Raw genomic sequence first — 57,671 nt, 5'->3', positions numbered from 1 at the left:
CCCACGAAGGCGCCCGCCGGGGCCGCGAGGGCCGGGCCGGCCGTCAGTGCCCAGCAGATGTAGTCGCGCGTGGTCCGGCCCAGCGTGAAGTGGTCCACGAAGTCTCGGCGGGCGCGCAGGCGGCGCTCCTCATCCGACACGATCAGCCGGTAGGCGTGGTAGAAGGCCATGACGGCCGGGTCGCAGACGCAGGAGGTGTAGAACGCCTCGAAGTCCGCCTCGCCGAACGGCCGGAGCCGGAGGCGCGGCGTGGCAAGCGCAGGCTCGAGGAGCATCGACAGGGGGGTAAGAAGTGGGCCGAGCGTGAGCCACGGGCGCGGGCCGGACGCCGCGAATCGTACGCCCCCTGGCGGGTCACCGCAACGCGGGAGTATCCGGCCGGTGGGCGGACCGGCTGCATGCCGGGCGTCCGGAGCGTCTGTGCGGGGGCGCTCGCGGACACCGCGGCCGCCAGGAGGACAGCCGCAGCTAGCGCGATTCCGGATCGATGTGGCAAGGTCACTTGGCGTAGCATGCCGCCATCGATGGCCGTCCGCCGCGCGCCAACGATCCTATTTCGGGGAGGTCCGCCCCACGGGGGTACCGGACATTATCACTGGATCAGCGTCCGGGGGTCAGATCACATGGACTCGCCATGGTCGGCTACCGCCGATCAAGCCGCCGGTAATACTTGGCCCGGTTTGTGGCGGGGTCAATCATGGCAAAGCAATCGGCGAGAGCGTCGACGCTTTGCAGCACTCCAAGCAAAGCATATGCGTTGAACGGATCGCCTGCGCCTGTCTCATAGTGACTGACGTAGTTTGCAACAATCGACGGTGCATGGTGGTTCTTCAGAGCGGCAATTTGCTCGGGGGTTAGAACGCAGTACCCCGCCGCTTGATAGAGGGAGACTGCCTTCGTAATTGCATCGATGTAAGTGGACAACGTGCGCTTGTCACCCCGCGTAGCGTAATCGGGCGGCACCGGGATCTCCAAACTCGTGATGATCTGACCAAGCTTGTACTCAAGATACTGGCGCACATACGGCTCGCCGACATCTATCTGCCCCGCGTTCAGGTATTGCTCGGCCTGTGCCTTCAGACGATCCGCCTGCTGCGCAGCGATCATTAGCCGCCCACGGGGCGGCATGCCTTGCAGCTTTTGGTGATTCCACTCAGTCGTGTCGTTCAGCCGGTCGAAATACTTCTCAAGGCTCGCATCGTGGCTGAGGATGATAAACTGAAGCCCGCCGGGGAGCCCGTTCGCCGCTCCAAACCGCAATTTCGTCCGGATCGTGTCCATCAAGCTGAACTGGTGTCCGGCATCGAAACTTGAGGTCACATCGTCCAGCACCATAAAGCGCGGCACACCCTGCTGCCGGGTCGCTGCGGACAAGAATACAGAAGCGGCGACGGCATTGCGGTAACTCTCTGACAGGAGCGCCCGCGCGCTTTGGTTTGAAAGGCCGAAGAAGTTGGCCAGCTTCAACTCCACCTGCTCGGTGTTCTGCGCCCGGTTCAGCATCGGCCGCACGTCTGGGCCGCCGCGCACCAGATGCCGGAAAAGCTCCTGGCAACTGGCCTGAATATCCGTGATGCGCGCATTGGCGAGCACGCTTTCCGCCGTTGCGAACTGTCCGGCTACTGTCGTAATGAACGTCCGCCACCGAACGAGCTTCGCGAGCTTCGCACGCTTCCTCGCGAGCGCCGGAAGGGTGCGCTCGTAGTCGTTCATCGCGTCGCGGAATTGCTTGGCCTGCCCCAGAGTGCGAGTGACGGCGACGAGCGACGGGGGCAAGCTGGCCTGTAACGTCGTCCTCTCGGCATGGATCGCCGCAAGCACGTCAACGCGCTTCGCTTCGAGGGCGCCAAGCGCATTCTTCGCGCGTTCCAGGTCGACCGTCGCCACTGACGACTGGTGCGCAGCCACGGTCAGGACCGGCGCGATACGATCACCATCCGCAACGCTAAGGCGCGACTGCTCTTCGAGCAGTCGAAGCTTCCCGACGCACCCCGCGCTCTGCACCTGCCGTTTGAGCTCGGCGTCGAGCTGTCCGGCCTCATCATAATGCGCGGAGCTTCGTCTCCAGCTGATCAGAAAGCGGCTCGTCTCCGGCATTGTCGCAGACAGGGCAGACCATCGGATCGCGCCAGTCCGCACTGTTCACGACCGCGAGCGCACCTTTCAGCAGGGCGTGCAGGCTGGCGGCGCCGACTTTGCGCATCGCATCGTCGCGCGCCTTCGCCGCCGTCAGTAGCGCGTCGAGCTCGGCAAGCTCCGCCGCCGAGACCTGCAAGCCGTCAAGCGTCGTGACGGCGGTGTTGAGAACCTCCAAGGCTTTCCGCGCCCCACCGCCTTCTTCCTGCTCGATGAGCTTTTCTGCGGCGTCAAAGTCGAGCTCCATCACCGAGGCATTGGCGAGCAACGGCGCTAAGAGCGCGGTGCTTGCCAGTCCTGCCGTCACCCGCGCTTTCAGTGCTGCGGTATCCGCCATCTGACCGCCGACGGAGCCGGTCACTTCCTGATGGGCGGTGAGAATGCGCTGTTCGACCCCCGCGAGCGCGCGGCTTGCGGCGGTGGCGTCGGCCTCGAGCGTGGACAGCTCGAGATCGCCGTTGATGTTGCGGGTGTTTTTGGCCCCGTCGAGCGCTTGCCGCAGTTGGGAATACCGGCTCATGCCGACGAGCGAGGCGAAGGAGCGCCCGCGCTCCAGTGCCGAGCAATCAACCAAGGAGGCAAAGCGCGGGTAATCGACCAGCACAAAATCCTCGCAAAGATCCGCGAGGAAGCCGTCGGGATTGGTATGGCCGGAAGGGGACGTGACCACCCGTGCGCCTCCAGCTGCCTGGGTGACGGTGATCGACACGCTGGGGGTGCCGTCATCGCTCATGAATACCAGGGCGACCGTAGCCTGTTGCGCTGGATGGAACTTGTTGATGACGTAACTCGCGCCCTGTTCGGCTTCCTGCATCCCTTCCAGGCGCGGTACCGTGCCGTGCAGGGCGAAGTGCAGCGCTTCGAAGATTGAACTCTTCCCGACGCCGTTGGGCGCGTGAACGGAGTTGACGGCATCGTGCTTGAACTTCAACACAAGGGGATCGCCGTCATTGTTGATGCCTCGAAATCCTTCAATGGCGACGGAGGCGAGAAAATACCGGCTCATGCCGCAGGCCCTTCTGGCAGCCCGTCCAGCGCGGCCAGGACCGCCCGGTTGAACTCCTGAACTGCCTGCCGGGTGCGTGTCGCGTCACCGTCACGCGCCAACAGCGCCAGATTCTCGAATAGGATACGAGCACAATCGGCATCGATGCGCTCCGCTTCCGCCCGGAACCGGGCGAGGTTGTCCGAGAATGAGGACGCCGGATCAAAGTTCATAGCCCCCCCCACAGTCTATCGGCACCGCAATTGGCCAACTCGGCCGATATTCCGCCACCACACCGGCGCCATTCGTCACGCACTGCCCCATACAGCTCACCCGCCAAGGTCGTACTTCATCGAACATCGTCGTCGCCGGCTCTAGGTCAAGTACTCTTTGACGCACGATGCCCGCGCTGTGCCGCACCGCGAAGGCCTGGCTCTAGGCGGCGCTTGTGTCGCTTCTGGTCCTCAGCAAGCTATGCTGGTCGGCTGGCCCTGCCGCTACGCCCTCATTCATGGCTTGTGAGGGGCACTAGGACCTCGCATAAGCCGCAGGGCCGCGGCTAGTCGAGGAAGGCCGTCCCGGCTACCGTCCGTTAGTGCGAGGTCGTCGCAAAGCTTGCGTGGTCGTCGCAAAGCTACGGCCGCGCCCTGCGAGCTTCATGTAATGGGATGGACTCCTCCCGAACGGCACCACTGTGCCGAGAATGCGCAACGGCCCCAACCGGGCCACCAACCAAGAGGAGGAGGAGCCCATGCATACGCTACAGATCCGCGTCGATCTTGCCAAGGCCGGCTTCGAGGCCGTCGTCTCTGCGGTGCCCGGCCAGGTGCGAGAGTGCCGGCGACTGTCCCGGAGGGCCTTCGGGACCTACTTCGCCGCCCACGCGCCGGCCGAGGTGCTGCAGGAGGCTTGGGGGCCAGCGTATACTTGGCGGAGGATCCCCGGACACTCGGGCCGGTGGCGCTGGGTTCGGGATGACTACGCGGCCTGGGGCGCCTCCGCCGCCCGCTGATGCTCGTTGAAGGTCTGCAGCGGGGTTCGGCCCTGCGTCCGGTAGCCGTGATGCGCCCGCTGCCCGTTGTAGAAGCTCAGGAAGCCGTCCAGGTCCGCCTGCAGCGCCTCCACGGACGCGTAGAAGCGCTTCCGGAAGGCGACGCCGAAGAACTCCTCCTTGAGCGTCCGGTTGAAGCGCTCGACCATCCCGTTGGACTCGGGCGACCCGACCAGGGTGGTCCGGTGCTCCACCTGTTGCACTGCGCAGTAGAGCTCGAAGGGGTGGTGCAGGGGCCGGCCACAGTACTCCCGGCCATTGTCGGTGAGCACCCGCTGCAGCGGCGCCCCCTGGGCCTCGTAGAAGGGCAGCACCCGGTCGTGGAGCAGATCCACCGCGGTCATCGGCACTTTGCTCAGGTACAGCTTGGCGAAGCCCACCGCCGCGTTGGCATCGACGAAGGTCTGGGCGTACACCCGGCCCACGCCCTTCAGGGCGCCCACGTAATACGTGTCCTGGCAGCCCAGATACCCCAGGACCGGGGCCTCGATGTGCGTTTGCGGATCGACGGTCTGGTGGGCATGCTGCCGCAGCAGCTTGAGCACCTGCTCGGTGAGCGGCCCGCCCCGCTCGGCCACCCGGCGCTCGAGCCAGAGCAGCCGGTCAAAGCGCTTGAGCAGCCCCTCCCGCAGCCACACGCCCCGCACCTGAGCGGCACTGGCCGGCACCCCGACTAGGCGCAGCTGTTGCGAGACCCGAACGTAGCTGTAGGTCGGGTACTCGGCCGTCATCTCGAGAATCCGGGCCACCAGCTCCGGCGGCGTCTCGTTCGGCATCCGGGGCCGGCGCCGCTCCCGCGGGGCCAGCCCATCCCGGCCGTACCGCTCGAAGGCGTCCTTGATGTCGTAGTAGTGCGTCCGGCTGATCCCGGCGACCTGGCAGGCCCGGCTGATATTCTTCAGCTCGTCGGCCAGCGCTAGCATCCCGATCCGGGCATCGATAAGCTTCTCTCGGGTGTCCATGGTCATCTCCCTGGGTAGACTGGTTTCTCGACAACTCCAGCTTACCACCGGCAGAGGGTCATGGACACCCTCCCTTTTCTAGCCGACTGTCAGGGGATCTTCAACTAAGTACACCTCATGAGGTCCCCAGTGGCGAGCCGGAGCCTGGGCACCCGGGTGGCTGTCCGGCGCATCCTAGTGGTGCTATGTCGGGGAGGTCCGCCAGCGTGGCGGTTCCGGACGATATCGCTGGATCAGGTTCTGGCGGTCGGGTCAGCTCCAACTTCTCAAACATTGGCGCCTCCGGCAATTCCGGGGCGGTTCGCGGTTCAGTGTCGCACTTAGTCTTGATAACTCAGCCACTGCCGGGCTATGGTCTCTCAGCGCCAGCCGGTACTGCCGCATCAGGAACGCTATCCGCTGTGCCGGCGGCCACGGGCTGAGATCTCCTGGTGGCTAGCCTATCCGCTGCGGCACGCAGTGTGTCACTTATCGCCCACGCGGCGCACCAGACTCTCTTGCCGTACCCGCCGTTCCTATTGGATAGCGGTCGCATCGAATGGCTATCTGTAAAGCCATCCGAGGTGGCTTCGTAGGGTGAAATGATGATCAGCGACTTGCTTTCATCCTCGTCGTCCTCAACAACGGTCGCTGTGATGCGACGTGCGTGATTATCTCCCCAGAAGTTCGTTTCAGTGCCGCTGTTCCATTCGACCTGCCCGGTAATGGCCGCGGCGTTTGATGGTGCCAGGCCGACTTGAATGAACGCACGTACTACCCGTCCGTACGCCCGCCCAGGTGGCAATGGCATCGTTACCTGAAAAGTCGTGACCTTCCCTTTGAGTGTGTCGCTCTGGCAGCTCGGGAGGTCCACCTTCTGGGCTTGCGCGCTGCCAGGGATACCGATGCAGAGGAGGGCGCAAACACCTAGGGGAAGGTCGGTACGCACAAAGGGCTCTCTGCGGACAAGGGGTGGCTCACACCATGCACGGCTCGTGGCGCGAGGGCCGCCATCCTAGGCGCGGCCAAACGTCTCCGGATAAGCTGCAGCGCGAGGCTTGTAAGTTCTCGGGCAAAGACAACTGTCGCGCCGAGCGCTGACAGCTTCATGCGATGGGATGGACTCCTCCCCCATACGGCACCACAGTGCCAGGACCACCAACCGGCCCCATACTGGGCCAACCAGCCAGGGGAGGTGCCCAGTTCCATGCTCCAGATCGGCGTCGCTCTTGCCAAGTCCGTCTTCGCGGTTGCCGTCTCCACGGGGCCCCGGCAGGTGCGGGAACGCCGGCGCCAGTCGCGGGCGGCCTACACCCAAGCGCGAAGGAGACTGCCCACGGCGGTCCCGTCAAGGACGGGTTCGGGAAAGTGCTTCTTCACGCGAGCGGGCACTGGGGTGATCCTCTGCAGCAGCTGAATGAGGTCGCCTTCCAGCGCGAGGTGCTCGAGGCATCACAATGATGGCGTCCGGTCAGACCGGCGCGGGGACAAGCCGGTAGCCAGCGTGGCCTCCCTTGAGGCCTCCCGCATGCGATTCGCACTCCGCGCGCGCCTTTCCACCATGGCCAGGGCCCCGACGGGCCCACCAATGGGCCGGAAATATGCCTGCAGTCGACCTCGCGCCATCGGAGATCCCTCGCGATCAGCCGGGCAGGAGTCCAGGTGCGGTGCTTAGGCATCCACTCAAAAAAGAACACCGCCCGGAAACGCCACGCCCGGAGGAGGGTGGGCGAGCCGAGCTTGGAGGCTGGCCTCACACGCAGAACGGGCCTCAAGCGGAAGGGTGGCTAGCAGGGGCTCCCAAGGCAGCAATGCGAGAACAGCGTTAACGACGTGAATCGTAGAAGCAAGAATGGTGTCGGCGAGCCATACCGGGTCAGCCATCATGTGATCGGCAAAGCCCGGTAGCGCTTGGAAGGGCACAATGGGGTCAGAGGTGGCGGCACGCAAGAGCCCCAGAGTGGTACTCGGAATGAGGAGCAGTCCGAACATTCGGTCGCCAGAGCCCACTGCGTGGCCGATTACTTGAGGCAAGTCGCGATGCTGAAGCTGATCTCTGATAGCAAAAAGCCCTTCGATACTGTTGCGAAGTCGCGGCTCGGCGAGCAAGGTAGACAGGTGCGGATTGTGGACGGCGATATGGCGCAGGAGCTTCGATTCTCCGCGTCGCCCTTGCCTCAGAGTAATGCCCTGAAGGTGAAGACTAGAGGGGTAGAAGTGGTGTAGTAGCCACGCGAGATCGTCCAAAGCGCCTGTGGATAGAAGTGCTAAACTGTTGATGTGATAGAGGCAGTCTGCCTCCGTGGAGTTCCCGGGGGTTCGCAGAGCGGCGATCATGGCAAGATCATGCGCCTGGCAGATGAACTTTAGGCGATTGCCGAGGCTGGACAAGTGGTCCTCGAGCAGGCCCCGCGCACTCACCGCGCAAAGGGTAGTCCATGCTTGGGTGAAGGAGCGGAATAGGTTGTGCCTACGAAGGAGTAGATAGAGACCTTTGTCTATGAAACAGTTCGGCCGCTGCTCATAATGGTCGAGCGCGACCATCACAAGCCGAATGCGCAGGAAGAGACCGGGCACATCGGAGAGCCCCCATCGGCGACGGCGCAGGGCTTCCGGTGACACCGACGTTTGCGCAAGGACGCATATACCAAGGCCGGTATCGGAGTCCGCAATTAATCGGTCCAGGGCAGACGCCGGGTTGCCGGTTAGAGCAAGGAATCGGTCATAGCGCCATTGCGGTCCTATAACGGCTCCCACGGTCGGACTTCGGAAGGAAACGATCTCATCATGGAAATGGACGTCGCCGATTTGCACGTTAGTGCCTGCAAGTGCCAGACGCACCTCTGACGGAGGTGCGATGGCCGTCACTCGGAGTTGGGAGTACTGGGCGAGCTCTGCAATGGTAGAAAGCTCCCGAGGGCAGACCTCAGCTAATGCCTGAGGTCCGATCGTTGCCTCGAGGTCAAGGGCACCGCGCGGAGGAGGATCGAGAGGATTGTTGCTCTGACGCATCGCGAGTTGGCCTGCAAGGCCAGTTGGGCGCCTAACGCTCAGCATCAGCGGCGGCGCGTAGCCCCGCCGGCTGCATGCTGTTGTTCGGCGCCGCCACGCATAGCCTCCTCATCTTCGACACTCTCGGAACAATCCGTGGAAGATGAGCTCAAATTCTTTGACGGTTGTCTGGGCGCCGTCACGCGTGACCGTTTGTTCGCCGCAACAGGCGAGAATCGCGTCGCGTGTGGCCACTTTGGAGCAGAACTCCTGGGCACGCGACGGCTTGTCCGCTCCCGTGATGGTGTCGGGGTAGTACTGTTCTATCGCACCGCGCTCCAGTACATAGACATCGATCGCTCTCAGCCTCTCGAGTAGACGATGCTTCAACTCGAGCATCTGTACGTCCGTGCTGGTCGTGAGGACCGCGAGCCGGTCGGGCTTTCTCTGCCATGCAAAGAACGCATCCACTGCCACGTCATGCTCGGCTTGGGTGCAATTGCCAGACTTGAGTTCCGCCTGGACGCCCCTGACCTTCCGCCACAGGCCTCGCAGTTCACCGGAATCGTGGGCGTGTTTGGCGTCCCTTGCGGATGCGCCGTCGGCATCCGGTACGATCAATTCATCGACCTTGGCCAGAAGATTGTCTCTGGCGGTCTTGACGGCGTTGTCGGGGGCGATGTGGTCGAAACCGCTTACCAGCAGGTCGAGGTCGGCGATGACCGGGACTCGTCCCCCGAACCTGGCGAAGAACTCTCGATAACGCCGGATGTTGCCCTTGCCCGTGATCCGAGCGAACACAACCGGCACTTTCGCCACGTCCCACGAGGGATCAAGCGTCCGGGCGATGTGTGGCATGAGGAGGTAATCGCTGTCTCCCTCGACCAGGGCGACGGTATCTGCAAAGAAGGCGGCGTTGTTGTTTTCGAAACAGATGATCTGAAACTGGTCCTTGGCGGCCATGTCGGAAAGGTCAATCGGCCGGACCAGCGTGAATGGCTTGGGCGCTGTTGCGGCATCCGCCACCTTGCGTAGCTTGACAAACGTTTCCGTCGCCCCAGGACCGAAGAACATCGGGGAGTGAGTGGTGACGAGAACGTGGTGTTCTTTGGCGAAGACCCGCAGGGCATCGAAGAGAATGTGCTGGGCCTTGGGGTGAAGGAACAACTCCGGCTCCTCGAACAACAGAAGGTAGGATGCCGGAGTGGGTTCCAGTCGCGGCTGCGTCGGCTCGGCTCCCTGGGCGGCAGCCTCTACCGGCGTCGCAACGGGCGCAAGCTTCGCCTTGAGCTCCACATAGGATCGCAGGATGGAGAAGACAATTGCGCGACGCAACCCGTCGCCTTTGGAATCGATTAGGCCGTCAACACCATCGTTAGCGTAAATGCGGGCAGACGAAAAGATGGTCTTCAATTCCGGTGGTGGGATCGTGATGCGAAGTGCCACGTCGGAAAAAATCTCGCGGACGTACTTCTCGACAGTGGACTCGATAAGCTTCACCTCATCGAGCCGCCCGTCCACGACTGTTCCGTCGGGCTGCTGGACGCAGTTGAGCTTGGCGTTGAGTTCTTCGAAGAGCCGTTGCGCATCCGGCAACTTGGACTCGACGGCCTGCAGAAGGATGGCCAGGATTTTGCCAAAGGGTGTGCTCTCGGTTGTCTTGATGTCGTCGGCGAGGTCTTTCACCGCCGGGATGTAGATCGGGTCAGGCAGCATCGGCTCGATGCTCTTGTCGATACCTGTCGGCAGAGGTTGATCGGCGGCAGTTTTCTGATCGTCGGGTAGTGCGTCGGCGAGTTCCTGAATCTTCTGCCTGACGGCATCTTGATTCATGGTCACATCGACGACGCCTTCCAATTCCGGGAACGCCTGCACCACTTTGGTGACGAATGCTTGTCCGACACGACTCCCTTTCACAAGGGCGGCAATGTTCCCCGCAGAGAAGCGGGCGTTGGTAGGTGTGAGTGTGTTGTAGAGCAGTGAGCTCTTGCCAGTTGTGTCGTAGGCACGCACGAGAACTAGGCGTCCATTCTTGACGATCCCGGCCACTCGCGTGCGGTGCTCGTCGGTCAGCCTGGCCAGGTCCGCCTCACTGATACCTTCGAAGGTCACCGCGACACGGATAGGCTTGGACTCGTCGAAAAAGTTGTTGGCGGCCAACTTGGTGCCGGAGAAGAACAGGGACAACGCCTGCAAGAAGGACGACTTGCCCGCGTTGTTCTCCCCGATCAGGCAGCCGAAGCGTGAAAGAGGGATCGTAACATCCCTGAGCGCTCGGTAGTTGGTGATGGATAAGTCCGTCAGTCTCATGATCTTCACCAGTCTCCCTCGGCACCTAACCACTAAGTCTACTGCTCCCGCCGGAGCCCTCGCCCGGGACCGGATGGCCCGCGCCGTTGCTGCCAAGCGGGCCGTGAACGCCTCCATGTCCTGCGGGGCCTCGCCCGGATAACCGGGCCCTTCCCCTGCCCAGGCCACGCATGGCGCCCGGGGCTACCTACTTCTCTAAGGTAGGGCAAATCGCCCCTCCGGCAATCCGCCCTCCCGACCCGCCCCCGCCCTTCCCCGCCCGACCGCCGATAGTCTACGACTCGGCCATCCGGACCGGCCAGGATTCACGACCCCCGGGCGCCGCTCCCCGCCCTCCACCACTTCCGCCCGGCCCCGGCGCCCTGCAGGGGCTTCCTCGGCCCCTCCCCGGGCGCACCCGGTCATTTCCCCCACCCGCACGGCCAGCGGATAACGGCCCGTGGTCCCTCCCCCGGCGCCCGTCGCCACTTCCGCCGGGCCCGGACCCCCTTGAGCGCCGCACCTGCTCCCTTGAGAAGCGTGCGTTGCCCCTATCCCGGCGCCCGTCGGCACTTCCCCGGGCCCCGTCGGCACTTCCCCAGGGCCCGTCGGCACTTCCCCGATGCCCGTCGGCACTTCCCCGACGCCCTCCGCCACTTCCCCCGTGCCCATCGGCACTTTCCGGTGGCTCTCAGCCACTTCCCCACAGCCCGTCGGCACTTCCCCGGCGCCCGTCGGCACTCCGGTGGCTCTCAGCCACTTCCCCACAGCCCGTCGGCACTTTCCGGTGGCTCTCAGCCACTTCCCCACAGCCCGTCGGCACTTTCCGGTGGTCGTCAGCCACTTCCCCACAATGCGTCGTCACTTGAGCGTCGTGCGATGGCACTTGAGCGTCGCGCGTGGCCATTTCCGGCCCATCCGCGGCCATTGCCGGCGCGCCTGCACGCACTGCCAGCCCTTCTCCTCACGCGTGAGGTCGTCAGCACGTGACCAAATCGCCCAGTTTCGTCGCACACCCGCCGAACCGCCCAACCGCCGAACCGTCCTGATGGGGTCATTGCCGGCGCATCCGGGAGCATTGCCGGCCCATCCGACGCCATTGCCGGTGCATCCGGGAGCATTGCCGGCCCATCCGACACCATTGCCAGCGCCTTTGCAGTCATTGCCGGCGCACCCGGGACCATTGCCGGCGAACCCGCGACCATTGCCGGCCCATCCGACGCCATTGCCGGTGCATCCGGGGTCATTGCCGGCGCACTTGGGGTCATTGCCGGCCCATCCGGGGTCATTGCCGGTGCATCCGGGGTCATTGCCGGTGCATCCGGGGCCATTGCCGGCGCATCCGGGGCCATTGCCCGGGCCCGGCGCTCCGGGTCCTTCCGCTTGACCTGCCCGCAGGATGACGGGCCTGAGGCGCCGCCCAACGCCGCCGTCCTGCATTGAGGACACTCGAGGACGCCGACCGTCCTCGATCCCGGACGATCCCCACCTGCCCCGCCGGCGCGGCGCGCGCCACGCGCCTCACACTAACGCCTTGCCCGCCAACGCCATGCACGCATCGTCAGCCCCATCCACACACCGCTGGCACGCCGCCTGCGTTAGGCACCGCCGGACCGGCCGGCGCGTGGGCGCCGGGCCGGGGCCACCACCGGCGCCCCCCACAGGCGTCGCACTCCCAGGAAAGGGCAGCAACCCGCCAGCGACGGCGGGTCACCACACACAGGAAAGGATGGATGGTATGAAGTACGCATTCGCGCTGGTCTTCGACGCGGGGGGCCGGGTGGCCCAGTTCCAGCTCGACCACCCCAACCCCGCCCCCGCGGCCCAGGCCGCGGTCCAGACCCTCGCCACCCTCGTGGCCGAAGGGCGCACCCTCCTCGACCAGCAGCAGCGGAGCGGGCTCGCCGTGGAGCTGGCCGTGGACACCAAGGCCGACCTGCGGCGCGCCATCATCACCGACACCCGGGACCTGGCCCGCATCGCCACCGTGGCCGCCCTGCGCCAGCCCGAGGCCGCCTTCACCCTCGAGCCGCCCACCGGCAACGCCGGCCAGGTCCGCTTCCTCAGCATGGCCCGCGTGGTGCTCGAGACCGCCACCACCCACAAGGCGCTGCTCGAGACCTACGGCATGACCGAGGGCACCCTCGACGCACTCGGCGCCGCCCTCAGCCGCTACGAGGAGCTGGTCGGCGGGCAGTCCACCAGCCGCACCGAACGCGTCGGCGCCGTCGCCCGCCTGCAGGTGCTGTCGAAGGAGATCATCCTGGTGCTCCGCCAGCTCGACGTCATGGAGCGCCGGCGCCTGCGCGACAACGCCGAACTCCTCGCCGCCTGGAAGAACGCCCGCGACATCCACTGGCCGCGGCCGGAACAGAAGGAGAAGACGGAGGCGGCGTGAGCGGTTCGGGGGTTCGGCGGTTGGGCGGTTCCGCCGTTCCGCCCCCCGCGAACTGCCCTTTTCCCCCGTCGCTTCCCGCTTCCCGAAACTCGGCTCACCCCTCCGGCCTCTGCTTCCCCCACCACTCCAGCCTCTCCCTGATCCGCTTCTCGAACCCCATCTCCCCCGGCTGGTAGAACGCGCTCCCCTTGAGCTTCTCGGGCAGGTAGTCCTGGGGGATGTAGCCGGTCGGCGCGTCGTGGGCGTACTGGTACCCCGCCCCGTAGCCGAGCTCCTTCATCAGGCCGGTCGGTGCGTTGCGGATGTGGAGCGGCACCGGCTCCGCCGGCGTGCGCCGCGCCGCCTCCAGCGCGGCCTTGAGGGCCAGCATGCTGCGGTTGGACTTGGGCGCCGTGGCCAGGTAGATGGTCATCTCCGCCAGCGGCAGGTACCCCTCCGGCGGGCCCAGCATGTGGTAGGCCTCGCGCGCCGCCACCGCCAGCTTGAGCGCCTCGGGGTCGGCCAGCCCGATGTCCTCCGCCGCCATGGCGATCGCCCGGCGGAACAGGGTCATCGGGTCTTCCCCGCCCTCCAGCATCCGCGCCATCCAGTACAGCGCGCCCTGCGGGTCGCTGCCCCGCAGCGACTTGTGGTAGGCGGAGAGCAGGTTGAAGTGCTCCTCGCCGCTCTTGTCGTAGGCCGGCACCCGGCGGCCCAGCGCCTGGACCACCCGCTCCGCGGTCAGCGTGCCCCGCGGCCCCACCAGCCGGGCGGCGTTCTCGAGCACGGTGAGCGCCCGGCGGGCATCGCCGTCGGACTGCTCGGCCAGCAGATCCAGGGCGGCGCCCTCCACCACCAGGTCCAGGTAGCCGAGACCCCGGTCGCGGTCGGTCGCGGCCCGTTCCAGCAGCCCGCGGATCGCGGCGGGGGTGAGCGCGGCCAGCACGTACACCTGGCAGCGGGAGAGCAGCGCGCCGTTGAGCGCAAAGCTCGGGTTCTCGGTGGTGGCGCCGATGAGCGTCACGGTGCCCCGCTCCACGTGGGGCAGGAAGGCGTCCTGCTGCGCCCGGTTGAAGCGGTGGATCTCGTCGCAGAAGAGTACCGTGCCGCGGCCCAGCACCCGCCGCTGCTCCGCCTCGCGCACGATCTCCTTGACCCGCGGCACCCCGTCGAGCACCGCGGAGAGCTCCACGAACTCCCGGTCGGTGTGCCGCGCAATGAGCCGCGCAATCGTGGTCTTGCCGGTGCCCGGGGGGCCCCACAGGATGCAGCTGCCCACGTCGCCGCGGCGGATGGCGTCGCCGAGGGCCCGCCCGGGGGCCAGGAGTCCCTCCTGCCCCACGCACTCCTCCAGCGCGGCGGGGCGCATCCGCGCGGCCAGCGGCTCGGGCAGGGAGAAGAGGGAGGAGGACATCGGCGCCCCGCGCGGCCTAGTGGCCGCCCGCCTCGACCAGCAGCCGGGTGAGCACGAACGCCGCGGTGCCGCCGAAGAACGCCACCGGCATGGCCCAGCCGCGCCGGGCCTGGAACTCCGGCACCAGGTTGGAGGCGGCCACGTACAGCGTCACGCCGGCCGAGATGGCCAGGCCGTGGGCCACCAGCGGCGCGCTCACCTCGGTGAGCAGCACCCCGGCCACCGTGGCCACGCCGAGCAGCGCCGAGGCGCCCAGCGCGCGGCCGGCGCTCTGGCCCCCCGCCAGCATCACGCTCGCCATGGCCACCCCCTCGGGCAGCTTGTGCAGGAACACCGCCAGGAAGAGCAGCAGGCCGAGCGAGCCTGAGACCAGGAAGCCGCTGGCGATGGCCACCCCCGTCAAAGAACGTATGCAGCAGCAGCCCCGCCAGCGCCGTGAGCCCCTGCCGCGGGCTGATGCTGTGGGTCTCCTCGCCGAAGTGGAAGTGCGGCACCAGCACGTGCTGCGCCAGGTGCACCGCGAGGTAGCCGAGCAAAATGTAGAGCGGCGCCCCCGGATCCCGGGCGATGGCCTCCGGCGCCACCTCGAGCAGCGCCACGCTGAGCATGAACCCCGCCCCGAAGGCCAGCGCCATCTCGATGGCCACGAGGCTCTTCCGCTCGTGCCGCACCACCGCCCAGCCGCCGGCCAGGTTGCCCAGCGCCGCCACCAGCGCAAAGACCAGCGCGTTCATCGCGCCCCCCGCGCGCGCGCCAGCAGCGCCTCGCGGGTGTTCTGCGACGGGTCGTCCACCACCACCGACAGCAGGCGGTCGAGCAGGGCGCCCATCTCCGGGCCGGGGGGCACCCCCAGCTCGCGCAGGTCGAGCCCGGTGATCGCCAGCTGCTTGCGGGTGAGCGGCTCGCCCCGCTCCCGGATGCCCCGCATGGCCCCGTCCCACGGCGGCGCCGACCCGTGCCGCAGCCGCCACAGCATCGAGAGGTCCTCCGCCGCGTCGCCCACCGCCGCCATCCACCGCCGCACCTCGACCATGCCGCTCCCCGCCGGCTCCACCGGCCCGGTGACCAGGGCCGTGGCCCGCGCGATCTCCGCGTTCGAGGCCTTGAGCCGCACCAGCACCGCCACCGGGTCCAGGCAGAGCAGCGTGGTGAGCAGCACCGGGTCGCGCGGCAGCTCGGCGTTGCCCGCCGCGCCGAAGCCCTCCAGCGCCGCCGCCCGGTCCGGCAGCCGGCCCACCGTCACCAGGCGCTGCACCAGCGGCGAGCCGCTCGGCGACACCGCCGGCGTCGGCGCGGTGGGCGGGTGGTCGAGCAGCTCCGGCAGCCACACCGCCGCCGCCCCGCTGCCCAGCCACAGCTCCAGCAGCTGCGGCAGCGACCGCGCCGTCCGCAGCCCCTTGAACCACTCCTCCCGCACCCGCTCCGCCGAGAGCCGGTCGAGACCCACCACCGCGGCGAGCAGCGCCGTCCAGGTCTCCGGCTCGATCTCGAACGCGAACCGCGCCGCGAACCGCAGCCCCCGCAGCACCCGCAGGTAGTCCTCGTGGAACCGCTGCGCCGGGTCGCCGACGGCGCGGATCAGCCGGGCCGCCAGGTCCACCGCGCCGTAAAACGGGTCGCGCCACTCGTGCCGCAGCGGATGGTAGGCGATGGCGTTGATGGTGAAGTCGCGCCGGGCCAGGTCCTCGTCGAGCGAGGCGCCGTACGCCACCACCGCGTGGCGGCCGTCGGTCTGCACGTCCTTCCGGAACGTGGTCACCTCGTGATACCGCCGCCGGGTCTTCACCGCGACGGTCCCGAACCGCTCCCCCACCGGCACCGTGTGGCGGAAGAGCTTCTGCACCACGTCGGGGGTGGCGGCGGTGGCGATATCGAAGTCGGAGTTGGGCTCGCCCAGCAGGGTGTCGCGCACCGCCCCGCCGACGCACCACGCCTCATGGCCGCCCTGCTCCAGCAGCTGGGCGATCTCGAGCACGTCCTCGGGGATGTCGAGCCGGGCGGGAAACGGCATGGTCAGGCCCCCGCGCCGTAGGGCACGCCGGCCGAGAGGGCCAGCGCGAGCTCCAGCCGCGCCTGGGCCAGGGTGCGCGGACCCGCGGGCACCGCGCCCAGCCGCACCACCGTGGCGCCGCCCCCCGGAAAGGCATACGCCGGGCTCACCTCGCCGAACAGGCAGCGGCTGCCGAGCACCACCGGCTTCCCCTCCCCGATCCACCGCTCGATCGCGGGCAGCGCCCCCGGCGGCAGGTTGCCGCTGCCGAAGGCGCCGAGCACCACGCCGTCGTGGGTGGGGCGGAGGAGGTCGAGCACCGCGCCGTCGTCGCCCAGGGTGAGCGGCACCAGCGCCACCCGGGCCGAGAGCCCGGCCGGCGCGAGCGGGGTGCGCGGGCCCGCGGCGGCGTGGAAGGTCACCCGGCCCTCCGCCACCACGCCGATCGGCGCGCCGTGCGGCGCCGCGAAGGCGTCGAGCGCGGTGGCCTGCACCTTGGCCACGGTCCGGCCGTCGAAGATCTTGCCGGCGAACACCACCATCGCCCCGCGGCCGCGGCTGGCGGGGTCGGCGGCCACCCGCGCGGCGTCGGTGAGGTTCCGGGGCCCGTCCCACCCGGCCTCGCTCGAGGTGCGCATGGCGCCGGTGAGCACCACCGGCACCGCCGGGTCGAGGGTGCGGCCCAGCAGGTAGGCCGTCTCCTCGAGGGTGTCGGTCCCGTGGGTCACCACGATCCCCCGCGCCGCGCCGCCGCCCTGCACCGCCGCCACCCGGCTGCGCAGCGCCCACAGCGTGTCCGGGCCCATGTGGCAGGCGGGGTAGCGGCCCCAGTCCTCCACCGTGAACGGCGCCACCGCCGGCAACTCGGGCGCCAGCGCCACCAGCGCGGCGCCATCGTGCGCCGGCACGTTGCCGCCGGCCCGGGCATCCCGCTGCATGGAGATGGTGCCGCCGGTGAAGAGCAGGTGGATCATGCTACCCGCACAGGACGCTGCCGCCATTCACGTTCAGCACCTCGCCGGTGATGTGGCGCGCCAGGTCGCTGCACAGGAACGCCACCGGGCCGGCGACGTCGTCGGGGCTGGCCACCCGCCGCAGCGGGATGCCCGCCTCGATCCGCTCCCGGCCGCCGTCGGCGAACGCCGGCCAGCACATCTCGGTGTCCACCCACCCCGGCGCCACGCAGTTGACGGTGATGCCGGGCGCCGCCTCCACGCACAGCGACTTGACCAGCGCGATCATCGCGCCCTTGGTCGCCGCGTAGTCGGCGTGGTAGGCCTCGCCCCGCTGGCCCGCGGTGCTGCCGATGAGCACCACCCGCCCCGGCGTGCGCAGCCGCCGCAGCGCGGCGCGGGTGCTGTAGAAGATGGCGTCGAGGTTGGCCCGCATGGTGCCCACCCAGCGGCCGTCCGGCATCTCGGCCAGCGGCAGGTCTTCGGCGGGCCAGATGCCGGCGTTGCCCACGAAGCAGTCGAGCCCGCCCAGCGCCTCCGCCGACTCGGCCACCAGCCGGTCGGCCACCGCGGGATCGCCCAGGTCGCCGCTGCCCACCCACGCCCGGCGCCCCACCGCCCGGATCTCGGCGGCCACCGCCTCGGCGTCGGCGCGGCGGGAGAGGCAGGTGAGGCCCACGTCGGCGCCGGCCCGCGCCAGCAGCAGCGCCACCGCACGCCCGATGCCCCGCGACCCGCCGGTGACCAGCGCCGCCTTGCCCGAAAGCGAGATCATGGCCGGTCCTCCCCTGGCCGGTGCCGAACAGCGCCCGGACCCGGTCCACCAGCGAGAAGCGCCAGGTGAGCGGCGCCACCGGCTCGGTGGCGCGGTCCTCGAGGATCGCGCGCGGGTTGCGCACCAGCAGCAGGTCGGCCTGGATGCGGCCCTCGTGCGCCACCAGCTCGTCCCACGCGCTGCGCAGGGAGCGGTCGTCGCCGTGGTTGTCGCCGGCGGCGATGTCCGCCAGCCCCTCCGCCACCAGCTCGCGGGCCCGGTCGCCGCGCGGCCGGCTGGAGAGCAGCGTCGGGCCATCCACCTGCAGCAGCGACCCCAGCGACTTCCACCGCCGCGCCAGGTCGATGTGGCAGCACTTGTAGCGCTCGGGATGCGCCAGCACCGGCACCAGCCCCACCGCCACCACCAGCGCCAGCGCGTGCTCCACCGTCTGCGCCGCCACCATGCGGGGGAACTCCACCAGGATGTAGCGGCTGCCGTTGAGGGTCACCCGGCGCTCCGCCGCGATGACGGGGTCGAGCGGGCGGTCGAGCATCACCTCCGCGCCGCGGTAGAGCCGGACGCTGTCCGGCGCCGCCGCGCTGAGCGCGGCAAAGGCGCGGTCGTGCGCCGGCGGCGCGCCGAGCGCGGCCTGGCTGGCCAGGAGGTGGGGGGTGAGCGCCAGGTCGGTGAGGCCCTGCGTGGCCAGCCGCTGCAGCACCGCCACCGACTGCTCCACGCTCTTCGAGCCGTCATCGACGCCCGGGAGCAGGTGGCTGTGGAGGTCGATCACTCAGGCGATCCGCTCGGCCGAGAGCAGCCCCGCGGCGAACGCGCCGAGCTGCTCCGGCGCCTCTTCCGCCTGGGCCAGCAGCGCCAGGGTGATCAGCGCGTCGGCCGCGAGCAGGTCGAGCGCGATGGCGCGGTCGCCGGGATGCTCCTCGACGATGGCGAGCACCCGTTCGGCCGCGAGCGCCAGGCGCTCCGCCACGCCGTCGCCCTCGGTGACCTCGCCGGCCCGCTCCAGCACCCGCGCGCGCAGCCGCTCCGGCCCGCCGGCGGTGCGGGCCGCCAGCCACTGCTCGGCGCCAAGCGGCTGGGCGCTCATGCGCCGAGCCACGCCTCGACCAGCGCCGGCACCGCCGCGCGCGCGGCACCCAGCCTGGCCGGGTCGCCGGCCCCCGCCGACGCGAGGCCGGGACGGCCGCCCCCCTTGCCCCCGCTCACCGCGGCGATGCGGTTGACCAGGTCGCCCGCCTTGCGCCCCGCCTTGACCAGGTCGTCGGTGAGCGCCACGTGCACCGCGCCGCGGCCCGCGGCGGAGAAGAGCACCAGCACCGCCCGCGCCTTGCCCTCGCGGTAGCGGTCGGCCAGGGCGGCCACCTCGTCCCGGTCCTCGCTGTCGGTGTCGGCGATCAGCACCTGCACCCCCCCGATCTCGAGCGACTCGCCCTGCGCCGCCGGCTGCGCGCCCGACTTGAGCAGCTGCGCCAGCCGCGCCTCGAGCTTCTCCCGTTCCTGCTGCGCCTGTTCCAGCTTCCGCAGCACCTGGTCCGGGTGCGCCTTGAGCGTCTCTGCCACCTGCTGCAGCAGCGCCTCCTCGGCGGTGACGCGCTGGTAGGCCTCGGGGCCGGTGATCGCCTCCACCCGGCGGACCCCCGCCGCCACGCCCCCCTGCCCCGCCACCCGGAACAGCCCCAGCTGGCCGGTGGTGCGCACATGGGTGCCGCCGCACAGCTCGATCGACGGTCCCATCTGCACCACCCGCACCCGGTCGCCGTATTTCTCCGAGAAGAACGCCATGGCGCCGAGCGTGAGGGCGTCGGGGTACGGCATCTCCCGGGTCTCCACCGGGAAGTTCTCCAGCACCTGCTCGTAGACCTCGCGCTCGATGCTGTCGAGCACCGCCGGCTCGATGGGGCCGTGATGCGAGAAGTCGAAGCGGAGCCGCCCCGGCTCCACCAGGGAGCCCTGCTGCCGCACGTGGGTCCCCAGGTGCTTCCGGAGCGACCAGTGCAGCAGGTGGGTGGCGCTGTGGTTGCGCTCGATGTCGCGCCGGCGGGCCCGGTCCACCACGGCCCGCACCGTGCCCGGCACGAACTCGCCGGTCAGGGTGCCGCCGATGACCGAACCGCGCGGATCCTTGCGCACCGAGGCCACCGCCAGCGACCACCCCTCCCCCGTGACCGTGCCGGTGTCACCCACCTGGCCGCCCGACTCGGCGTAGAAGGGATTGTCCTCGAGGACCAGCTCCAGCCGGTCGCCGGCCAGCGCGTAGGCCAGCACCCGCGACTCCGCCTCGGTCACCGCGTAGCCGGTGAAGCGCGAGGGCGCCGCGCTGAGCACCTCGAGCCCCGCCCCCTCCGCCCCGGCGGCCACCGCGCCGGCGCCCTGCTGCGCCTTGCGCACCTCGCGCGACCGCGCCCGCTGCTCGGCCAGCGCCTGCTCGAAGCCCGCCAGGTCCACGCTGAGGCCGCGCTCCCCCGCCAGGATCTGGGTGAGGTCGATCGGGAAGCCGAAGGTGTCGTACAGCTTGAAGGCCTCCGCGCCCGGGATGTGGGTGGCGCCCGAGGCCACCAGCTCCTCCAGCCGCCGGAGCCCGCCGTCGATCGTCTCCAGGAAGCGCTCCTCTTCCTGGCGGGTGACGTCGGCCACGTAGGCCGCCTTGGCCCGCAGCTCGGGATACGCCTCGCCCATCTCGGCCACCACCAGCTCGGTGAGCGGCGCGAGGGTGGGCTCCTTCCGTCCCAGCAGCCAGGCGTGGCGCACCGCCCGCCGGAGGATGCGGCGCAGCACGTAGCCGCGCCCCTCGTTGCTGGGGTAGACGCCGTCGGCGAGCAGGAAGGTCACCGCGCGGGCGTGGTCGGCGAGGACCCGGAACGAGCCGCCGGCGGGGCCCCGGTCGTACGGCTTGCCGACCAGCTGCGCCACCCGCTGGATGAGCGGCATGAACAGGTCGGTGTGGAAGTTCGAGTCCTCCCCCTGCAGCACGCTCGCGATGCGCTCCAGCCCGGCCCCGGTGTCGACGGAGGGCTTGGGCAGCGGCGTGAGGGTGCCGTCGGCGGAGCGATCGAACTGCATGAACACCAGGTTCCAGATCTCGAGCATCTGGCCCGACTCCGCCAGCACCTCGAACTCCTCCTGGCCGATCACGTCGGCCCGGGCGCCGGCCGCCGGCTTCCGGAGGTCGACGTAGATCTCGCTGCACGGGCCGCAGGGCCCGGTGTCGCCCATCTGCCAGAAGTTGTCCTTGTCGCCGAGGCCGTAGATCCGGTCGGCGGGGAGGCCGGAGACCTCGCGCCACAGCCCCCGGGCCTCGTCGTCGGTGTGGTGCACCGTCACCCGGAGCCGCGCGGGATCGATGCCGAGGTAGTCCTTGCTGGTGACGAACTCCCACGCGAAGCGGATGGCGTCGCGCTTGAAGTAGTCGCCGAAGGAGAAGTTCCCCAGCATCTCGAAGAAGGTGTGGTGCCGCGTGGTGTGGCCCACCTGCTCCAGGTCGTTGTGCTTGCCGCCGGCGCGCACGCACTTCTGGCAGGTGGCGGCGCGGGCGTAGTCCCGCTGCTCCACCCCGAGGAAGAGGCGCTTGAACTGGTTCATCCCGGCGTTGGTGAAGAGCAGCGTCGGGTCGTCGGCGGGCAGGAGCGACGAAGAAGGCACCTCGCGGTGCCCCTGGCGGACGAAGTAGTCGAGGAACAGGCGGCGGAGCTGGGCGGCTTTCATAGACCGGGGAATATACCGGTCGGAAGCGCCTACGGCCAAGGCGCGTCAGGACTTACCGCGCAGCGCCCGGGCCACGATGTCGCTGACCCGGCTGCCGGTGAAGCCGCGGCGGGCCAGGTAGGCCAGCACCCGCCGGCGGCGGGTCTCGGGCGGGAGGGCCGCCAGCTGCCGCAGGCGGCGCTCGGCCAGCTCCCGGGCGATGCCCAGGGCGTCGTCCTGGTCGGGCCACTGCTCGGTCAGGGCCGCCTCGATCAGCTCCCGGCCGACGCCCAGCGCCTGCAGGTCGCGGCGGATCCGGGAGGGCCCGCGGCCCCGCGCCGCCCGGGAGGCGACGTACAACCGGGCGTAGGCGGCGTCGTCGAGCAGCCCGGCGCCCTGGGCGCGGCCCACGGCGTAGTCCACCGCCGCGGGGGGATGGCCCTTGAGCCGCAGCCGCCGCCGCAGCTCGGCCACCGCGAAGCTGCGGAACTCGAGGGAGCGGAGCGCCGCCCGCCACGCCGCCTCCTCGTCGGCCGCCTGGCCCACCAGCGCCTGCTGTGAATCATCCCAGTCCCCGCCCACCCGCAGCCCGGCCGTGGCCACCCCCTCGTGCACCGTGCAGAAGGGGCGGCCGTCGACCAGGACCCGGACCGCGCCGGGGCGGCGCGGGTCGGGCTCGAGCCCGGTGATGCGTGCCATGGGCGGACCGGCCGGCGGCCGGCCTACTCCTCGTCGTCGGCGCCCGCCCCGACCACGGCGGCGCCCTTCATGCCCAGGAAGTCCTTCACCTTGGCCTCGATCTCGGTGAGGAGCGCCGGGTTGTCCTTGAGGAACAGCTTGGCGTTCTCGCGCCCCTGCCCGATGCGCTGGTCGCCGTAGGAGTACCACGCCCCCGACTTCTGGATGATGTTCGCCTCGGCGGCGATGTCCACCACCAGCGAGCAGTGGCTGATCCCCTCGTCGAACATGACGTCGAACTCCGCCTGCTTGAACGGCGGCGCCACCTTGTTCTTCACCACCTTCACCCGCACGTGGTTGCCGATCACGTTCTCCCGCTCCTTGACCGGCCCCACCCGGCGGATGTCGAGGCGCAGCGAGGCGTAGAACTTGAGCGCCTTGCCGCCGGTGGTGGTCTCGGGGTTGCCGAACATCACCCCGATCTTCTCGCGCAGCTGGTTGATGAACACCACCGCGCAGTGCGACCGGTTGATGGCCCCGGCCAGCTTGCGCAGCGCCTGGCTCATCAGCCGGGCCTGCAGCCCCATGTGGCTGTCGCCCATCTCGCCCTCGATCTCGGCCTTGGGCACCAGCGCCGCCACCGAGTCGATCACCACGATGTCCACCGCGCCGGACCGCACCAGGATCTCCACGATCTCGAGCGCCTGCTCCCCGGTGTCCGGCTGCGACACCAGCAGGTTCTCGATGTCCACGCCGAGCTTCTTGGCGTACTCGATGTCCAGCGCGTGCTCCGCGTCCACGAAGGCCGCCACCCCGCCCGCCTTCTGCACGTTGGCCACCAGGTGGAGGCAGAGCGTGGTCTTGCCGGACGACTCCGGCCCGTAGATCTCGGTGATCCGGCCCCGCGGCACCCCGCCGATGCCGATCGCGGCGTCGAGGTTGATGGCGCCGGTGGGAATCGCCGCCACCTTCACCCGGGGATTCTCCGACCCCATCCGCATGATGGAGCCCTTGCCCAGCTGCTTCTCGATCTGGGAGATCGCCAGGGTCAGCGCCTTGCGCCGCTCCGCATCGAGCTTGGTCTCTTCGGCAGCCATTTGGGTGCTCCGTAGTGTCTTTGTGATTGATTTTGCGCCATTCGATTACGCCAACGAATCTACAACCGAATATCATCCGAAGCAATAGTCTATTTGTGGTGTATTTTCATCCACATTGACGCCCTACCAGATCCGCCACGCATCCGGCAGGTGCACCACCGTCGGGCCACCCGCCCGCGCCCAGCGCACCTCGACCACGTCGAACCGGAACTGGTCCCCCGGCCGGCCGTGCCGCAGCCGCCAGATCTCGGCGACCCGCGCCAGCACCCGCCGCTTCCGCCAGCCGATCGCCTCCACCCCCGCCCCGAAGCCGCTCCCCTGCCGGGTCTTCACCTCGACGAAGGCCACCAGCGCCCCCCGCCGCACCACCAGGTCGAGGTCGTTGTGGCCCACCCGGAAGCGGTGCGCCTCCAGCCGCCAGCCGGCCGCCACGAGGGTGCGCAGCGCCTCTTCCTCGCCCAGCAGGCCCAGCCGGTGGCGGGGATCGCGGCAATCGTCGGGGGAAAGCGGTCGCGGCATCGGACCCGAGTATAGGATCCGATGCCGCGGGGGCATGGTACCGATCGTCGCGGCGCGGTGCGCCCCGACGCGACGCGGGGCGGCCCTAGCGGGCCGCGTCGAGGAAGCTCTTGAGGTCCACCTCGTTCACCTCCGGCTCCCCGGGCTGCAGGTTGTCCAGCAGGCCGGCGTCGAGGCGCTGCTCGAGGTCGTGCACCAGGTAGAACAGGTGCTCGAAGTCCTCGATCACGTAGAGCAGCGGCTGGTAGTGATGGATCTCGAAGTACTGGTTGAGCATCCACTCGGTCTGCGCGGGCACCCGCTGCACCACCGGGGAGTCCACCGAGTGCTCCAGCTCCCCGTAGCTCGACAGGAGCCCGCTGCCGTAGGCGCGCACGTGCCCCGGCGCGATCGGCACCCCCGGGCCCTCCCGCATGAGCCCGAACTCCACCGTGAACCAGAAGAACCGCGCCAGCCCCTTCACGTTGCTGGTGAGCACCCGGATCCGCTCCGCCTCGTCCCGGATCTCGCCCGCCCGCCGGGCGGCCCGCTCCGCGAACTGCCCGAAGCGCACCAGCGCGTCGGCGAAGGCGCGGTCGGTGTGCATCGGGACATGGCCGGCGATGTCGTGGAAGATGTCCGGCTCGGGGAGGTAGTCGAGCGAGTTGCCGTCCCGCACGGTGATGGTGGTCGGGAACTCCCGCCGCTTGAGGCAGTCGAAGAACAGGTACGCCGGCACGTAGCCGCTCACCGGCTTGGCGCTGAACCCGGTGCGCGGCTCCAGGAAGCGGTTGATCTCGTCGCAGCGCGGCACCCCGTTCGGGTTGAGCCGCAGCGTCTCCACCCCCTCGAGGAAGCGGGGGTTGGCGTACCGCTCCCAGCGGGGCCGCATCCGCGCCAGCAGCCGGCTCCAGGTCTGGTGGTTCTCCTCGCTGTAGAGCGCGTAGGGCTGGGTGATGTACAGCTGCCCGCTGGCCTGCGCGTGCTCGATGAACGGCGCCCGGGTGGTGGTGAGGCCCGGGGCGATCCCGTCGAGGGTGAGGTCGGTCGTCATCGGCACTCCTTGAGAAGAGACATCCCCGCGTCCGTCAGGCGCCCCGCACCTGGCCCCGGCACTCGCCGAAGCCGATGCGGACCGCGCCCGGGGCCTCGCACCATCCGGTGAGCACCACCTCGTCCCCGTCCTCGAGGAACCCGCGGGTCTCGCCGTTGGGGAGCGCCACCGGCTCCTGGCCACGCCAGCTGAGCTCGAGCAGGCACCCCCGCTCGTCCTTCCCCGGCCCCGACACCGTGCCGCTGGCCAGCAGGTCGCCCGGCCGGAGGTTGCAGCCGTTGCTCGCGTGGTGGGTGAGCAGCTGCGCCAGCGTCCAGTACATCTGCCGGAAGTGCGACCGGGAGAGCCGCGCCGCGGGCTGCCCCTGCTCCCGCATCCGCGGCGTCTGCAGCGCCACCTCGAGCTGGAGGTCCACCCCGCCCCGCTGGGCGGTGCCGGGATCGTCCAGGTACGGCAGCGGCGCCGGGTCGCCCGCCGGCCGCGCAAAGGCCGGCACCCGGAAGGGCGCCAGCGCCTCCATGGTCACCACCCACGGCGAGAGGCTGGTCGCGAAGTTCTTGCCGAGGAACGGCCCGAGCGGCTGGTACTCCCACGCCTGGACATCCCGCGCCGACCAGTCATTCAGCAGGCTCAGCCCGAACAGCCGCCCCTCCGCCTCCGCCAGCGGCACCGGCGTCCCGAGCGGGTTCTCCCCCGCCACCCAGGCGGCCACCTCGAGCTCGTAGTCGAGGCTGCGCGACGGCCCGAACGCCGGCGCCGCCGCGTCGGGGGCCTTGGCCTGCCCCGCGGGCCGCCGCACCGGCGTGCCGCTCACCACCAGCGAGGAGGCGCGCCCGTGATAGCCGATCGGCACCCACTTGTAGTTGGGCAGCAGCGGATTGTCGGGCCGGAACATCGCGCCCACGTTCGAGGCGTGGAACACCGAGGCGTAGAAGTCGGTGTAGTCGCCCACCGTCGCGGGCAGCAGCAGCTGCGCCTCGCCGGGGCCGCGCAGCAGCCGGTCGTGCAGCGCGCGGTCCCGCGCCAGCCGGCTGTCATCGCCCAGCGTGGCGGCGACCGCCGCCCGGAGCAGCCGCCGCCGGTCGGCCGGCTCGGCCATCAGCATGTTGAGCGACGCCCCGTGGCAGGCCACCGCCAGCCGCTCGGGCAGCTCCAGCACCCCCGCCTCGAGCGCCGCGCCCAGGTCGAGGATCCGGTCCCCGATGGCCACGCCGATCCGCGGCCGGTCCTGCGCCGAGGTGCGGAAGACGCCGAGCGGGAGGTTCTGCACCGGGAAGTCGGCGCCGGGCGCGTTGGCGCTCGACACGAAGCTCCGGCGCGCCGGATCGTGCGTGGCGTCGGGCAGGGGAGCGGTCATCCGCGGGGGGCCTCGGCGAGCGGTTCAGTGAAGGAACAGGAGCCGATCGCCCGGAGGAACTCGGCCCGGGCCTGGACGATCTCGTCCCGGGTCACGGTGATCCCGCCCCAGTGGATGGCCGACGGGTCCACCGCCGGCACGGTGTCACGGGTGAGCGTGAGCAGCCGGTACGCCTCCTCGGTGGAGCGCTCCTGCCACAGCGCCGTCGCCGCGAGGATGACGTTCAGGTAGCCGTACAGCGTGGCGCGCGGACTGTCCGGGGCGTACGTGAGGGCCTGCTCGCCGCGCAGCGCGTGATGGAGCCCCGCGGTGGCCTTGCACGGCACCCCCTCGGTGGCGCAGGCGGCCAGGAAGGCGAGCACCGCCTCGGGCGCGGGGATGTCCCGCGGGGCGATCCCGCCGGTCCGCACCTTGGCCGACGCCCCGGCCGCGCCCACCTGCCCCACCAGCGCGGTGAGGTCGCCGTCGAGGGGGAGCTCGCAGTAGAGCTCGTACTCCTCGCTCACCACGCCGGCAAGGCGCGCCACCTGCTCGGCGCTGCCCACCCGCGCCTCGAGCGAGAGGATGCAGGGCCCGCCGTGCACGTGCCGCTCGTTGAAGGTGCACACCGCCGCGAGGTCGGCCACCGGATCCCCACCCAGCAGGGCCGTGATCGGGAACCGCGCGCCCAGCCGCTCCGCCTCCGGCAGCGCGGCCAGCGCCGCCTCGAACTCCTGCAGGCGCGCCACCGGCACCACCAGCCGCGCCAGCGCCCAGGCGGCGTCCGAGGACTGGTACGCGGCGAAGTTCCGCACCGTCTCGGCCATGCCGAGCCCCGCGGGGGGAAAGAGGCCGGCGTAGTCGATGAGGTCGGCGAGCACCGCCTGCATCGGGGCCGGCCACGGCGGGGCGGTGCCCGCGAGCGCCACGGGGGCGTCACTCATGTGCGCAGCTCCACGAGGTCGCGGAAGAGGTCGAGCGCCTGCGGGTTGGCCAGCGCGTCGGCGTTGCCCACCGGCCGGCGATGGATCACCGCCCGCACGGCGAGCTCGGAGAGCTTGCCGTTGATGGTCCGGGGGAGGTCGTCCACCTGCAGGATCTTGCGCGGCACGTGATGCGGGCTGGCGTGCGCGCGCACCTCCCGCCGGATCCGCTCCCGCAGCGCCTCGTCGAGCGCGAGCCCCGGGCGGAGGCGCACGAACAGCACCACCCGCACGTCCTCCTCCCACTCCTGGGCCACCACCAGGCTCTCCAGCACCTCGGGGAGGCGCTCCACCTGGCGGTAGATCTCCGCCGTGCCGATCCGGACGCCCCCCGGGTTGAGGGTGGCGTCGCTGCGGCCGTAGATGATGAAGCCGTCGTGCGCGGTGCGCTCCACCCAGTCGCCGTGCCGCCACACGCCGGGGAAGTGCTCGAAGTACGCGGCGCGGTACTTCCGCCCGCCGGGATCGTCCCAGAACCCCACCGGCATGCTGGGGAACGGGCGGGTGCAGACCAGCTCACCGGCGCCCCCGGCCATCGGCCGGCCCTCGGGGCTCCAGACCTCCACCGCCATGCCGAGGCCGGCGCCCTGCAGTTCACCGCGCCAGACGGGCAGCGTCGGGTTGCCGAGGGCAAAGCAGCTGATGAGGTCGGTGCCGCCGCTGATGCTGGCCAGGTGCAGGTCGGCCTTGATGCGGCCGTAGACGTAGTCGTAGCTGTGCACCGCGAGCGGGCTGCCGGTGCTGAGGATGGCCCGGAGCGCGGAGAGGTCGTGCGCGGCGCCGGGGGCCAGCCCCTCTTTTTCACAGAGCGCGAGGTACTTGGCGCTGGTGCCGAACACCGTCACCCGCTCCGCGGCCGCCATGCGCCACAGGATGTCGGGCGCGGGCGCCATCGGCGCGCCGTCGTAGAGCACCACGGTGGCGCCCACGGCCAGGCTCGAGACCACCCAGTTCCACATCATCCAGCCGCAGGTGGTGAAGTAGAAGATGCGGTCGTCCCGGGTCAGGTCGGTGTGCAGCACCAGCTCCTTGAGGTGCTGCAGCAGCGTGCCCCCGGCACCGTGCACGATGCACTTGGGGAGCCCCGTGGTCCCGCTCGAATAGACGATGTAGAGCGGGTGGTCGAACGGGAAACGGCTCGGCGGCTCGGCGGCTCGGCCGTGCGTGGCGCCAGCGGCCGCCAACCAGTCCTCGAGCGCGACCACCCGCGGGTCGGTCCCGGCCGCCGCCTCGCCCAGGTAGGGAATCACCACCACGGCTTCGATGTCCGGCAGCTCCGCCACCACGCGGGCCACCCGGTCGCCCAGCGGGATCGCCTTGCCGGCGTAGCGGTAGCCGTCCACCGTGAAGAGCACCCGGGGGCGGATCTGCCCGAAGCGGTCGAGCACCGCGCGCTCGCCGAAGTCGGGGGAGCAGCTGCTCCAGGTGGCGCCCAGGCTCGCCGTGGCGAGCATGGCGATGACCGTCTCGGGGAGGTTGGGGAGCAGGCCGGCCACCCGGTCGCCGGGGCCGACGCCCGAGGCGCGCAGGGCGGCGGCGTAGCGGGCCACCTCAAGGCGCAGCTCCCGGAACGTGAGCGCGCGCTGCCGTCCGAGCTCGTTCCAGAAGACCAGCGCCTCGCGGTCGTCGTCGTGGCGCAGCAGGTTCTCGGCAAAGTTGAGCCGGGCGCCCGGGAACCAGCGCGGCCCGCCCGGCTCCCCCGGCGGCTGCATGCGGTCGCCCTGTTCCAGCACCGCGTCCCACGGGGGCCCGTCGGGGCGGGGCTCGGCCAGCACGCCGGTGAACTCCCACACCGCGGCCCAGAAGGGCTCCGGCTCCTCCACCGACCAGCGCCACAGCGCCGCCGCGTCGGCCCCGGGGCGGTACCGCGCGGTGAAGCGCGTCAGGTTGGCGCGCGCCACCCGCTCCGGGGAGGGGGACCAGAGGGGACCGGTCACCGCGCCAGCCGCCGGGTCACGTGGTCGGCGGGTTGAACTGCGCGTGCTGGCGGTCGAGCCAGCTCTTGTGGTAGTCCGGGTCCTCGATGTCCAGGGCGGGCCGGGCCACCCGGAGCGGACGGAACGAGTCCATCATCACCGCCAGCTCGTTGGTGGCCTTGGCGCCGATCGAGGCCTCCGCCCGGCCCGGATGCGGCCCGTGGGGCAGCCCATCGGGGTGGTGGGTGATGGAGCCGTACTCGATCCCCTTCCGGCTCATGAACTCGCTCGAGGCGTAGAAGAGCACCTCGTCCGAGTCCACGTTGGAGTGGTTGTACGGCGCCGGGACCGCCTGCGGATCGAAGTCGTAGGGCCGCGGGCAGAAGGAACAGATCACGAAGCCGTCGCCCTGGAAGGTCTGGTGCACCGGGGGCGGCTGGTGGATCCGGCCCACGATCGGCTCGAAGTCGTTGATGTTGAAGATCCAGGGGTAGAAGTACCCGTCCCAGCCCACCACGTCGAAGGGGTGGTGGTCGAGGACCATCTCGTTGAGGGCGTCGTACTGCTTGACGAGGAGCGGGAAGTCCCCCTTCTCATCGTGCGGGTGGACCTCCATCGGCCGCCGGATGTCGCGCTCGCAGAAGGGCGCCCCCTCGAGCAGCTGGCCCACGTCGTTCATGTAGCGGCGGGGAAACCGGATGTGCCCCCGGCTCTCGAACACCACGAACTTGACCGGGCCCGCGGAGAGGTCGAGCCGCCAGCGATGCAGGATGTTGCGGTGGATCACCACGTAGTCGCCGGCCCGGAACGGCAGGTCCCCGAAGACCGATTCCAGCGTCCCCTGCCCCTCCACCACGTAGATGCACTCGTCGGCCTGGCTGTTCCGGTAGCAATGGGCGTCGTTGGTGTCCGGCTCCACGTACAGCATCCCGATGTCGCTGTTGAACAGCAGCGGGATCCGGTCGAGGGTGGGGCTGCCGCCCTTGCGCACCCGGCTGGTGAGGAAGTGCCGGTGCCGCAGGCTGGTGCCGGCGTCGGCCTCCCAGACGATGTCGCGCACCTTGCGGGCCGACTTGATCGTGGTGGGCGGGTGGGTGTGGTACAGCAGGGCCGAGGTGCCCACGAACCCCTCGTGGCCCATCAGCTCCTCGGCGTACAGCCCGCCGTCGGGGCGCCGGAACACGATGTGCCGCTTGCGCGGGACCTGCCCCACCTGGTGGTAGAACGGCATCTAGAGGTTCCCCCGGAGCGCCTGCTCCCGCTCGATCGACTCGAACAGCGCCTTGAAGTTCCCCTTGCCGAAGCTCTTGGCGCCCTTCCGCTGGATGATCTCGTAGAACACGGTGGGGCGGTCCTCCACCGGCTTGGTGAAGATCTGCAGCAGGTAGCCCTCGTCATCACGGTCCACCAGGATCCCGAGCTCGCGCAGCGGGGCGAGGTCCTCGTCGATCGCACCCACCCGGTCGAACAGCTCGTCGTAGTAGGAGCCGGGCACGGTCAGGAACTCCACCCCCCGGGCCTGCAGCGCGCTCACCGTGGCGATGATGTTGTCGGTGGCCACGGCGATGTGCTGCACCCCGGGGCCGTGGTAGAAGTCGAGGTACTCCTCGATCTGGGACTTCTTCTTGCCGCTGGCCGGCTCGTTGATCGGGAACTTGATCCGCTCGTTGCCGTTGGCCATCACCTTGGACATCAGGGCCGAATATTCGGTGGAGATGTCCTTGTCATCGAAGCTGAGCAGGTTCTTGAAGCCCATCACCCGCTCGTAGAAGCCCACCCACTCGTTCATCTTGCCCAGCTCGACGTTGCCCACGCAGTGATCCACGTACTTGAGCCCCACCGGCGCCGGCTGGTAGCGCGCGCTCACCGGCCGGAAGCCCGGCAGGAAGAGCCCGCGGTAGTTGCGGCGCTCCACCAGGCTGTGGATGGTGTCGCCGTAGGTGCGGATGGCCGCGACGACCACCTCGCCGTCCCCGTCGGCGAGCACGGTCGGCTCCTGGACCACCACCGCGCCCCGCGCCACCGCGTAGGCGAACGACTGGCGGCAGTCGTCCACCCACAGCGCGAGGTCCCGCACCCCGTCGCCGTGCGTCAGGTGGTGCTGCGCGATGGGGCTGTCGGGATGCATCGGGGAGGTGAGGACGAAGCGGATCTTGTCCTGCACCAGCAGGTAGCTCGCCCGGTCGCGCACCCCGGTCTCCGGCCCGCGGTACCCGGCCAGCTGGAAGCCGAAGGCGGTGCGGTAGTAGTGGCTCGCCTGCTTGGCGTTGCCGACGTAGAACTCGACGTAGTCGGTGCCGTTGATCGGGAACGGATCGGCGACGGGGGCCTGGGCGGAGGAGAGGACCTGGGTGGCCATGGGCGGCGGCTCCGGTAGGGGCGCGGATGGTAAGCCACCCCCCGGCGGGCGCCGGAGCGGTGGCCAACGGCCCAACCTAGCGCCGGCCCACTCATATGTCCAATATCGTGATCGGATTATATTGATATCAACAACCTATGATCACCAAGCTCGAACTCAGGCACCTCCGCTACTTCGTCGCCGTGGCCGAAGAGCTCCACTTCGGCCGCGCCGCCCGCCGCCTCGGCATCGCCCAGCCGCCGCTCTCCCAGCAGATCCAGCGCCTGGAGCAGGTGGTCGGGGTGCGCCTGTTCGAGCGCACCAGCCGACGGGTCCAGCTCACCGATGGCGGCGCCACCCTCCTGGTCGAGGCCCGCCGGGTCCTGGCCGCCGCCACCGAGGCCTTCGAGGCCACCCGCCGCGCCGGCCGGGGCGAGCTGGGGGAGCTCCGGGTGGCCTTCGCCGCCACCGTGATGTTCCTGGCCCTGCCCGAGGTCATCCGCGAGTTCCGTGGCCGGTACCCGGGGGTGCACCTCGACCTCCGGGAGATGCCCACCGGTCCGCAGCTCGCCGGGATCAAGGCGGGCGAGATCGACATCGGCTTCGTCCGGGAGCCGCGGCCCGATCCGGAACTCGAGATCGTGACCGTGATGCGCGAGCCGCTCCGCATCGCGGTGAACAAGAGCCACCCGCTCGCCGCCCGCCCCACCATCGCCGTCCGGCACCTGGCCGAGGAGCCGTTCGTCCTCTTCCCCGAGGAGCTGGCCCCCGGGCTGTACGCGCAAGTGCTGGGCCTCTGCCGGGCCGCCGGCTTCACGCCCCGCGTGGTGGAGGAGAGCCGCGAGCTGTACACCAGCGTGAGCCTGGTGGAGGCGGGGATCGGCGTCTCCATCCTGCCCGCCTCGGTGGAGAAGCTCGGCTGGCGCGGGGTCCGCTACCGCCCCATCCCCAGCGCCAGCGCCGAGACCCGCATTGCGGCGGCGTGGCGCAAGGACCGCGCGCGCCCGGTGGTGCAGGCGTTCATGCAGGTGGTGGGCTCGGTGGTGGGCGCGGAGGGCGGCCGGCCCGGCTGAGCGCGCCCGGCACGATCGCTGCCACACCAACGCTTCGCCGGCCAGCGGTTGTCGCGTCCCGCAACGGAGGGACCCCGCCAGCCCGCTACGCTGCCCTTCGCAGCCGCCCTCTCCACCGGGACGCGTCCATGCGACACGTCACACCAGGCGCCGTACCGTGTCACCCTGACCGCCGCGCGGGCCTGTGGCTCGCCCTCCTGCTCCTCCCGATCGGGCTCGCGGCGCAGACCACCCTGGTCGCGGGCTACAGCCTCCACGGCATGACCGATCGGCCAGGCGCCGGCTTCGACGGCATCCAGCTGGGCCTCGCCACGCGGCTGGCGCCGCCGGTCGAGTGGGTGGCGCGGCTGGAGTCGCTCAGCGGAGTGCTGTACGACGAACCGAGCGGGATCGTCAGCCTGTCCACCGGGGTCCAGTTCGGGCGGTTCGGGACTCGCGGGGAAGCGGCGCTGGGGGTGGGGTTCGGCGGCTACGCGCTCACGGCATACGACGACGGCGGGCTCGGGGGATTCCTCTACGGCAACCTCGACCTGCGGGTCTGGCTGGGCCGCCACGTGGGCGTGTACACCGACCTCCGCCTGTCGACCTACGACGGGGCGCTGCGCCGGGGCGGCGCGTCGGCCGCGATCGGGATCTCGCTGCGCCCGGGGCGGTAGGCGGGGGCCCCTGGCCTACTGGCAGTACTCGTCGACCTGGTCGATCCCGATCAGCACCTCGCGCGGCTTGCTGGAGCCCGGCGTCGCGGGGCCGAGGATGCCGGCCATGTGCAGCTGGTCGATGATGCGCGCGGCGCGGCCGTAGCCGATCGAGAGCCGCCGCTGCAGCAGGCTGGTGGAACCGCCCTGGTTCTGCACGCAGAGCTCCGCGGCGTCGCGGAACAGCGCGTCGCGCTCGCCGTCGAAGCTCCCCGACCCGCCGCCGTCCTCCATGGCCTCCAGGGCCCGGACCATGGCCAGGATATCCTGCTCCCGCTGGGCCGCGGCGTCGGCGCCGCCGGCGGCGGCCACCCGCGCCGCCCGCCGCGCGTCGAACCAGTCCATCAGCCGCTCCGTCTCCTCGGTGGCGATGTACGCCCCCTGGATGCGCTGCGGCTCGCTCTTGCCCGGCGGCAGGAAGAGCATGTCGCCGTTGCCGAGCAGCGCCTCGGCGCCGTTCTGGTCGAGGATGGTGCGGCTGTCCACCTTGGAGGCCACCCGGAACGCGATCCGGCTCGGGAAGTTGGCCTTGATGAGGCCCGTCAGCACGTTCACGCTGGGGCGCTGGGTGGCCAGGATGAGGTGAATGCCGATGGCCCGCGCCTTCTGCGCCAGCCGCGCCAGCGGCGGCTCGATCTCCCCCTGCACCGTCATCATGAGGTCGGCCAGCTCGTCGACGATCATCACGATGAACGGCAGCGGCCCTTCCTTGTAGACGCCGTCGTCCGGCGCCTCCGGGGCCCCCGGTTCCGCCTCGGCGCTGAGGGTGGAGAGGGTGGCCTGGGGCCGCGGCGGATTGCGCAGCGGCTTGCCTTCCTCGGCCTTGCGGTTGAAGTCGGCCAGGTTGCGGGCGCCGTTGGCGTGCAGCAGTTCGTAGCGCCGCTGCATCTCCATCTCGGCCCACTTGAGCAGCGCGGCGGCGTCGTTGTTGTTGGTGATGACCTTGTGCCGGAGGTGCGGCAGCGCGTTGTACATCGACAGCTCGACCATCTTCGGGTCGACCATCAGGAAGCGCAGCTGCTTCGGCGTGTAGCGGTACACCAGGCTGGTGATGATGGTGTTGATGGCCACCGACTTGCCCGAGCCGGTGGCGCCGGCGATGAGCAGGTGCGGCATCTTGGCCAGGTCGGCCACCACCGCCTTGCCCTCGAGGTCGCGGCCCAGCGCGATCGGCAGCACGGCGCGGGTCTCGTCCCACTCCCCCGCCTCGATGAGCTCCCGCAGGGTCACCATGCGCTTGGTGGGATTGGGGATCTCGACGCCCACCGCGCCCTTGCCCGGGATCGGGGCCACCCGGATGGACTGGGCCCGCATGGTGATGGCCATGTCGTCGGCGAGCGCCGCGATCCGCCCCGCCTTCACCCCCGGCGCCGGCACCACCTCGAACTGGGTGACCACCGGCCCGGTGGTCCGCCCGCCGATGCTCCCCTCGACCTTGAAGGTCTTGAGCGTCTCCAGCAGCACCTGCCCCAGCCGGTCGAGCTCCGCCACGCCGGCGTCCTTCTCGATGGGCGGGGGCGCCTGCAGCAGCTCCACCGGCGGCAGCACGTCGTCGTCGGCCGGGTCGCCGATCAGCACCTCGACCGCCTTGGCCGGCTTCTTCGGCTTCTTCTCCTTGCGGGGCGGCGCGAAGGGCGGCGGGTCGTCCTCGGGCTCGACCACCGGTTCGGCGATCCGCGCCTTGGCGCGCGCCGGCTCCGCCACCGGCGGCGCGGCCTCTGCCCCCTCGGCCTTGACCAGCCGCAGGAAGGGGTGCCACGCGATGGTGAGGATGGTGAGCGCCGAGAGCAGCAGCAGGCCGAGCAGGAAGCCGCCGGCCACGCCGATGGCCTTCACCGTGTAGAAGGCGAGGAACCCCGGCAGCACGCCCGTGAGCCGCGGCGCCAGGGCGCCGCTGTCGTAGAGCCGGGGTTCGACCCCGGTCAGGACGCCGAGCAGGAAGGGGAGCAGGATGGCGAGGCCCACGACCAGGATCGCGGCCCGCTTCATGTCGAGCGCGGGGAGGCGGTCGAACCCGGCGAGGCCCAGCCCCAGGCCCAGCAGCGGGAACCCGAGGGCGCCGAGGCCGAGGCCGCGCCAGAGGAACGCGCCGAGCCACTCGCCGAGCGGCCCGGTCAGGTGTACGGGGAGGAGCGTGAGCCCGAGGAAGCTCCCGAGGATGAGCGCGATGATCGCGCTCAGGTGGCGGCGGCCCTGCTCGCTCATGCGGTGGAAGGTACCGCGGTGACCCGGCGATTGCTGAAGAGGGGGAGCACCGGGTGGGCGTCGACCCGGGCCGCCTCGGCGATGTCGGCCTTGAGGTCGAGGGCGAGCAGGTCGCGGCCCCCCTGGCTGGCCAGCAGGGGCCGCTCCCAGCGCCGGCCGTAGCGCCGCACCAGGTCCAGGGCGGCCAGCGCCCCGTCGTTGAGGCCCTTCCGGCCGCGCCCCCCGCCCAGGGTGGCCTCGACCAGGCGGCCGGCGGCGTAGGCATCGTCGAGCGAAAAGCGCTGCTCGCGGCCGGCGCAGACCACGAGCAGGGGCTCCCCGGCCAGCCACGCCTCGCGGGCCCGGGCCGTGACGGCGGAGAAGTTCACCGCGGCCGCCACGTAGACCGGGTTGCCGCTCGCCACGGCGAGCAGGGCGCCGGTGCCGTTGGAGGTGGTCATGACGACGGTCCGCCCCTTCACGGCGTCGGCGGTCATCTCCGCGGGGGAGTTGCCCAGGTCGAAGCCGGGGATCCGCTCGCAGTGCCGCTCCCCGGCGAGGACCGTCTCGTCCTTGCCGAGCGTCTCGGCCAGGCGGAGCGCCTCCTCGGTGCTGGCCACGGGCACCACGGCGCGCGCCCCGGCGGCGAGCGCCGCGGCGATCGTCGTGCTCATCCGGAGGATGTCGATGACGAAGACCACGCGACCCTGGACCTCACCTGGGATGAGGCCGGCAGGGGTGAACACCACGTCGAGGGTCATGCTTCGGGGCGGAGCAGCTCCGGGTGGCGCTCGAGGAACTTCGTGTCCACATGGCCGGCGGCGAACTCCGGGTGCCGGATGATGCGGCTGAGGAACGGGATCGTGGTGGTCACGCCCTCGATGATGAACCCGTCGAGCGCCTGGCCCATCCGGGCCAGCGCCTCCTCGCGGGTGTTGCCGTGCACGATCACCTTGGCCAGCAGCGAGTCGTAGTACGGCGGCACGGTGTAGCCGGCGTACACGTGGGTGTCGAGCCGCACCCCGGGGCCGCCGGGCGGGTGGTACGCGGTGATGAGCCCCGGCGAGGGCTGGAAGTTGCGGTAGGGATCCTCGGCGTTGATGCGGCACTCGATGGCGTGCCCCCGCAGCCGCCCCCCCTCCCCGCGGAAGCTGATCGGGTCGCCCGCCGCCACCCGGATCTGCTCCTTCACCAGGTCGAAGCTGGTGACCATCTCGGTCACCGGGTGCTCCACCTGGATGCGGGTGTTCATCTCCATGAAGTAGAAGCTGCCGTCCTCGTCGAGCAGGAACTCGAGGGTGCCGGCGCCGACGTAGCTGATGGCGGCGGCCAGCCGGACCGCCGCCTCGCCCATGGCGGCGCGGAGCTCCACCGTGAGCGCGGGGCTCGGGCTCTCCTCGATGAGCTTCTGGTGCCGGCGCTGGACCGAGCAGTCCCGCTCGCCGAAGTGGACCACCTTGCCGTGGGTATCCCCCATCACCTGGATCTCGACGTGCCGCGGCCGGGCGAGGTACTTCTCGACGTAGACCTCGCCGTTGCCGAAGGCCGCCAGCGCCTCGTTCTGGGCCAGCGAGAACGACTGCGCGAACTGGTCGGCGTCGAGCGCCACCCGCATGCCCTTGCCACCGCCGCCGGCGGTGGCCTTGATGATGACCGGGAACCCGATCCGCTCCACGTGGGCCAGCGCCTCCTCCACGCTCTGGATGGTGCCGGGGGTGCCGGGCACCGTGGGGACGCCCGCCTCCTGGGCCAGGCGCTTGGCGGTGGCCTTGTCGCCCATGGCGCGGATCTGGTCGCCCGAGGGCCCGATGAACGTGATGCCCGACGCCTTGCAGGTGTCGGAGAATTCCGCGTTCTCGGCCAGGAAGCCGTAGCCCGGGTGGATGGCGTCGGCGCCGGTGATCTCGGCGGCCGCGATCAGGTGGGGGATCTTGAGGTACGACTGCCGGCCGGGCGGCGGCCCGATGCAGACGTCGTCGTCGGCGAAGCGCACGTGCAGCGACTCGCGGTCGGCCTCGCTGTAGACGGCCACGGTCTCGATGCCGAGCTCGCGGCAGGCGCGGATCACCCGCAGGGCGATCTCGCCCCGGTTGGCGATGAGCACTTTCCTAAACACGCGCGTCTCCGTCGCCGGCGGCCCCGCCCGGGGCGCGGCCGGCCTCCCGTGCGGGGCACGGCATCAGGGCGTCAGGTCCCGGGAGAGGTCCGGCGGGGCACTGCCCGCACCCGCCTCGCCGATGCCGGTGAAGGTCCGGTCGGAGGCCGAGCTGATGCCGGAGGCCCGCAGCGCGAACTCGCTGGGATTGGTGGAGTAGAAGAGGGCGCTCTCGTAGGTGATCGCGCCCTCGCGGTACCACCGCATGAGCGACTGGTCGAAGCTCTGCATCCCGTACGCCTCGGTGCCCTCGGAGATGAGGTCGGGGATGTTGAGCGCCTTCTCGATGTCGCGGATGTTGTCGGCCACCGCGGCGGTGTTGATCAGCACCTCGGCCGCCGGCACCCGCCCCTTGCCGTCCTTGCGGGGCACCAGCCGGAGGCAGACCACCGCCGCCAGCGCGGTGGAGAGCAGCGAGCGGATCTCCTGGTGCTGGTGCGGCGGGTAGAACGAGATGACCCGGTTGATCGTCTGGGTGGCGTCGGTGGTGTGCAGGGTGGAGAACACCAGGTGCCCCGTGTCGGCGGCCTTGAGGGCCACGTCGAGCGTCTCGGCGTCGCGGATCTCGCCGATGAGGATCACGTCCGGGTCCTGCCGCAGCACGTGCCGCAGCGCCAGCCCGAACGACAGCGTGTCGCTGCCCACCTCGCGCTGGGAGATGTTCGCCATGAGGTCCCGGTGCAGGAACTCGATCGGGTCCTCGATGGTGATCACGTTCACCCGGCGGTTCTGGTTCACGTGGTTGATCATCGCGGCCAGGCTGGTCGACTTGCCCGAGCCGGTCACGCCGGTGACCAGCACCAGCCCGCGCGGCTTGAGCGAGATCTCCTCCAGCACCTCCGGCAGCTCGAGCTCCCGGACGGTCTTGACCTCGTACGGGATGGCCCGGAAGGCGAACGCCAGGGTGCCGCGCTGCTGGTAGATGTTGGTGCGGAAGCGCCCCACGCCCGGCACGCCGATGGCGAAGTCCGCCTCCTTCTTCTCGGCGAACTCCTTGACCTGCCGCGGCGTCATGATCTGCTCCGCCAGCAGCTTGAGGTCCTCGGGCTTGAGCGGCTGCATCTCCAGGCCGGCGAGGTCGCCGTTGACGCGGATGGTCGGCGGCCGGCCCACCTTGAGGTGCAGGTCCGAGCCGTTCCGCTGCACCATCAGCGAGATGGCCTGCTTGAAGTTGAACGGCGGCTGCAGCGCCGCCGGGCCCGTCACGTCAGCCATTGGGGTCCACCCGGAACAGCACGGTGCCGAACTCGACCGGCTGGGCGTCGTCCACCAGGACCTCCTTCACCACGCCCGACACCTCGGCCTCGATCTCGTTCATGATCTTCATCGCCTCGATGATGCAGACCGTCTGCCCCACCGAGATCCGGCTCCCCACCTTCACGTAGGCCTCGGCGCCCGGTTCCGGCGACTTGTAGAACGTGCCCACCATCGGCGACTTCACGTCCTTGAGCGAGGAGGGCGCCGCCGCCGGGGCCGCCGCCGCGACGGGGGCGGGCGCCGCCGGTGCCCCGCCCGCGGGGGCGGCGTGCATCGTGTGCATGGCCAGCGGCATCGGCGCGGGATGCGCCGGCCCGTTCCCGGTCCGGGTGATCACCACGCCGGTGTCGAAGAAGCCCTTCACCTCGATGGAGCCGATCTCGGGGAACTCGTGCAGCAGTTCCGCGAGCTTGCGGACGTCCTTGAGCTCGACCGACTTGATGCCGGGCACCTTCCCGATCAGCCGGGCAAGATCCTGCGTGTCTTTGGTGTTCATGAGCCGTCAGGTTGCGGGTGGCCGCTAGACCAGCTCCAACAGGTCCACGCGATTGTCGGACAACAGCTCCGGGCCGTCCGGCGTCAGGTGCACGTCATCCTCCAGCCGCACCCCGCCCCAGCCCGGAAGATAGATCCCGGGTTCCACCGTGACCACCGCGCCGGCCGGCAGCGCCGCCTCCGCGGTGGGCGAGAGCCGGGGCGCCTCGTGCACCTCGAGCCCCAGCCCGTGTCCCAGCGAATGCCCGAACGACTCGCCGTACCCCTGCCGGGCGATCACCTCGCGCGCCAGGAGGTCGGCATCCTTGCCGCTCATCCCGGCGCGCACGTGGTCCAGCGCGCGGCGCTGGGCCCGCCGCACGGTGTCGTACACCGTGCGCTGGCGCTCGTCGGCGCGGGCGCCGACCAGGAAGGTGCGCGTGAGATCGGCACAGTATCCGTCCACCTGCGCACCGAAGTCAAGCAGCAGCCACTCCCCGCGCGCCAGCACGCGCTCGCTGGTGCGCGCGTGGGGCAGCGCCGCCCGCGGCCCCGACGCCACGATCGTCGGGAACGGATGCCATTCGCTCCCGCGGCGCCGCAGCGCGCCCTCCAGCAGCGCCGCCACCTCGTACTCGGACTGGCCGGCCCGGATCGCGGGGAGCGTCTCGGCCAGGGCCGCCTGGGCCAGCGCCGCGGCCCGGCGGATCGCCGCCACCTCTCCCGCATCCTTCACCGCGCGCAGCCGTTCCACCAGCGCGGGCGCCGGGGTCCAGCTCCGCCCCGGCAGCAACCCCTCCAGGCGCTCGCGGTCCCGGACCGTGGCCACGTGCGCCTCGAACGCCGTCCCGGCGCCGGGCCGCTCCGCCAGTACCTTGCGCAGCCGGTCCCACACGCTGGTCTGGTCCACCTCCACCCGCGCCGCGCCGCCGACTTCGCGCGGGGCCTGCGCCGCGTACCGGAAGTCGGTGACCAGCACCTGGTCGTCCCGCCGGACCAGCAGGACGCCGGCCGATCCGCTGAAGCCGGTCAGGTAGCGGATGTTCGGCAGCGACTGCACCAGCAGCTGCTCGAATCCGTCGGCCGCGAGCAGGGTGCGAAGCGCCGCCTGCCGCGCCTCGCGCGGGTCAGCCACGGAGGCGGGTCACCAGCGCCTGGAGGCCGAGCAGGTACCCGTGCGGGCCGAAGCCGGCGACGATGCCCACCGCCAGGTCGGCCAGCCGGGAGTGCCGGCGTTCCGGCTCCCGCGCGAAGATGTTCGACAGGTGCACTTCGACGAACGGCAGCTGCACCGCCAGCACCGCGTCCCGGATGGCGAGGCTGGTATGGGTAAAGGCCGCCGCGTTGATGAGGGCGCCGTCGGCCTGGCCGCGGAGCCCCTGCACCGCGTCCACGAAGGCGCCCTCATGGTTGGTCTGGAACCAGTGCAGCTCGACCCCCAGCCGGCCGGCCTCCGCCCGCACCAGCGACTCGAGTTCGGGCAGCGTGGTACGACCGTACACCTCGGGCTCGCGGGTCCCGAGCAGATTGAGGTTGGGGCCGTTCAGGACGGCGATCCGCATCAGCGCTTCAGGCTCTTGAGCCAGTGCTGGAACTGGTCGAGATCCTCGTCCGATGGCATGGCCTGGCGGGGCCCGGTGCTGGAGCCGCCGGGCGCCGAGCCGCCGAAGAACTGGTCAAACGAGAAGGCATCCGGCCCGCCGGCCCGCTGCACCGGCTCGGTGGCCTTGGGGGTCTGGCTGGCCGCGGGCTCCTCGCCGAAGATCGCGCTCAGCGAGAGCGGATCCCGCGCCGGCCGGGTCGGGGCACCCTCGCCGTCATCATCCACGACCCCTTCCACCCCCGCCGGCCGTGCCCCCGCCAGCCCACGGAAGAACGACTCGACCGACTCGCCCCCGGTGTCCACCGCCACGTACGAGAGCCGGCGCGAACCCGCCGCCCGCTGCTGCTCCAGCTGCCGGACCCGCTCCGCCAGGCGCGCGTCATTCGGCTGTCGCGCCAGGAGGGTCCGGTAGACGTTGAGCGCCTCGGCCACGTGCCCCTGCCGGGCGTACAGCTCCGCCATGCTCTCGGTGAGCACGGGCGCAGGCTCGGCCGAGACCGCCTCACTCACCACCGGCTCCGGCTCGGCCGGGACCGGTTCGGGCGCGGCGAGTTCCTGCGAGATCCGCCGCACGCGCGGCGGCTCCGGCTCCCCGGCATCCTCGGGGAAGATCAGCTTCAGGTCCGAGGGCCGCGCGGGCGTCGTCGGCTCGAGCTCCGCTTCCGGGACGGTCGCCTCCCACTCGGCCGCCTCGTCGACGCCGCTCGCCTCGGCCACCGGGCCACTCGCCACGGTGAGTTCCTCCACGATCGACACCGGCTCCAGCTCCGGCTCGGCCTCTACCTCGTGCAATACCGGCTCCGGTTCCGGCTCCGGCACGGCATCGTCGGTCGGGATCACATGGGACACCGGCGCCTGGTAGGCCGGCACCTCGAGCGTGATCTCCGCCGCGGGCGCGGCGGGCGCCACGGGCTGCGGCGGAGGGGGCTCGCTCACGGGTGGCGCGGTGGTGGAAAGCTCCTCCGTCGGCATCAGCGTGATCGCGGCGAAGCCGGTCGTGACCGGGCCCGCCGGGACGTAGGGCGGCGGGGCGCTGATCAGCGGCTCCGGTTCCGGCTCCGGCAGGCGCGGTGGTTCCGGCTCGGGCACCTGCGCGATCCGGCTGAGCAGCTCCTCCGCCCCACTCGGCGTCTGGTACTCCGAGCCGGCGGCGCCGGCCAGCTTGAGCTCGCTCGAGGCGTCCGGGACCTGGAATTCAGAGGCACCGGAGGCCAGCTCCAGCAACTCGGCGCTGTCGTCGGGGGTCTGGAACTCGCTCAGCCCGGAGGGGCGCAGTTCGAGGGGGGCCACGTCGTCCCCGCCGATGGCATAGACGCCGGGCTCGCCCGAGGCGGGCGGTGGCGCGAACGGCTCGTCCGACTCGATGCCCAGCAGCGGCTCCGGCGCGAGTTCACGCGCGGCCTCGGCCAGGTCGAGTTCCACCGGTTCAAGGTCCTCGATCGACGCGGGCGCGCGTGGCACCACGGGGAGGATCGGAACCGTGTCGGCGTCATCGAGGTCGAGCAGCCGCTCCTCGGGCACCGGCGCCACGATTTCGCGGGTCCGCGCCGGCGGGTCGTAGGCGCCCAGCGCGGCGTCGACGGCGTCATCGACATCGAGCGGCACCTCCGACACCTCCCCGGAGGACGCCTCGGCCATGGTGCTGGGTTGGGGCGCGAAGGTCCGGGCCACCACCTCGACCGTGGCGGTGGTCTCGGAGGCGGCGGCCTCGGACGGCGGGCTCTGCTCCGTGAGCGGCGCGGTCATCGCCGCGGCGGCGGCCTCGCGGGCAGTGTCCACCCGCTCCAGCTGGTCCCGCGCCTCGTCGTTGCTGGGATCCACGGAGATCAGCCGGGTCAGCCAGGTGCGCGCCTCCATCAGGCGGCCCTGCCGCTCGGTGATGTCCGCGAGCGCCTTGAGGGCGATCACGTTCTCCGAGTCGAGGTCCAGCACGTGGATGAACGCCGCCTCGGCCGGACCGTCCTCACGGAGGTCCAGACAGCAGCGGCCGAGCACGATGTTGCCCGGAATGTGGTCGGGGTGGAGCTCCAGGCCCTGGCGGAGGACATCCCGGGCCTCGAGGTGATCGCCGTTCTTGCGGAGAACCTCCGCATAGGGCGCGAACACGGTTCCCTTGGGATTCTCCTTCCAACGGCGCTCGAGCTTCTCGATCTCGCTGTTTGGTGGCATCCCCGGCCCTGGTCGTAAGTCGTTGTGGGAATTGGATAAAGATTAGGCCGCCGAGGGAAGGCTGTCAACGGGGTCCGGCCCGCCCCGGCTTGAGATTCCGCGTTGCCGGGCTTAGACTTAGCCCTCTTTTTCGCCCGGTCCCACCCCCACGCAGGGCCGTTCCCTATGATGCAAGTCTTCCGGAGCATCGCGGGCAAGGTCGCCGCCGGCGTTTTCGCGGTGCTCATGATCGTCTTCGTCGTGACCAGCGTCGACTGGAGCCAGGTCACCGGCGGGTCCCGCACCACCGTCGGCGAGATCGACGGCGTGCGGGTCCCCCTGGCGACCTACCAGCAGATGGTTCAGCGCGAACTCGAAATCCGGCAGCAGCAGAGTGGCCGCTCGGCCGGGGCCGAGGAGGTCGAGGACGCCCGCAACGCGGTCTGGGACCAGCTCATCGCCGACCAGAGCCTGGCGCGGGAGTACAAGGCGCGCGGGATCTCGGTCACCGCGGACGAGATCGCCGAGGCGATCCAGAACAACCCGCCCACCGAGCTGCTCAATTCGCCGGAATTCCAGACCGATGGCCAGTTCGACCTGCAGAAGTACCAGCGGTGGCTGCGCTCCAGCGCCGCGGCGCAGGTGATCCCCCTGCTCGAGGCCCAGTACGGCGACCAGATCCGCCAGGGCAAGCTGCTGCGGGTGGTCACGGCCGACGTCTACCTCTCCGACCCCGCGCTGTGGCAGGCCTGGCGTGACGCCAACGAGAAGGTCACCATCGAGCTTGCGGCCGTGGTCCCGCGCGCCGTCGTCCCCGACTCGGCCGTGCCGGTCACCGAGGCCGACGCCCGCGCCTACTACGACAAGCACCGTGACGAGTTCGAGCGGCCCGCCACCGCGCACCTGAGCTACGTGGAGGTCATCCGCCTGGCCGACGCGAGCGACTCCGCGGCCGCCCGGCAGCGGGCGGAGGACCTCCGCAAGGAGATCCTGGCCGGCGCCCCGTTCGACGAGGTGGCCAAGCGGGAGTCGTCCGACTCGGTCTCGGCGGAGCGGGGCGGTGACCTGGGCGAGTTCGGCAGGGGCGCCATGGACCCGGCGTTCGAGCGGGCCAGCTTCAGCCTGCCCATCGGGACGGTCTCCGAGCCGGTGCTGAGCGCCTTCGGCTACCACCTGATCAAGGTGGAGAAGCGCAGCGGCGCCAAGGTCCAGGCCCGGCACATCCTGGTTCCCATCGAGATCACCGGCGCGCACCGCGATGCCCTCGACGCCCGCGCCGACAGCCTCGAGCTGCTCGCGGCCGAGAAGCTGGAGCCGGCGGCCCTCGACAGCGCCGCCCAGCGCCTCGGGCTGCGGATCGGCCAGGCCAACCCGCTGCAGCAGGGTGGCCGGGTGCAGGTCGGCGTGCAGGTGATCCCCGACGCGGCGATCTGGGCCTTCCAGGCCAAGCCCGGCGAGACCGGTCGCATCATCGAGCTGACCTACGCCTACTTCCTCTTCCGCCTGGACAGCCTCACCCCGGGCGGGGTGCCCGCCTTCGAGTCCATCAAGGAGGCCGCCGCCAGCGCCGCCCGGAACGCGCGGAAGTGGGAGGGGGCCCGGGCCATTGCCGCGGACCTCACCAAGCGCGTCGGCGAGGGCAGCACCCTCGACCAGGCCGCCACCGCGCTGCGCCTGCCCCACCAGCAGCTGGGCCCGTTCACCCGGCTCCAGCCGCCGCTGCCCAATCCCCGCCTCGTGGGCGCGGCCTTCGGCATCCCGGAGGGCAAGGTGAGCGGCGTGATCGACACCGAGGAGGGGCTCTACGTCGTCCGGGTCATCAAGCGGGAGGCCGCCGACTCCGCGGAGTTCGTGAAGACCATCGACCAGTACCGCTCGCGCCAGATCCAGCAGGCCCGCCAGGACCGGGTGCGCAACTACCTGGTCGCGCTCAAGAACTCGGTCAAGGTGGAGGACAACCGCGCCACCATCTTCCGCACCGAGGCCCAGGCCGAAGCCTCGAACAGCGCCGCGCGGGGCAGCTGAGCCCCGGCCGCGCCCGGCCCGGAAAGACCGAAAGCCCCCCGGATCTCCGGGGGGCTTTCACGTTGGGGGATCCCGCCCGCCGCGGCCCGGTTACTGGGACAGGCGCTTCGGCTCGCCGCCCGCGGGCGGGGTCGGGCCGGTGCGGCTGTCGATCTGCCGCGAGGTGGGCGACGACGCGTCGGTGCTGCCGGTGACGGCGTCGGACGCCTCGCTGATGCTGCGCTTGAACTCGCGGATCCCCTTGCCGAACGAGGAGCCGATCTCCGGCAGCCGCTTGGCCCCGAAGACGAGCAGGACGATCACCAGGACGAGCAGGATCTCGGGGAAACCCAGGTTGCCGAACATGGCGGGCTCCAGCTAGAAGAGTGAGCGGGCGATCAAGTAGGCGACGATGACGCCGAGGATCGCGAGCGGCGTCACGTTCATCGCGAAGGGCCCGAGGGTGAAGCTGAACACCAGGAGGTCGAGCGACACGGGGCCCACGCTCGCACTGGCACTGAAGGTGAACACCTGCTTGGCGACGCTGTCCGGCATGACCGTCTTCACCAGGGCGTTGAGGAACCCGCCCAGCACGAAGCCGGCGACCAGGACGCCGAGGTGGAACATCGGGCGCCGCGGGCCGCTGGCCATCAGCGCCGCCGGTCCAGCACGTAGGTGATGCTGTCGCGCAGGGTGTCCCGGGCGCCGCTGGCCGGGAGGGCATCCAGCATCTGGTCGGCCTGCTCGGCCAGGCGGTGGGCCCGCGCACGCGCGTAGTCCAGCCCCCCCGCCTCCGCCACCAGCGCGATCACCCGGGCGATGAGCGGATCGTCGGGTTCCGCGGCCGCCATCAGCGACTGGACCTCCCGCCGGCCGGCCGGGGTGAGCCGGTCGAGGGCGTAGATCAGGGGCAGCGTCACCTTGTGCTCGCGCAGGTCATTCCCGGAGGGCTTCCCCGTGACGGCCTCTTCCTCGGTGTAGTCGAGCAGGTCGTCCACGATCTGGAACGCCATGCCGAGGTAGTCGCCGAAATGGCGCAGCGCGTCCCGCTCGTGCGGGCCGGCCCGGAGCGCACCCACCTCGCACGCGCCGGAGAGCAGCGAGGCCGTCTTGGCGCGGATCAGGAGGTCGTACTCGGCCTCGGAGAAGGCCAGCGGCTCCAGCGCCATCAGCTGGCGCATCTCGCCCACGGTCATCTCGTTGGTCACCCGCGAGATCACCCGCAGCGGCTCCAGGTCCCCGAGCCGGGTGAGCTCCACCACCGCGCGGGAGTACAGGTAGTCGCCCATGATCACCGACACCTGGTGACTGAACAGGGCGTTGATCGTCGGCATGCCGCGGCGGAGGACGGAGTGATCCACCGAGTCGTCGTGCACCAGGGTGGCCAGGTGAATCAGCTCGATCACCGCCCCGAGGGTCTCGGCCCGCTCGTCCCGGGCGCCGGACGCCTCCTGGGCGAGCAGCAGCAGGGTGGGCCGGAACATCTTCCCCTGCATCTGCAGCAGGTGGCCATTCACCTCGGCGATCAGCCCGAAGTCGGACTCGATGATGCGGCGCAACTCGCGCTGCACCCCCTCGAGGCGCGGCTTGAGGGCCGACTGCAGGGAGGCGAGGGTGATGCCCGCGGCGCGCGAGGTCACTGGGCCCGCCCCGCGCTCAGCCTGGCCATGCGCCCGCTCGCGTCCATGAAGCCGATGTCCACCGCCATGACCCGCTCGTACGTGGTGATCGCCGGCTCGGGCTTGTGCTGCGCCTCGAGGGAGCGGGCCAGCCAGTAGATCAGGCCGATCTGCTCGTCGTCGGTGGCGCCCAGGCTCTCCACCGCCCGCTTGAGGATCGCCTCGGCGATCGCGAACTGTCCCTTCTCGTAGAACGCCGTCCCCAGCGCCTCCGACGTCTTGAGCCGCCCCTCGGGCGAGCGCAGCGCCTTCTGGAACTCGGCGATGGCCTCGTCCAGCAGCCCCATCTCCTTGAAGGCCACCCCCAGGTCGTAGTGCGCCTGGTAGTCCTCCGCGTCGATGTTCTCGTCGATGCCGCGCTTGAAGGCCTGCAGCATGTCCTGGAAGTCCTTCTGTTCGTCGCCGGTCGGCTCCTCATCCTCGACCCGCATCCGGGAGTCCTTCACCCGGTCGTCGTCCATGATGAGGGCGCCGAGGTCGATGAAGTCGCCGCCCGCCGCGACCGGCTCCGGCGCCTTCGGCGGCGCCGGGGGGCGCTGGGCCGCGACGGACTTCCGCGACTTGCGCCCGGCCGGCGGGGCCGGGGTGGCTCGAACGCGGCATCCAGCGCCTGGTCGAGTTCTTCCGTCTCGGGGGCTGCCGGGGCCGGCTCCAGCGGCGGGATCGGCGGGAGGGATTCCTCCACCGGCGAGAGCGCGTCGAGCGCCGCGAGCGCGCGCTGGTTGCCCGGGTCGTGCTCCGAGACCCGTCGGTATACCGCGAGCGCCTTGTCGAGCGCGCCCACCCGGAGCAGGGCATCGGCCAGCTCGACGTAGGCGTCGATCAGCCGGGAGCGTTCCCCGCTGTGGAAGGCGATCTCCACCCGCTTCTGGTGGTACCGCACGCCATTGGGATCGAGCCGGATCAGCTCGACGACCAGGTCCGCCGCGCGGCCCCAGTCTTCCCGCCCCTCGTAGCCCGCCAGGGCCAGTTCCAGCTCCTCCTGGCCACGCAGGGTCTCGCCCGCGGCCAGCAGCGCCTCGCCCAGCACCCGGTGCGCCTCGGGATCATCCGGATCCTCGAGGACCCGGTCTTCCAGGTCCGCGATCGACGGCTGCTCCGGCTCGGAGGCGTCGAGGAAGGTGACCATCTCCTCCTCGACCGCCCCGGCCGGATCGACCTCCGACTCGTCGCTCCCGGGCTCCAGGAGATCCATGCCCGACAGCGCGCCGCCCGACACGGAGGGGGAGGGCTCGATGTCGCCTTCGCCCAGGCCGAGCCCCAGGTCGTCGGCCAGCTCCGCCTGCAGGTCGAGGGGGTCCGGCACCAGGAAGGCGTCGGTGTGGATCGGGGTGACCGCGACATCCTCGGTGGCGGGCTCGCTGGCCCGCTCCAGCTGCAGGCCCTCGAGCGAGACGTGGAGCTCGACCCCGTCCCCGCCCGCCCGGTCCACTTCGAGGCCGTCGAGGGGCTGTACCTGGACCTGGTCCAGGCCCTCGACCTCGGTCGGCTCGAAGCCGAGCGCCTTCGCCACGTCGCCCTGCGCCGTGGCCTCGAGCACCGCCTCATCGCTGATCTTCTGGACGCTCTCGAGCTCCAGCGGCGTCTGCACCAGGCTCGAGGTCTCGATGGCCAGCGGCTCCGGGATCACCACCGGCTCGGCGGAGGCCGCCGTGGCATCCCCGACGTCGATGAGCGGCAGCCCCGCGGGAGGCCGGTTCTGCACCGTGGGGCGCACGCTGATGGCGCGGGTCTTCCGCGAGGGCGGGCCCGCCGGCTTGGCCGGCGCCGGGGCGCCATGTTCCGCCGCGCCCACATCGAGGAAGACCAGGTCGCCGGAGCGGGGCCGGGGCCCGGTCGGCTTGGCCGGCTCCGGCGCGGCGGCGGGGGGGGCGCCTTCCTCGGCGTCGATGGCCTGCAGCCGCATGAGCGTCTTGCGGGCCCCGATCGTGTCGCCCCGCGCCTCGAGGTCGCTCGCCAGCTTCTCCAGCTGCTCCCGCGCCTCGGCGTTGCGCGAGGAGGCCCGGAGGAGCTCGGAGAGCATGAGCCGGATTTCCTTGTTCGCCGGGAACTGGTCGGCGAAGTCCTTCACCGCCTTGAAGGCCTCGTCCAGCTGGCTCAGGGCGTTCATCCGCTCGAGATACTCGAGCAGGTTCTTCTTGGCCTCGATGACGACGTTCTTGCGGGCGTGCAGCTGGGCGAGCTTGAGGTACGTCTGGATCCGCCCGGGGTTCACCCGGAGAATCTTCCCGCACAGCGCGATGGCGTTGTTGTAGAACCCCTGCTCGCCGTAGAGGTCGGCGGCCCGCTCGTAGGCCTGCACCGCCGCGCCGGGTTCGTTGGCCTTGAGGTACAGGTCACCAACCCGGTTGTAGACCGACAGATCCGGGACGGGATCGTTGCCGGCCTCGAACTCGCGGATCGCCTGGAGGTAGACCTCGATGGCCCGCCGCCATTCTTCCTTCTGTTCGTACTTTCTGGCGGTCTCTTTCAGCTTCTCGAAGTTCATCCAGCGGGGGGGGTCGGAGGGTGGAGGCCTATGCTATACCGGCACTTATGAAGATACCGGCCCCCGCGAGGGATTAGCAAGCCAAACCCGGGGCCGGATCCAGCGCCCCGGCCGCCACCAGCCCGGCCAGCCGGATCAGGTCCGGGGAGGGGGGGCGATCCTCCTCCAGCCGGGCCACCCCGTCCTTCGGGGACCGCACCCGCTGGTAGAGGCCCTCCACCCCCCGCCCGGGACGGAGGGGCAGGAGCAGGTCAAGCCCCTGCGCCCCGCAGAGCAGCTCCGCCGCCACCACCTTCTGGGCGTTCCCCAGGATCCGCCGGGTCTTGAGCGCGGCGGCCATGCCCATCGGGACGAAATCCTCCTGGTTGGCATCGGTCGGGATCGAGCCAATGCTGGCCGGCATCGCCAGCGACCGCGACTCGGCCACCAGCGAGGCGGCGGTGATCTGGACCATCATGAAGCCGGAGGAGAGGCCCGGGTCCCGGGTCAGGAAGGCCGGCAGCCCCTGGGAGAGGTCGGGATTCACCAGGCGCTCCACCCTCCGCTCGGCGATCGCCTGGAGGGTGGTCAGGGCCACGGCGAGGAAATCCAGCGCCTGGGCCACCGGCTGCCCATGGAAGTTGCCCCCGCTCAGCACATCGCCATTCTCGAAGACCAGCGGGTTGTCGGTCGAGGCGTTGAGCTCGACCAGCGCGGTCTCCCGCGCAAAGCGCACCGCGTCGGCGACGGCGCCCAGCACCTGGGGAGTGCAGCGGAGGCTATAGGCATCCTGGACCCGGTCGTCGTTCTCCCGGTGCGACTCGCGAATCTCGCTCTGGTCGAGCAGCGACCGCATGAGCGCCGCCGTGCGCACCTGGCCCGGGTGCGGCCGGGCCTCGTGGATGCGCGGGTCGAGCGGCGTCGGGGTGCCCCGGAGCGCCTCGAGGCTCATGGCGGCGGCGCCCACCGCGGTCCGCCACAGCACCTCCGCATCGTGGACCAGCAGCGAGAGCAGCGCGGTCTGGGCCTGGGTACCGTTGATGAAGCTGATCCCCTCCTTGGGTGCGAACCGGAAGGGCGAGAGTCCGGCCGCCGCGAGGGCGGCCCCCGCGCTGCCGGGGCCGGCCGGGGTGAGCACCTCCCCTTCCCCGATCAGCGCCATCGCGATGTGCGAGAGCGGGGCCAGGTCACCGCTCGCGCCGACGCTGCCCTGCTCCGGCACCAGCGGGATGATCCCCGCGTTGAAGAGCGCCACCAGCGACTCCACCAGCGCCGGCCGTACCCCGCTGGTGGGTCGCAGCAGGACGTTGGCCCGGAGCAGCATCGCGGCCCGCACCACGTCCGGCGCCAGCGGGTCGCCGACGCCGGCCGCGTGGCTGCGGATCAGGTTGACCTGCAGCTGGTCCAGCTGGCTGGCCGGCACCCGGACATTCGCCAGCTTGCCGAACCCCGTGTTGATCCCGTAGATGGCGCCGCCGCGGCCGATGGCCTGCTCCACCAGGGCGCGACTCTCCGCCAGCCGGCCGCGGGCGGCGGGGTCGAGGGCGAGCGTGGCGCGCGGATCGCGCGCCACCCGGACGACGTCGGCGAGGGCGAGCGACTGCCCCGTCAGGATGAGGGAGGACATGGGGCGGAACCTAATCCCTGGCCCCGCGGTTACAACCACCGCTCGCGCGGGTACGAAACGAGGGGGGGCGCGGTCCGCCGCGCCCCCCCTCGCCCGTTCCCCTGCCCCCGCTACCGGGTGGCGAGCGGCTGGGCCCGGATCAGCTCAGGATTGCCGAAGTCGGTCTGGAAGGCCCAGTCGAGGATCAGGTAGTCCTGCCCGACGTGCGTCACCCGCACCGCGCCGTAGCGATTGAAGCCATCGCCGCCGTCGGTCTCGAAGACGTACCCCCACCCCGGCAGCGCCTCGAGCCCGCCCCGGCCGTACACCACGTCCGGCGCGAAGTCGATACTGGTCAGGTCGGCGACCGGCGCGCTGCCGTAGAGATCCACGCCGGTCCCCGCCCGGACCGGGGTCAGGAAGAGCACCCCCGCGTTGTCGCGTTCCACCGAGAAGTCGTTCAGGTTCGAGGAGCCACTCTGCACCAGGCCGAGCTCGCCCGCGTCGGCCACGCCGTCGTTGTCGAGATCCCGCCAGAAGCGGAACCCGCTGCCGGCGTCCTGGGCCTGCCGGGCATACACCACGACGTTGCGCGCGTCGGGTCGGGGCGTGTCCGCCTTGAGCGGCGACCAGAGACTCTCCCATCCCTCCTGGCTCACCGCCGAGACCGCGAAGCAGCGCGAGACGCCGTTGGTCATGGCCCCGGCCACGAACTCGGGCGCGATGGTGCTCCCCTCGAGGCTCCAGGTGGTGCCGCAGAGGTCCTGGTCCAGGTCGTAGGTGGCGCTGTAGACCCGGTAGGTCTTGAATCGGGTCGGGTTGTTCAGGTAGGCGTTGTCGCTCCAGTCGAGCGCCACCGCCGCGTCGAGCGTGGTGCTGTTGAGCGTCGTCGGCCGCTCGAGGGCCAGCCGCTCGTCCACGGTCACCACGTTGCTGGGGCTGGTCTCGACGCCGTCGATATCCTCCGCGGTGACGTAGTACTGAAGGTGCGGCAGCCCGTCATCGTGGAAGGAGTTCGAGGTGGTCGTGGCCCGCAGCCGGTACGACTCGGTGGTCGACCCCCGGGAGTAGACGTGCCAGCTGGCGAGGTTGGGGTCGGTGTCGAAGTCCCACTGCAGCAGGACGCCGGTCGGCGCCCCGGGGGTGCCGCTCGGCTCGACGGTGTAGATCAGGTTGCTCGGGGGGGACACGAGCCCGCCCCCGCCACCGATGACCTGGGTTTCGTTGCAGGCAGCGAGGAGGGTCAGGGTAGCCAGCCAGGCACGGCGCATTCGGGGCTCCGGTTGGGAATCGCGCCCCTGATATGCACGGCTGGTGCCAGCCGCGCCGAGATCCGCATCGCGTTGCGGTACAAGGACTTGCAAATACACATCGGGCGGGGTGTCCGGGAACGTGGACACTCCGGCGGCCTGGAGTGACCGCGCCCGAGGACACCCGGCGCGGGCTAGTTGTCGAAGGAGGTCTGGTTGTAGTCGAACTTGATGTCCGGGAGGTCGGACAGGAAGACCGAGAACACGAACGCGAAGTTGCCGGTGGGGGTCCGGCTGAAGGTGAACCCCGCCCGCCACTCATGCAGCACGCGCTCCAGGTGCACCACCTGCGACTCGAACTTGCGGTCGGTGATGTTGTACTGGGTGCTCCACGACACGGTCCAGAACGGGGTCGGGGCAAAGTTGGTGCTGAGCCCCAGGCTCTGGCGCGGCGGGGTACTCGACGTGCCGTCCAGGGTGGTGATGCGCCGGGACCGGGAGAGGCTGTAGTTGAACGTGGCCTGGAATCGCCGATTGGTGCCCATCCCGACCGTCTGGTCCTGGTTGTACCCATAGAAGGACGGGGGGCGCCCATACCGGCTCTGCCCCGCCACGTAGCTCGCCGGGGGCGCCTCGTCCCGTGCGGTGGAATCCGGGGCACCACCCAGGCCGATGAGGCGGAAGATCGACTTCACGGTGTTGCCGCTGATGGACGCGCCCGCCGTCACCGACTGCAGGAAGGGATCGAACTGCGCCGAGTCCGTCCCGACCGTGCCCTTCCAGAGATCATGGGTCAGGCTCAGGCTGAACCCGGGCACCAGGTCGCTCTGCAGCTGGTTGGAGATCGTCTGGGTCCGCCAGCCGGTCCGGCCGGGCTTCTTGGCCTGCTCGAAGTCGTACTGCAGGGAGCTGGTCTGGATGCCGAGGATCCGGAAGCGGCGGGACTGGTCAATGGCGGACGTGTCGTTCGGTGCGCGGCGGGCCTTGCCCTCGATGTTCTGGGACAGGCCGATTGACAGCAGCTGGCTGGGGTCGCTGCGCAGCTTGAGGGGCTGGCCCGGCTGCGCCACCGCCCGGGCGTAGGCCCGGTTGATGGCGGCGGCGGGGCTGTAGCTGTACTGGAAGATCGGCGCGATGCTGTGCCGGATCCGCGCCACCGGCCCGAAGCCGGGATAGATATGAAAGAAGGTCGGGGCGGCGGCGAGGCCGAAGTTGAAGCGCTTGCCCTGCCGCACCCAGTTGCCGCCGGTGTTCCGGTTGCGGACCAGGAACGCCCCCGACGTGGCGTTGGCAATCCCCACGCTGGGCTGCAGCTTCCAGGTGGAACGGAACACGGTCGGCAGGTTGATGCCGGTCTGCCAGTCGATGTCGCTCTGGAAGTCGCCCACGGTCACCCGGCTCACGGTGATCGAGTCGGTGGGGTCGACGGTGCTCGGGTCGGGGATCTTCTGGGTGCCGATGACGCGACGGCCCTCATCCTGCTTGTCGGTCAGGCCGAAGCTGTTCTGCCAGGTGAAGCCCCCGACGCGCAGGGGGGTGCTCAGGCTCATCGTACTGGTGCGGGTGTCGCGCCGGCTGTCGAGCAGGGTGTCCAGCCCGCCGCCCGGCGTGACGACCTCCAGCCGCGGGCTCAGCGGGAAGTTGTTCTCGAAGCTGTTGGTGATCGAGAGGCCCGGCGACCAGGTGACGTTCTCCCCGATGTCGATCGGCTTGGGACTCACCGAGAGCGACGGCAGTTGCATCGAGACGCTGTTGTCGGAGAGGTTCTGCCGGCGGTTTCCGCCCAGCGCCACCGAGCCCCAGGCGAAGCGCTTGGTGAAGTTGGCCGCGCTGACGATCTGCTGGGTGGAGGCGAGCGGGTCGAGGGCGTTGCGCCGCTGCACGAAGCCGCTGCTGGTGTAGTTGATGCTGAGGTTCAGGCTGGTCGAGAGCGAGAAGTTCTGGCGGTGGTCCCACCGGATGTTGGTCGAGCGGCGTCCGCCGGACTCGACCGTGCGCCGGTAGCCCACGGCACCGCTCAGGAAGCGGTTGAGGATGCGATACTGCCCCGCCACCCCGTACTCGACGTAGCGGTTGGAGTACCAGTCGAGCTTGGCGGTGGCGTCGAAGTAGTCGTTGGGCGCCCAGTAGTACCCGATGTTGGTGATCTGGCGGTTGTACCCGGGGTTCTGCCGCACGATGTCGTTGAGGCCGAAGTGCGGCACCAGGATCCCGGACCGGCGGCCGGTGCGGGCGTCCTGGAACACGAACGGCAGCCAGAGGACGGGCACGTCACGGATGTAGAGCGTCGCCGGCCGGGCCACCATCACCGTCTTGGAGATCCACTTCACCTCGCTGGCGTTGAAGTGGTAGTGCGGCGTGGGCAGGTCACAGCTGGTGATCTCGCCATCCGAGGCGTAGAGGCGGGAGGAGCTGGAGTCCTGGGCCAGGTTGCCGCGGAGGAACCAGTCGTTCCCGTCCTGCTTGAAGGTGGTGAGCGCGTCCTCGACCACGCCGCGCTGGATGCAGGTGTTGTAGCGGATGCCGCCGAAGCCCGAGAGGACGGTCTCCTTGTCGAAGAGCGCCGGGTCGCCGACGGCCCGGATCAGGCAGTCCGCCTCCTGGTAGGCGATCGAGTCCGCCTCGAGCGTGGTCTCGCCCCGCTTGGTCATCGCCTCGCCGCGCAGGATGATCTGGCGCTCCTCGGCAAAGAGGATGGCGGAGTCGGAGCGGAACCGGGTGGACTGGTAGCCCTCACGCTTGAGCAGCGCCGTCACCACCGAGTCGTCGGGGGCGAAGCTGTTCCGTGGCGCGGTGGGAAGGCCCAGGCGGCGCGCGGTCCCGGTATCGACCGCCTGGCCGGCCCGGGGGCGGGTGGTGTCGGCCTGCGTGCTGTCGGGGGTGCCAGCCCGGGGGGTGGCCGCCGGCGCCCGCGGCGCGGTCACCGGCTTCTTGAGGACCGGTGGGCGCTTGGTCGGCTCCTGCGCGCGGAGCGCCGCCGGGGCGAGCAGCGCCAGCAGGACCACCAGGGCGGCCGCCGCCTGCCGGGCCTTTCGCCGGTGGATCACCCACGACCCGAGGTAGCCCACCTCGTAGAGCAGCAGGATCGGCACCGTCATGAGCAGCATGCTCAGGATGTCGGTGCCGGGGGAGAGCACCGCGCCCCCCACGGCGGCGAGCACGACCGCGAAGCGACGGAAGCGGGTGAGGCCGGTGGGCGAGGTGACCCCGAGCGCCGTGAGGAGCATGATCACCAGCGGGATCTCGAAGCAGAGCCCCATGGCGAGCACCAGCTGGACCACGAAACTGAAGTACTCCTTGAAGGTGATCAGCGGCTCCAGCCCCTCGGACTGGAAGCTGAACAGGATCGGCAGCGCCTGCGGCAGCAGGGCGAAGTAGGCGAACGCCCCGCCGATCACGAACAGCACCAGCCCCGCCCCCACCGCCGGCATGACGGTCCGCTTCTCCCGCTCGTAGAGCGCGGGAGACAGGAATGCCCAGGCCTGGTAGATGATGACGGGGGAGGACAGGAAGAGACCGACGATCAGCGCCAGCTTCAGCGTGATCATCACCGCCTCGGTGGGGCTGGTGACGACCAGCTTCCCGCCCGTGACGGTGAGGAACGGGGCAATCGGCTCCTTGAGGAGCGTCACCACCCCGAAGTGCTGCACGACGAAGAGCCCCACCCCGAACCCGGCGATGAGCGCCAGCACCACGCGCACGAGCCGTGCGCGCAGTTCCTCGAGGTGTTCGAGGAAGGGCATCTCGGCGCCGGGGCCGGTCATGGTGCTACCTCGTGCGGCCGGTCAGCGGCCGAGCGTCTTCAGGCGATCCCGGGCGAGGGCCGCTTCGTCAGAGGTGGCGTAGTCGCGCACCACGCGGGTATAGAAGCCGCGGGCCCCCTCGAGGTCCTTCCGGCGCTCCGCCAGCAGGCCCAGCTTGTACAGGGCGCTGGCGGCGCGGGAGGACCTGGGAAAGTCCGTCACCACCTTCGTGTAGTACACCGCCGCCGAGTCGGGCGCCTCCGCGGCGAAGGTCTCGCCCACGAAGTAGGTGGCGTCGGGCACGCGGGCGTGGCCGGGATAGAGCCGGAGCAGCTCGCGAAAGCCCAGGCGCGCCGTGGCCGGGCTGCCCCGCCGCAGCTGCTGCAGGGAGGTGGCATAGACCTGCTCGGCCGACGGCTGGCCCGGGACCGGCGCGGGCTGGCCCGTGGGCGACGCGACCGAGTCGGCCGGCGCGCCCCCAGGCGCGGGCGGCAGCGGCGCCGGCGCCACGTTGAGCTGTTCGGTCCGCGCCTCGAGCTGCGTCTGCAGCTCGGTCAGGCGCTGCTGGGACTGGCCAGTGAGGGCCTGGACCTGCACCAGCTGCTGGGCGATGCTGATCAGGTCGTTGGAGAGATCACCCTTGAGGGCCGCCACCTGGGTGCTGACCTGACCCAGGCGGCCACCGATGCCGGCGAGGCTGTCGGCGATTCGCCGCTGGCCGGCGATGATCTCCCCGAGCTGCGCCGCGCGGATCGAGTCCGCGCGCTGGTTCTCCGCCCGGGAGAGGAGGAGCTGCTCCTCCACCCGGCGCAAGTCGCCCTTGGAGGCACAGCCTCCAAGGGCGACCAGGGCAACCCAGACGGCGGGCGTGCGGAGCCGGCGCATCAGGGCAGGCGCAGGTTCATGGCGCCGGCGGTGGCCTCGAACTCGGCCCGGCGATTCTGGAACCACGCGTCCTCATCGTGCCCCATCGCCATCGGCCGCTCCTCGCCGTAGGACACCACCTCGACGCGGCTGGCATCGATGCCCTTGTTGCCGAGGTAGGTCTTCACGGCGCCGGCGCGGCGGTTCCCCAGCGCCAGGTTGTACTCGTCGGAGCCCCGCTCATCGGCGTGCCCGCTGATGCGGATGCGCAGCCCGCCATTGCTCCCCAGGATCGCGGCCTTGCGGTCGAGGGTGGCCCGGTCCTCGGGACGGATATCCCAGCGGTCGAAGTCGAAGTGCACCACCGCCGCGACCTCGGACAGCACGGCCGCCGTGGTCCGGGCCGCCGCGGCGGCCGGATCTTCGGTGGGCTGGGTCGGCGCCGGGGCCGGGGCGGGCGCCGGAGCCGGCTGCGTCGGGGCCGGGGCGGGCGCCGGGGCCGGCTGCGGCGCCGGCTCCTCGGGGGCCGGCTTGCCACCGCAGGCGGCGGCGAAGAGGGCAGCAGCGAGGACGAGCGCGGAACGATCGAGACGGACGGTCATCGGGCCTCCGGTGCAGGGCTCAGTGCGTGGTAGGGGATCCGGGATCGGCAAACCGGCGGGACCAGGCCGGCAGGCGCGCCTGCCCCAGAAAGGTCAGCTGTCGGATGCGCCCGGTGACCGAATCGATCACCCAGAGCTGCCGACGGCCGCTGCGATCAGACACGAAGGCGATGTGCCGCCCATCCGGCGCCCAGGTCGGGTCCTCATTGCGCCCAGCCGACGTCAGCTGGCGAACCCGCCGGCTGGCCACATCGAGGACGAACACCTGCGGAGCCCGGCTGACATCGCGGTGGAACACCACGCTCGCTCCGTCGGGCGACCACTCCGGCGCGTTGGAGGGCCCGGTGGCGCCATAGTCGAACGACGCGAAGAGCTCCTGGTCGG

44 protein-coding genes and 1 pseudogene (2 of these 45 running past the window's edge) are annotated in these 57,671 nt (G+C 70.6%); 5 read left to right on the top strand and 40 right to left on the bottom strand.

Annotated elements, in window-relative coordinates; genetic code table 11:
* From IPJ95_09140 to IPJ95_09125, 4 genes and pseudogenes are all read right to left on the bottom strand, one after another.
* Window positions 1-275, bottom strand: the start of a protein-coding gene (locus tag IPJ95_09140) for a GNAT family N-acetyltransferase (GenBank protein MBK7923783.1). Its footprint begins 298 nt before the window's first position; the window shows 275 of its 573 coding nt (coding positions 1-275); it begins with the start codon at window positions 273-275; the stop codon falls past the left edge of the window.
* Window positions 276-642: 367 nt separating this feature from the next.
* Window positions 643-3,142 (bottom strand): annotated as a pseudogene (locus IPJ95_09135) (AAA family ATPase).
* Window positions 3,139-3,354 carry a hypothetical protein gene (locus IPJ95_09130; GenBank protein ID MBK7923782.1) on the bottom strand — a complete coding sequence of 72 codons (216 nt, stop codon included), beginning with the start codon at window positions 3,352-3,354 and terminating at the stop codon, window positions 3,139-3,141. Before IPJ95_09130 ends, IPJ95_09135 begins: the two are co-directional and overlap by 4 nt.
* Before the next feature lie 745 nt (window positions 3,355-4,099).
* A complete protein-coding gene (locus tag IPJ95_09125; GenBank protein ID MBK7923781.1) occupies window positions 4,100-5,134 on the bottom strand; it encodes an IS481 family transposase in 1,035 nt (344 codons plus the stop codon).
* Between the two features lie 2,019 nt (window positions 5,135-7,153).
* Between IPJ95_09125 and IPJ95_09120 the strand changes: the two genes are divergently transcribed.
* Window positions 7,154-7,339, top strand: a complete 186-nt coding sequence (locus IPJ95_09120; GenBank protein MBK7923780.1) for a hypothetical protein — start codon at window positions 7,154-7,156, stop codon at window positions 7,337-7,339.
* An 894-nt stretch (window positions 7,340-8,233) separates the two neighbouring features.
* Here IPJ95_09120 and IPJ95_09115 read toward each other — a convergent pair.
* Window positions 8,234-10,423, bottom strand: a complete 2,190-nt coding sequence (locus tag IPJ95_09115) for an ATP-dependent endonuclease (protein MBK7923779.1) — start codon at window positions 10,421-10,423, stop codon at window positions 8,234-8,236.
* A 1,708-nt stretch (window positions 10,424-12,131) separates the two neighbouring features.
* Here IPJ95_09115 and IPJ95_09110 point away from each other — a divergent pair.
* Window positions 12,132-12,791 (top strand): hypothetical protein, encoded by a 660-nt coding sequence (locus IPJ95_09110; protein ID MBK7923778.1) that lies wholly within the window; start codon window positions 12,132-12,134, stop codon window positions 12,789-12,791.
* 94 nt (window positions 12,792-12,885) lie between these two features.
* Here IPJ95_09110 and IPJ95_09105 read toward each other — a convergent pair whose 3' ends face one another.
* The 16 genes from IPJ95_09105 to hppD all read right to left on the bottom strand — a co-directional run bounded on the left by IPJ95_09105 (window position 12,886) and on the right by hppD (window position 31,504).
* Window positions 12,886-14,184, bottom strand: a complete 1,299-nt coding sequence (locus IPJ95_09105) for a replication-associated recombination protein A (protein MBK7923777.1) — start codon at window positions 14,182-14,184, stop codon at window positions 12,886-12,888.
* A gap of 16 nt (window positions 14,185-14,200) precedes the next feature.
* A complete protein-coding gene (locus IPJ95_09100) occupies window positions 14,201-14,578 on the bottom strand; it encodes a ZIP family metal transporter (protein MBK7923776.1) in 378 nt (125 codons plus the stop codon).
* 336 nt (window positions 14,579-14,914) lie between these two features.
* Entirely contained in the window at window positions 14,915-16,195 is a 1,281-nt protein-coding gene (locus IPJ95_09095) for a CCA tRNA nucleotidyltransferase (GenBank protein ID MBK7923775.1), read from the bottom strand.
* A 2-nt stretch (window positions 16,196-16,197) separates the two neighbouring features.
* On the bottom strand, window positions 16,198-17,148 hold the full coding sequence (locus tag IPJ95_09090) for an asparaginase (GenBank protein MBK7923774.1): 951 nt from the start codon (window positions 17,146-17,148) through the stop codon (window positions 16,198-16,200).
* Window position 17,149: 1 nt separating this feature from the next.
* A complete protein-coding gene (locus tag IPJ95_09085) occupies window positions 17,150-17,902 on the bottom strand; it encodes an SDR family oxidoreductase (GenBank protein ID MBK7923773.1) in 753 nt (250 codons plus the stop codon).
* Window positions 17,903-18,674: 772 nt separating this feature from the next.
* Complete coding sequence (locus tag IPJ95_09080; GenBank protein MBK7923772.1) at window positions 18,675-18,989, bottom strand: hypothetical protein; 315 nt, start codon at window positions 18,987-18,989, stop codon at window positions 18,675-18,677.
* On the bottom strand, window positions 18,986-21,604 hold the full coding sequence (alaS, locus tag IPJ95_09075) for an alanine--tRNA ligase (GenBank protein ID MBK7923771.1): 2,619 nt from the start codon (window positions 21,602-21,604) through the stop codon (window positions 18,986-18,988). The genes IPJ95_09080 and alaS overlap by 4 nt, the downstream gene beginning before the upstream one ends.
* A 45-nt stretch (window positions 21,605-21,649) precedes the next feature.
* Window positions 21,650-22,282 (bottom strand): regulatory protein RecX, encoded by a 633-nt coding sequence (locus tag IPJ95_09070; protein ID MBK7923770.1) that lies wholly within the window; start codon window positions 22,280-22,282, stop codon window positions 21,650-21,652.
* Window positions 22,283-22,305: 23 nt separating this feature from the next.
* Complete coding sequence (recA, locus tag IPJ95_09065) at window positions 22,306-23,358, bottom strand: recombinase RecA (GenBank protein MBK7923769.1); 1,053 nt, start codon at window positions 23,356-23,358, stop codon at window positions 22,306-22,308.
* A gap of 123 nt (window positions 23,359-23,481) precedes the next feature.
* Window positions 23,482-23,877 (bottom strand): YraN family protein, encoded by a 396-nt coding sequence (locus tag IPJ95_09060; protein ID MBK7923768.1) that lies wholly within the window; start codon window positions 23,875-23,877, stop codon window positions 23,482-23,484.
* An 85-nt stretch (window positions 23,878-23,962) separates the two neighbouring features.
* Window positions 23,963-24,910 carry a phenylalanine 4-monooxygenase gene (locus tag IPJ95_09055; protein MBK7923767.1) on the bottom strand — a complete coding sequence of 316 codons (948 nt, stop codon included), beginning with the start codon at window positions 24,908-24,910 and terminating at the stop codon, window positions 23,963-23,965.
* Between the two features lie 34 nt (window positions 24,911-24,944).
* The gene (fahA, locus tag IPJ95_09050) at window positions 24,945-26,267 is read right to left on the bottom strand and encodes a fumarylacetoacetase (GenBank protein ID MBK7923766.1); all 1,323 of its coding nucleotides are present in this window, start codon (window positions 26,265-26,267) and stop codon (window positions 24,945-24,947) included.
* Complete coding sequence (locus IPJ95_09045; GenBank protein MBK7923765.1) at window positions 26,264-27,190, bottom strand: hypothetical protein; 927 nt, start codon at window positions 27,188-27,190, stop codon at window positions 26,264-26,266. The genes fahA and IPJ95_09045 overlap by 4 nt, the downstream gene beginning before the upstream one ends.
* Complete coding sequence (locus tag IPJ95_09040) at window positions 27,187-29,166, bottom strand: acetoacetate--CoA ligase (GenBank protein MBK7923764.1); 1,980 nt, start codon at window positions 29,164-29,166, stop codon at window positions 27,187-27,189. The genes IPJ95_09045 and IPJ95_09040 overlap by 4 nt, the downstream gene beginning before the upstream one ends.
* Window positions 29,167-29,182: 16 nt before the next feature.
* A complete protein-coding gene (locus IPJ95_09035; GenBank protein ID MBK7923763.1) occupies window positions 29,183-30,376 on the bottom strand; it encodes a homogentisate 1,2-dioxygenase in 1,194 nt (397 codons plus the stop codon).
* Window positions 30,377-31,504 carry a 4-hydroxyphenylpyruvate dioxygenase gene (hppD, locus tag IPJ95_09030; GenBank protein MBK7923762.1) on the bottom strand — a complete coding sequence of 376 codons (1,128 nt, stop codon included), beginning with the start codon at window positions 31,502-31,504 and terminating at the stop codon, window positions 30,377-30,379.
* A 137-nt stretch (window positions 31,505-31,641) separates the two neighbouring features.
* Here hppD and IPJ95_09025 point away from each other — a divergent pair, with 137 nt between their 5' ends.
* Window positions 31,642-32,556, top strand: a complete 915-nt coding sequence (locus IPJ95_09025; protein MBK7923761.1) for a LysR family transcriptional regulator — start codon at window positions 31,642-31,644, stop codon at window positions 32,554-32,556.
* 128 nt (window positions 32,557-32,684) lie between these two features.
* A complete protein-coding gene (locus IPJ95_09020; protein MBK7923760.1) occupies window positions 32,685-33,212 on the top strand; it encodes a hypothetical protein in 528 nt (175 codons plus the stop codon).
* Window positions 33,213-33,227: 15 nt separating this feature from the next.
* Here IPJ95_09020 and IPJ95_09015 read toward each other — a convergent pair whose 3' ends face one another.
* The 8 genes from IPJ95_09015 to IPJ95_08980 form a co-directional block, all read right to left on the bottom strand.
* Window positions 33,228-35,456: a DNA translocase FtsK gene (locus IPJ95_09015; GenBank protein MBK7923759.1), complete on the bottom strand. Its 2,229-nt coding sequence runs from the start codon at window positions 35,454-35,456 to the stop codon at window positions 33,228-33,230.
* On the bottom strand, window positions 35,453-36,196 hold the full coding sequence (locus IPJ95_09010) for a 2-phosphosulfolactate phosphatase (protein MBK7923758.1): 744 nt from the start codon (window positions 36,194-36,196) through the stop codon (window positions 35,453-35,455). Before IPJ95_09010 ends, IPJ95_09015 begins: the two co-directional genes overlap by 4 nt.
* A complete protein-coding gene (gene accC / locus IPJ95_09005) occupies window positions 36,193-37,551 on the bottom strand; it encodes an acetyl-CoA carboxylase biotin carboxylase subunit (GenBank protein ID MBK7923757.1) in 1,359 nt (452 codons plus the stop codon). The genes IPJ95_09010 and accC overlap by 4 nt, the downstream gene beginning before the upstream one ends.
* Window positions 37,552-37,614: 63 nt before the next feature.
* Window positions 37,615-38,805 carry a PilT/PilU family type 4a pilus ATPase gene (locus IPJ95_09000; GenBank protein MBK7923756.1) on the bottom strand — a complete coding sequence of 397 codons (1,191 nt, stop codon included), beginning with the start codon at window positions 38,803-38,805 and terminating at the stop codon, window positions 37,615-37,617.
* The gene (gene accB, locus IPJ95_08995) at window positions 38,798-39,343 is read right to left on the bottom strand and encodes an acetyl-CoA carboxylase biotin carboxyl carrier protein (GenBank protein MBK7923755.1); all 546 of its coding nucleotides are present in this window, start codon (window positions 39,341-39,343) and stop codon (window positions 38,798-38,800) included. Before accB ends, IPJ95_09000 begins: the two co-directional genes overlap by 8 nt.
* Window positions 39,344-39,367: 24 nt before the next feature.
* Window positions 39,368-40,456: an aminopeptidase P family protein gene (locus IPJ95_08990; GenBank protein ID MBK7923754.1), complete on the bottom strand. Its 1,089-nt coding sequence runs from the start codon at window positions 40,454-40,456 to the stop codon at window positions 39,368-39,370.
* Entirely contained in the window at window positions 40,449-40,883 is a 435-nt protein-coding gene (gene aroQ / locus IPJ95_08985; protein ID MBK7923753.1) for a type II 3-dehydroquinate dehydratase, read from the bottom strand. The genes IPJ95_08990 and aroQ overlap by 8 nt, the downstream gene beginning before the upstream one ends.
* Window positions 40,883-43,093, bottom strand: coding sequence for a tetratricopeptide repeat protein (locus tag IPJ95_08980; protein MBK7923752.1), 2,211 nt, complete (start codon window positions 43,091-43,093; stop codon window positions 40,883-40,885). The genes aroQ and IPJ95_08980 overlap by 1 nt, the downstream gene beginning before the upstream one ends.
* A 168-nt stretch (window positions 43,094-43,261) precedes the next feature.
* Here IPJ95_08980 and IPJ95_08975 point away from each other — a divergent pair, with 168 nt between their 5' ends.
* Window positions 43,262-45,097 carry a peptidyl-prolyl cis-trans isomerase gene (locus IPJ95_08975; protein MBK7923751.1) on the top strand — a complete coding sequence of 612 codons (1,836 nt, stop codon included), beginning with the start codon at window positions 43,262-43,264 and terminating at the stop codon, window positions 45,095-45,097.
* A gap of 90 nt (window positions 45,098-45,187) precedes the next feature.
* Here IPJ95_08975 and tatA read toward each other — a convergent pair whose 3' ends face one another.
* The 11 genes from tatA to IPJ95_08920 all read right to left on the bottom strand — a co-directional run.
* Window positions 45,188-45,442, bottom strand: a complete 255-nt coding sequence (gene tatA / locus IPJ95_08970; GenBank protein MBK7923750.1) for a twin-arginine translocase TatA/TatE family subunit — start codon at window positions 45,440-45,442, stop codon at window positions 45,188-45,190.
* Between the two features lie 12 nt (window positions 45,443-45,454).
* Window positions 45,455-45,727 (bottom strand): DUF4321 domain-containing protein, encoded by a 273-nt coding sequence (locus tag IPJ95_08965; GenBank protein ID MBK7923749.1) that lies wholly within the window; start codon window positions 45,725-45,727, stop codon window positions 45,455-45,457.
* The gene (locus tag IPJ95_08960) at window positions 45,727-46,716 is read right to left on the bottom strand and encodes a polyprenyl synthetase family protein (GenBank protein ID MBK7923748.1); all 990 of its coding nucleotides are present in this window, start codon (window positions 46,714-46,716) and stop codon (window positions 45,727-45,729) included. Before IPJ95_08960 ends, IPJ95_08965 begins: the two co-directional genes overlap by 1 nt.
* The gene (locus IPJ95_08955; GenBank protein MBK7923747.1) at window positions 46,713-47,216 is read right to left on the bottom strand and encodes a tetratricopeptide repeat protein; all 504 of its coding nucleotides are present in this window, start codon (window positions 47,214-47,216) and stop codon (window positions 46,713-46,715) included. The genes IPJ95_08960 and IPJ95_08955 overlap by 4 nt, the downstream gene beginning before the upstream one ends.
* Window positions 47,198-49,243: a tetratricopeptide repeat protein gene (locus tag IPJ95_08950; protein ID MBK7923746.1), complete on the bottom strand. Its 2,046-nt coding sequence runs from the start codon at window positions 49,241-49,243 to the stop codon at window positions 47,198-47,200. Before IPJ95_08950 ends, IPJ95_08955 begins: the two co-directional genes overlap by 19 nt.
* A gap of 73 nt (window positions 49,244-49,316) precedes the next feature.
* Window positions 49,317-50,849, bottom strand: coding sequence for a histidine ammonia-lyase (gene hutH, locus IPJ95_08945; GenBank protein MBK7923745.1), 1,533 nt, complete (start codon window positions 50,847-50,849; stop codon window positions 49,317-49,319).
* Between the two features lie 110 nt (window positions 50,850-50,959).
* A complete protein-coding gene (locus IPJ95_08940; GenBank protein ID MBK7923744.1) occupies window positions 50,960-52,099 on the bottom strand; it encodes a hypothetical protein in 1,140 nt (379 codons plus the stop codon).
* 173 nt (window positions 52,100-52,272) lie between these two features.
* A complete protein-coding gene (gene tatC / locus IPJ95_08935; GenBank protein MBK7923743.1) occupies window positions 52,273-55,842 on the bottom strand; it encodes a twin-arginine translocase subunit TatC in 3,570 nt (1,189 codons plus the stop codon).
* A 21-nt stretch (window positions 55,843-55,863) separates the two neighbouring features.
* A complete protein-coding gene (locus tag IPJ95_08930; GenBank protein MBK7923742.1) occupies window positions 55,864-56,706 on the bottom strand; it encodes a tetratricopeptide repeat protein in 843 nt (280 codons plus the stop codon).
* Window positions 56,706-57,287 (bottom strand): peptidoglycan-associated lipoprotein Pal, encoded by a 582-nt coding sequence (gene pal, locus IPJ95_08925; GenBank protein ID MBK7923741.1) that lies wholly within the window; start codon window positions 57,285-57,287, stop codon window positions 56,706-56,708. The genes IPJ95_08930 and pal overlap by 1 nt, the downstream gene beginning before the upstream one ends.
* 19 nt (window positions 57,288-57,306) lie before the next feature.
* Window positions 57,307-57,671: the 3' portion of a PD40 domain-containing protein gene (locus IPJ95_08920; GenBank protein MBK7923740.1), read on the bottom strand. It continues 976 nt past the right edge of the window; only the last 365 of its 1,341 coding nucleotides appear in the window; its start codon lies beyond the right edge, outside the window — the gene reads right to left on this strand; it ends in the stop codon at window positions 57,307-57,309.

This window comes from Gemmatimonadota bacterium (assembly GCA_016713785.1).
Lineage (GTDB): Bacteria > Gemmatimonadota > Gemmatimonadetes > Gemmatimonadales > GWC2-71-9 > JADJOM01.
Note: the sequence above shows the minus strand (reverse complement) of the source record. Positions and strands in the feature narration are given on the sequence as shown.

Bases quoted from the DNA above. Each gene is read 5' to 3' on its own strand.
- IPJ95_09020 (MBK7923760.1), top strand. From the start codon at position 32,685: ATGCGACACGTCACACCAGGCGCCGTACCGTGTCACCCTGACCGCCGC.
- hutH (MBK7923745.1), bottom strand. From the start codon at position 50,849: ATGTCCTCCCTCATCCTGACGGGGCAGTCGCTCGCCCTCGCCGACGTC.
- recA (MBK7923769.1), bottom strand. From the start codon at position 23,358: ATGGCTGCCGAAGAGACCAAGCTCGATGCGGAGCGGCGCAAGGCGCTG.
- tatC (MBK7923743.1), bottom strand. From the start codon at position 55,842: ATGACCGGCCCCGGCGCCGAGATGCCCTTCCTCGAACACCTCGAGGAA.
- alaS (MBK7923771.1), bottom strand. From the start codon at position 21,604: ATGAAAGCCGCCCAGCTCCGCCGCCTGTTCCTCGACTACTTCGTCCGC.
- IPJ95_09015 (MBK7923759.1), bottom strand. From the start codon at position 35,456: ATGAGCGAGCAGGGCCGCCGCCACCTGAGCGCGATCATCGCGCTCATC.
- IPJ95_08980 (MBK7923752.1), bottom strand. From the start codon at position 43,093: ATGCCACCAAACAGCGAGATCGAGAAGCTCGAGCGCCGTTGGAAGGAG.
- fahA (MBK7923766.1), bottom strand. From the start codon at position 26,267: ATGACCGCTCCCCTGCCCGACGCCACGCACGATCCGGCGCGCCGGAGC.
- IPJ95_08950 (MBK7923746.1), bottom strand. From the start codon at position 49,243: ATGAACTTCGAGAAGCTGAAAGAGACCGCCAGAAAGTACGAACAGAAG.
- aroQ (MBK7923753.1), bottom strand. From the start codon at position 40,883: ATGCGGATCGCCGTCCTGAACGGCCCCAACCTCAATCTGCTCGGGACC.
- IPJ95_09110 (MBK7923778.1), top strand. From the start codon at position 12,132: ATGAAGTACGCATTCGCGCTGGTCTTCGACGCGGGGGGCCGGGTGGCC.
- IPJ95_09090 (MBK7923774.1), bottom strand. From the start codon at position 17,148: ATGATCCACCTGCTCTTCACCGGCGGCACCATCTCCATGCAGCGGGAT.
- IPJ95_09125 (MBK7923781.1), bottom strand. From the start codon at position 5,134: ATGGACACCCGAGAGAAGCTTATCGATGCCCGGATCGGGATGCTAGCG.
- IPJ95_09025 (MBK7923761.1), top strand. From the start codon at position 31,642: ATGATCACCAAGCTCGAACTCAGGCACCTCCGCTACTTCGTCGCCGTG.
- IPJ95_09035 (MBK7923763.1), bottom strand. From the start codon at position 30,376: ATGCCGTTCTACCACCAGGTGGGGCAGGTCCCGCGCAAGCGGCACATC.
- IPJ95_09000 (MBK7923756.1), bottom strand. From the start codon at position 38,805: ATGGCTGACGTGACGGGCCCGGCGGCGCTGCAGCCGCCGTTCAACTTC.
- IPJ95_08955 (MBK7923747.1), bottom strand. From the start codon at position 47,216: ATGGACGACGACCGGGTGAAGGACTCCCGGATGCGGGTCGAGGATGAG.
- IPJ95_09095 (MBK7923775.1), bottom strand. From the start codon at position 16,195: ATGCCGTTTCCCGCCCGGCTCGACATCCCCGAGGACGTGCTCGAGATC.
- pal (MBK7923741.1), bottom strand. From the start codon at position 57,287: ATGACCGTCCGTCTCGATCGTTCCGCGCTCGTCCTCGCTGCTGCCCTC.
- IPJ95_09045 (MBK7923765.1), bottom strand. From the start codon at position 27,190: ATGAGTGACGCCCCCGTGGCGCTCGCGGGCACCGCCCCGCCGTGGCCG.
- IPJ95_09070 (MBK7923770.1), bottom strand. From the start codon at position 22,282: ATGGCACGCATCACCGGGCTCGAGCCCGACCCGCGCCGCCCCGGCGCG.
- IPJ95_09010 (MBK7923758.1), bottom strand. From the start codon at position 36,196: ATGACCCTCGACGTGGTGTTCACCCCTGCCGGCCTCATCCCAGGTGAG.
- IPJ95_09060 (MBK7923768.1), bottom strand. From the start codon at position 23,877: ATGCCGCGACCGCTTTCCCCCGACGATTGCCGCGATCCCCGCCACCGG.
- IPJ95_09120 (MBK7923780.1), top strand. From the start codon at position 7,154: ATGCTGAAGCTGATCTCTGATAGCAAAAAGCCCTTCGATACTGTTGCG.
- IPJ95_09105 (MBK7923777.1), bottom strand. From the start codon at position 14,184: ATGTCCTCCTCCCTCTTCTCCCTGCCCGAGCCGCTGGCCGCGCGGATG.
- IPJ95_08975 (MBK7923751.1), top strand. From the start codon at position 43,262: ATGCAAGTCTTCCGGAGCATCGCGGGCAAGGTCGCCGCCGGCGTTTTC.
- IPJ95_09130 (MBK7923782.1), bottom strand. From the start codon at position 3,354: ATGAACTTTGATCCGGCGTCCTCATTCTCGGACAACCTCGCCCGGTTC.
- IPJ95_09085 (MBK7923773.1), bottom strand. From the start codon at position 17,902: ATGATCTCGCTTTCGGGCAAGGCGGCGCTGGTCACCGGCGGGTCGCGG.
- IPJ95_09080 (MBK7923772.1), bottom strand. From the start codon at position 18,989: ATGAGCGCCCAGCCGCTTGGCGCCGAGCAGTGGCTGGCGGCCCGCACC.
- hppD (MBK7923762.1), bottom strand. From the start codon at position 31,504: ATGGCCACCCAGGTCCTCTCCTCCGCCCAGGCCCCCGTCGCCGATCCG.
- IPJ95_09055 (MBK7923767.1), bottom strand. From the start codon at position 24,910: ATGACGACCGACCTCACCCTCGACGGGATCGCCCCGGGCCTCACCACC.
- tatA (MBK7923750.1), bottom strand. From the start codon at position 45,442: ATGTTCGGCAACCTGGGTTTCCCCGAGATCCTGCTCGTCCTGGTGATC.
- IPJ95_08965 (MBK7923749.1), bottom strand. From the start codon at position 45,727: ATGGCCAGCGGCCCGCGGCGCCCGATGTTCCACCTCGGCGTCCTGGTC.
- accB (MBK7923755.1), bottom strand. From the start codon at position 39,343: ATGAACACCAAAGACACGCAGGATCTTGCCCGGCTGATCGGGAAGGTG.
- IPJ95_08940 (MBK7923744.1), bottom strand. From the start codon at position 52,099: ATGCGCCGTGCCTGGCTGGCTACCCTGACCCTCCTCGCTGCCTGCAAC.
- IPJ95_08930 (MBK7923742.1), bottom strand. From the start codon at position 56,706: ATGCGCCGGCTCCGCACGCCCGCCGTCTGGGTTGCCCTGGTCGCCCTT.